Raw genomic sequence first — 55,901 nt, 5'->3', positions numbered from 1 at the left:
GTCACACCGGAGATGCGCATCTATAAAGAAGAGATCTTCGGCCCTGTGCTGTGCGTGGTGCGCGTGAATAGCCTGGAGCAGGCCATGCAGCTGATCAACGATCACGAATACGGCAACGGTACCTGCATCTTCACCCGTGACGGTGAAGCGGCGCGCCTGTTCTGCGACGAGATCGAAGTGGGCATGGTCGGGGTCAACGTACCGCTGCCGGTGCCGGTGGCCTACCACAGCTTCGGTGGCTGGAAGCGCTCGCTGTTTGGCGACCTGCATGCCTATGGCCCGGACGGTGTGCGCTTCTATACCCGTCGCAAGGCAATCACCCAGCGTTGGCCGCAGCGCGCCAGCCATGAGGCGTCGCAGTTTGCCTTCCCTAGCTTGTAAGGGATGAAATGAAGCGGGGAGGCCGACAGGCCTCCCCGCTTCTTTTCAGCGATATTGAAGTTTCTTGAAATTAAAGGTTGACGCGCTTTCGAATCCCCTTATAATGCGCCCCACTTCCAGCGACATCGGAACGACAAACTCCTTGAGATTCAATGAGTTAAGTAGTTGAGGTGATGTTGGAGGGGCTTCGATCGAAAGATCGATAGCGGTTGAGATGAGGGTTGACAGCGGTTTTAAACGCTGTATTATTCGCCTCCCGCTAGCGAGTGATCGCAGCGAGTCAAGTGTTTGAAGCTAAACGAGTTTCTCGGAGAAAACTTCAAAATAAACGCTTGACACGAAATGAGGAAAGCGTAGAATGCGCGCCTCGGTTGAGACGAAAAGCTCTTAACCAAACGCTCTTTAACAAATCGAATCGCCGATGGTAGTGTGGGGTTTCCCCATGTGAGAGTAGGTCATCGTCAAGATTCATTTCGCAAAACCCCTATCTGCGCATGCAGGTAGGGGTTTTGTCTTTCTGCGTGCCTGCTAGGCATTAGTCATCTCCCACATTTCGAGCTGGGAACACTAGAATAGAGCCGACGTACCTATTCAGAATATCGAGATGCCCGATCCCGTCGAAACACAAGCCCTAGAGCAGTTGCCGCTGGATGAGCTGGTCGCCTGCCACGAGTGCGACCTGCTGATGCGCAAGCCGGTGCTGCAGCATGACGAAAAAGCCCAATGTCCACGCTGTGGCTACGAGCTGTATGCCCACCGGCACAATGTGGTCAACCGTAGCCTGGCCCTTGTGCTCACGGCCTTGCTGCTGTTCGTACCGGCCAACTTCCTGCCCATCATGCAGTTGCACCTGCTCGGCCAGACTTCGGACGATACCGTCTGGAGTGGTGTGCTGGGCCTGTACAACTCAGAGATGCGCGGCGTTGCCGTGGTGGTGTTCCTCTGCAGCATGGCCGTTCCGCTGCTCAAACTGCTGTGCCAGTTGGCCGTGTTGCTGAGCATCCGCCTGAATGTGGGGCGTGATTATGGGCTGGTGTTCTACCGCTTTTATCACCACCTGCGTGACTGGGGCATGCTCGAGGTCTACTTCATGGGCGTGCTGGTGGCGATCGTCAAGCTCGTGGACCTGGCCGAACTGACCATTGGCCTGGGCTTGTTCTGTTTCATCAGCCTGTTACTGGTCCAGGTCTGGCTCGAAGTGGTGATGTCGCCACATCAGATCTGGAGTGCGTTGTCGGGGGAGGATCTCCATGCGGGCGATTGATGCAGGCATCCTGGTCTGCAATGAATGTCATGAACTGAACCGCCAGGATGTCGAAAGCGACTCGCAGACCTGCACGCGCTGCGGCGCCATCGTGCACGCGCGGCGGCCCAACAGCATTATCCGTACCTGGGCATTGCTGATCACCGCCTCGATCCTGTACATCCCGGCCAACCTGCTGCCGATCATGACTATCAGCACCTTGGGGCAGGGCAGCGGCGACACCATCATGTCCGGCGTCATCACCTTGCTCAAGCACGGCATGGTGCCAATCGCCGCCGTGGTGTTCATTGCCAGCATCCTGGTGCCCACCTTCAAGCTGGTGGGCATCGGTCTGTTGCTGTATTCGGTCCAGCGCCGCCAACCGCTGTCGGCAAGGCAACGGATACTGATGTACCGCTTCATCGAGTTCATAGGGCGCTGGTCCATGCTGGACATCTTCGTCATTGCAATTCTGGTGGCGGTGGTGAATTTCGGTCGTATCGCCAGTGTCGAAGCCAACCTGGGCGCTGTCGCCTTCGCAACTGTGGTGATCCTCACGATGCTTGCTGCTTTAACTTTCGATCCCCGACTGATCTGGGATAACACGGAGTCGGATGACGACCATGAGTGACATGCCAACGGCTAAAACCCGCCCTGCCTCGAACTGGTCGGCCATTTGGATCCTGCCGCTAATCGCGCTGATGATCGGTGGCTGGCTGGCCTGGCAGGCCTACCGCGATGCTGGCGTCGAGATCGAGGTGCGCTTCGAGACTGGCGAAGGCATCGTCGCCAACAAGACTGAGGTGATCTACAAAGGCATGTCGGTCGGCAAGGTCACGAAGCTGGTGCTCGATGCCCAGGGCGACAACCAGGGAGTGATCGCCACCATCGAGATGAACAAGGCCGCCGAGCCGCACCTGACCAAAGGCACGCGATTCTGGCTGGTCAAGCCAAGTGTCAGCCTGGCCGGTATCTCGGGCCTGGAAACACTGGTATCCGGCAATTACATCGCTGTCAGCCCAGGTGAAGGCGAGCGGACCAAGCGCTTTACCGCACTAAAGGTCGCGCCACCCCTGTCCGACACCGAGCCAGGCCTGCACCTGACCCTCAAGGCTGAACGCCTGGGTTCGCTCAATCGGGACAGCCCGGTGTTCTACAAGCAGATCCAGGTTGGCCGGGTGAAAAGCTATCGCCTGTCCGATGACCAGAGCACGGTTGAAGTCAAAGTGTTTATCGAGCCAGCCTACGCTAGCCTGGTGCGCAAGCACACGCGTTTCTGGAATGCCAGCGGCATCAGCATCGACGCTGATCTGTCGGGTGTAAAGGTGCGCAGCGAGTCGCTGTCGAGCATTGTGGCGGGGGGTATCGCTTTCGCCACCCCGGAGTATCGCAAGGACAGCCCACCGACCGACCCGAGCCTGCCGTTCCGCTTGTATGAAGACTTCGATGCGGCCCAGGCGGGTATCCGTGTCAAAGTGAAGTTGAGCGACTACGAAGGTTTACAGGCCGGTCGTACACCAGTCATGTACAAGGGTATTCAGGTCGGCTCGTTGAAAACCCTGAAGATGGAAGACAACCTGGCCAGCGCCACGGCCGAGCTGACGCTGGACCCGCTCACTGAAGACTATCTGGTCGATGGCACGCAGTTCTGGGTGGTCAAGCCGTCGATTTCTCTGGCCGGTATCACTGGCCTGGAAGCGTTGGTCAAAGGTAACTACATTGCCATTCGCCCAGGCGAGAAGGGCGCCAAGCCACAGCGCGAGTTCGAGGCCCGGCCCAAGGCCCCGCCGCTGGACCTGAAGGCGCCAGGTCTGCACATGGTGCTGTTCGCCGATACCCTGGGTTCTCTGGAGATCGGCAGCCCGGTGATGTATCGCCAAGTGAAGGTCGGTAGCGTGCAGAGCTACCAGTTTGCCCGTAACAGCAAGCGGATCCTGATTGGTGTGCACATCGAAAAGGAATACGAAAACCTGGTCAACGGCTCTTCGCGCTTCTGGAACGTCAGCGGTATTACCCTGACCGGTGGCCTTTCGGGTATCAAGATCAAGAGTGAGTCACTGCAGACCCTGATGGCCGGCGGTATCGCCTTCGATACGCCCACGCCCAATGTTGCGCTCAAGCGCCGTATCCCACGCTTCCGCCTGCTGGAGAGCCAGGAGGCGGTGAACCGTACCGGTACCCTGGTCACAATTCGGGTAGACCGTGCCGACGGCCTCAAGCCGGGTACGCCAATCCGCTTCCGTGGCCTGGATGTGGGTAGCGTCGAGAGCGTGGACCTGACAAAAGACTTGCAGGCGGTACTGCTGCGAGCACGTATCACCGAAGCGGCTGATCGCATTGTCCGTGCAGGCACGCAGTTCTGGGTGGTCAAGCCGGCGCTTGGGCTGGTGCGTACAGAGAACCTCGATACCTTGATTGGTGGGCAGTACATCGAAGTGCAGCCAGCGGCGAAGGACAAGGGGCCACAGCGTGATTTCATTGCGCTGGGCGAGGCACCTGAAATTGTCGGAGAGGAAGTAGGACTGCCGTTGACCCTGAGTGCGCCGCGGCGTGGTTCGATCAAGCCGGGGGTGCCTGTTACCTATCGCGAGGTGGCGGTGGGCAAGGTGACCGGATTCGAGCTGGGTCAGACTGCGGATCGCGTGTTGATCCACATTCTGATCGAGCCGCGTTATGCCGCCCTGGTGCGCGGAGGCAGCCGGTTCTGGAACAGCAGTGGCTTCGGCTTTGACTGGGGGCTGTTCAAGGGCGCCACGGTGCGTACCGAGTCGCTGCAGACGCTCATCGATGGCGGTATTGCTTTCGCCACGCCTGAAGGCGAGCAAATGGGCAACCCGGCACGGCCGCAGCAGACCTTCGCCTTGTTCGACAAGCCCGAAGATGCCTGGCTGCAGTGGGCGCCGAAGATCCAGATCGCCAAGTGATAGTGAGCAGGGCCGCCAAGCGCGGCCCTGCTTTTGTGGGATTGCACAAATTGCAGGCATAAAAAAACCGACCCTAGGGTCGGTTTTTTCGACAAGCGTCGCTTAGGCAGCTGCAGCTTCTTTCAGCGCCTTGATGTGGCCATTCAGACGGCCTTTGTGGCGAGCAGCTTTGTTCTTGTGGATGATACCTTTGTCGGCCATACGGTCGATTACAGGTACAGCCAGAACGTAAGCGGCTTGCGCTTTTTCGGCGTCTTTTGCGTCGATGGCTTTAACTACATTCTTGATGTAGGTGCGGACCATGGAACGCAGGCTGGCGTTGTGGCTGCGACGCTTCTCAGCCTGTTTTGCACGTTTCTTGGCGGAAGGTGTGTTGGCCACCGTCGAGCTCCTCGAAAGACTTTAGGTAAATAGCAAACAAAATAGGCCGCGAATCATGCCGATGAGTCGACCGGATGTCAAGGCCACCTGCAGGGTTCCGCCGAGTGGTGCAGCAACAGGCGGGAAATATTCCTTTCTGCCGTGCTACCTGTAAACTCGGGAATTTTTGGCTCCCCTGCGAAGGCGCGGGAGTATCGCACATTCGGACGCTGTCTGGCAGCGCCCTCTGTCTCTGGCGTGAATCTTTTCGATGAATCTGCTCAAATCCCTGGCTGCAGTCAGCTCCATCACCATGATTTCGCGGGTGCTGGGCTTCGTGCGCGACACCATCCTGGCCCGTGTTTTCGGGGCCGGTATCGCCACCGACGCCTTCTTCATCGCCTTCAAGCTGCCCAACCTGCTGCGGCGGATCTTTGCCGAAGGGGCATTCTCCCAGGCGTTCGTGCCGATTCTGGCCGAGTACAAGACCCAGCAGGGCGAGGAGGCGACACGGACCTTCATCGCCTACGTCAGCGGCCTGCTGACCCTGGTGCTGGCCCTGGTCACGGCGGTTGGCATCCTCGCCGCGCCGTGGGTGGTCTGGGCCACCGCCCCGGGCTTTGTCGACAGTGCCGAGAAGTACGCGTTGACCACGGACCTGCTGCGGGTGACGTTCCCTTATATATTGCTGATCTCGCTGTCGTCCCTGGCCGGTGCGATCCTCAATACCTGGAACCGCTTTTCGGTCCCGGCGTTCACCCCGACCCTGCTCAACGTGGCGATGATCATCTTCGCCGTGCTGCTGACGCCGTACTTCAACCCACCGATCATGGCCCTGGCCTGGGGCGTGCTGGCCGGTGGCCTGGCGCAGTTGCTGTACCAGCTGCCAGCGCTGAAGAAGATCGGCATGCTCGTGCTGCCACGCCTCAACCTGCGCGACGCAGGCGTATGGCGGGTGCTCAAGCAGATGCTGCCGGCGATCCTCGGGGTGTCGGTGAGCCAGATCTCGCTGATCATCAACACCATCTTCGCCTCGTTCCTGGTGGCGGGCTCGGTGTCGTGGATGTATTACGCCGACCGCCTCATGGAGCTGCCTTCGGGGGTGCTGGGCGTTGCCCTGGGCACAATCCTGCTGCCGACCCTGGCCAAGACCTACGCCAACAAGGACCGCGAGGAGTATTCGCGGATCATGGACTGGGGCCTGCGCCTGTGCTTCCTGCTGGTGCTGCCGTGCACCCTGGCCCTGGCGATCCTCGCCGAGCCGCTGACCGTGGCACTGTTCCAATATGGCAAGTTCAGCGCCTTCGACGCCGCGATGACCCAGCGCGCGCTGATCGCCTATTCGGTTGGCCTGCTGGCGATCATCCTGGTCAAGGTACTGGCACCGGGCTTCTACGCGCAGCAGAATATCCGTACGCCGGTGAAGATCGCGATTTTCACCCTGGTCTGCACCCAGCTGTTCAACCTGGCGCTGATCGGCCCGCTGCAGCATGCCGGCCTGGCCCTGGCGATCAGCCTGGGTGCCTGCCTGAACGCGGGCCTGCTGTTCTGGAAGCTGCGCAGCCAGCAATTGTTCCAGCCGCAACCGGGCTGGGCGATGTACCTGCTCAAGCTGGTGCTGGCAGTGACCCTGATGGCAGCGGTGCTGCTGGTGGGCATGCACTACCTGCCGGCCTGGGAGCAGGGCAACATGCTTGAACGGTTTCTGCGCCTCGGTGCGTTGATCGCGGCGGGTGTGGTGACCTATTTCGGTTGCCTGTACCTGTGTGGTTTCCGGCCCCGGCATTTCGCCCGCAAGGCCCTGCATTGAGGTAGAAGGCGGGTCAGGCGTCGGTTTTTCGCATTCCACGCCATCCCTTGGCGCTGCTGCCTGTCACCAGCGCCCGGGTGTGGTTATAATCGGCCACTTTATGAGCAAGAAGCGCGTTATGCAGCTGGTTCGAGGTCTTCACAACCTGCGCCCCGAGCACCGGGGCTGTGTCGCCACCATTGGCAACTTCGACGGGGTTCACCGCGGCCACCAGGCAATCCTGGCGCGCCTGCGCGAGCGCGGCCAGGCATTGGGCCTGCCGACCTGCGTGGTGATCTTCGAACCGCAGCCGCGCGAGTACTTCGCCCCGGACACCGCACCCGCCCGCCTGGCGCGCCTGCGCGACAAGGTCGAACTGCTGGCCGCCGAAGGTATCGACCGGGTGCTGTGCCTGGCGTTCAATCAGCGCCTGAGCAAACTCAGTGCCGATGCGTTCGTCAAGGCGATCCTGGTCGATGGCCTGGGTGTGCGCCACCTCGAAGTAGGCGACGACTTCCGCTTCGGCTGCGACCGTGCCGGCGACTTCGCCTTCCTGGTCGCTGCCGGCGAGCAGTACGGGTTTACCGTCGAAGCCGCCAACACGGTGATCCAGGACGGCCTGCGGGTCAGCAGCACCGAGGTGCGCAAGGCGCTGTCCGAAGGCAACTTCGAGCTGGCCGAGCACCTGCTGGGCCGCCCATACCGCATTACCGGCCGTGTGCTGCATGGCCAGAAACTGGCTCGCCAGCTGGGCACGCCGACCGCCAACATCCAGCTCAAACGCCGCCGTGTGCCGCTGTCCGGTGTCTATCTGGCCAGCATCGAGATCGACGGCAAGGCGTGGCCGGGTGTCGGCAACATCGGGGTGCGCCCCACCGTGGCCGGCGACGGCCGCCCGCACCTCGAGATTCATCTACTTGATTATGCCGGCGATCTGTATGGCCGGCGCCTGACGGTGGAATTCCACCACAAGCTGCGTGAAGAGCAGCGATTCGCCTCCCTGGAGGCGCTGAAGTCGGCGATCGATGCGGATATCGCCGCCGCACGTGCACATTGGCACGCTCAACCGCTAACGAAGAGCCTGAAATGACCGACTACAAAGCCACGCTAAACCTTCCGGACACCGCCTTCCCCATGAAGGCCGGCCTGCCTCAGCGCGAACCGCAGATCCTGCAGCGCTGGGACAGCATTGGCCTGTACCAGAAGCTGCGCGAAATTGGCAAGGATCGTCCGAAGTTCGTCCTGCACGACGGCCCGCCCTATGCCAACGGCAAAATTCACATCGGTCATGCGCTGAACAAGATCCTCAAGGACATGATCGTCCGTTCCAAGACCCTGTCCGGCTTCGACGCGCCGTATGTACCAGGCTGGGACTGCCACGGGTTGCCGATCGAGCACAAGGTCGAGGTCACCCACGGCAAGCACCTGACTGCCGACCGCACCCGCGAGCTGTGCCGCGAGTACGCCGCCGAGCAGATCGAAGGGCAGAAGACCGAGTTCATCCGCCTGGGCGTGCTGGGTGACTGGGACAACCCGTACAAGACCATGAACTTCGCCAACGAGGCCGGTGAAATCCGTGCCCTGGCCGAGATGGTCAAGCAAGGTTTCGTGTTCAAGGGCCTCAAGCCTGTGAACTGGTGTTTCGATTGCGGTTCGGCGCTGGCTGAAGCCGAAGTTGAATACGCCGACAAGCAGTCTCAGACGCTTGACGTCGCCTTCCCGATTTCCGAAGCCGATGCTGGCAAGCTGGCAGCCGCCTTTGGCTTGGCCAGCTTGGCCAAGCCGACGTCAATGGTTATCTGGACCACCACACCCTGGACGATTCCGGCCAACCAGGCGCTGAGCGTCCACGCTGATTTCAGCTATGCCCTTGTAGATGCAGGTGACCGCCTGCTAGTGCTGGCGGAGGAGTTGGTAGCATCCTGCCTCAAGCGCTATGGCCGAGAAGGGCAGGTGATCGCCCGTGCGCCTGGATCGGCGCTGGAGCTCATCAATTTCCGTCACCCGTTCTATGATCGCAATTCGCCGGTATACTTGGCCGACTACGTAGAACTCAGCGCCGGTACGGGCATCGTTCACACCTCGCCATCCTACGGCGAAGATGACTTCGTCACCTGCAAGCGCTACGGCATGCACAATGATGAAATCCTCACTCCCGTACAGAGCAACGGCGTGTACGTGCCGTCGCTGGAGTTCTTCGGTGGTCAGTTCATCTTCAAGGCGGGCCCAGCTATCGTCGACAAGCTGCGAGAAGTCGACGCGCTGATGCATACCGAAACTATTAAGCACAGCTACATGCACTGCTGGCGCCACAAGACCCCGCTGATCTACCGCGCCACCGCGCAATGGTTCGTCGGCATGGACAAGCAGCCGAGCACCGGCGAGCCGCTGCGCGAGCGTGCCCTGAAAGCCATCGAAGACACCAAGTTCGTCCCGGCCTGGGGCCAGGCGCGCCTGCACTCGATGATCGCCAACCGCCCGGACTGGTGCATCTCGCGTCAGCGCAACTGGGGCGTACCGATTCCGTTCTTCCTGCACAAGCAGACCGGCGAGCTGCATCCGCGCACCGTCGAGCTGATGGAAGCGGTAGCCAAGCGCGTCGAGCAAGAGGGCATCGAAGCCTGGTTCAAGCTGGACGCCGCCGAACTGCTGGGTGACGAAGCCGGCCAGTACGACAAGATCGCCGATACCCTGGACGTCTGGTTCGACTCCGGTACCACTCACTGGCACGTGCTGCGTGGCTCGCACGACATCGGCCACGCCACCGGCCCGCGCGCCGACCTGTACCTGGAAGGCTCCGACCAGCACCGCGGCTGGTTCCACTCCTCCTTGCTGACCGGTTGCGCCATCGACGGTCACGCGCCGTACCGCGAACTGCTGACCCACGGCTTCACCGTGGACGAAAGCGGCCGCAAGATGTCCAAATCGCTGGGCAACACCATCGAGCCGGAGAAGGTCAACAACACCCTGGGTGCCGACATCCTGCGCCTGTGGGTTTCCGCGACCGACTACTCGGGCGAGATGGCTGTTTCCGAGCAGATCCTGCAGCGCAGCGCCGACGCTTACCGGCGTATCCGCAATACCGCGCGTTTCCTGCTCTCCAACCTGTCCGGCTTCGACCCGGCCCGTGACCTGCTGCAGCCGGAAGAAATGATCGCCCTGGACCGCTGGGCGGTGGACCGTACCTTGCTGCTGCAGCGCGAGCTGGAAGAGCACTACGGCGAATACCGCTTCTGGAACGTCTACTCGAAGATCCACAACTTCTGCGTGCAGGAGCTGGGCGGCTTCTACCTCGACATCATCAAGGACCGCCAGTACACCACCGGCGCCAACAGTGTCGCCCGCCGTTCCTGCCAGACCGCGCTGTACCACATCAGCGAGGCGCTGGTGCGCTGGATCGCGCCGATCCTGGCGTTCACCGCCGACGAAATCTGGCAGTACCTGCCGGGCGAGCGCAACGAATCGGTGATGCTCAACGGCTGGTACCAGGGCCTGACCGAGCTGCCGGAAGGCACCGAGCTGGACCGCGCCTACTGGGACCGCGTAATGGCCGTGAAGGCCGCAGTCAACAAGGAACTGGAAAACCAGCGTACCGCCAAGGTCATCGGCGGCAACCTGCAGGCCGAAGTCACCCTGTTCGCCGAGGAAGGCCTGAGCGCCGACCTGAGCAAGCTGGGCGACGAGCTGCGCTTCGTGCTGATCACCTCGGCCGCCAGCGTGGTGCCATTCGCCCAGGCGCCGGCCGAAGCCGTGGCCACCGAAGTCGAAGGTCTCAAGCTGCAGGTGGTCAAGTCCGGTCACGTCAAGTGCGGCCGTTGCTGGCACTTCCGCGCCGACGTCGGCAGCCACCCGGAGCACCCGGAAATCTGCGGTCGTTGCGTCGACAACCTGACCGGCTCGGGTGAGGTGCGCCACTATGCCTAACCCTGCAGCAGGGCGCTTCGGGCGCCTTGCATGGCTGTGGCTGAGCTTGCTGGTCCTGGTCCTCGACCAGGCCACCAAGCTGTATTTCAACAACGCCCTGACCATGTACCAGCAGATCGTCGTCATCCCTGACTACTTCAGCTGGACCCTGGCCTACAACACCGGTGCTGCCTTCAGCTTCCTCGCCGATGGCGCCGGCTGGCAGCGCTGGCTGTTCGCCCTGATTGCGGTGGTGGTGAGTGCAGTGCTGGTGGTCTGGCTCAAGCGCCTGGGGCGCGGTGAAACCTGGCTGGCGGTGGCGTTGGCACTGGTACTGGGCGGTGCGATCGGCAACCTGTACGACCGCATCGTGCTCGGCCATGTGGTCGACTTCATCCTGGTGCACTGGCAGAACCGTCATTACTTCCCGGCCTTTAACCTGGCCGACAGCGCCATCACCGTTGGTGCGGTGATGTTGGCGCTGGATATGTTCAAGAGCAAGAAGTCCGAGGATCCGGTCCATGACTGACACCCGTATCGGCCAGAACACCGAAGTCACCCTGCACTTCGCGCTGCACCTGGAAAACGGCGACACCGTCGACAGTACGTTCGACAAGGCCCCGGCCACCTTCAAGGTCGGCGACGGCAACCTGCTGCCAGGCTTCGAGAGCGCGTTGTTCGGCTTCAAGGCCGGTGACAAGCGCACCGTGGTGGTGGCCCCGGAGAACGCCTTCGGCCAGCCCAACCCTCAGAACGTGCAAGTCATGCCACGGTCCCAGTTCGAGGGTATGGAGTTGTCCGAAGGGCTGCTGATCATCTTCAACGACGCCGCCAACACCGAGCTGCCGGGTGTGGTCAAAGCGTTCGATGACAATCAGGTGACCATCGACTTCAATCACCCACTGGCTGGCAAGACCCTGACCTTCGAGGTGGAGATCCTCGAGGTCAAGGCCCTGTAGGCCTGGAGCCGAGCATGCAAATCAAACTCGCTAACCCGCGCGGCTTCTGCGCGGGGGTCGACCGGGCGATCGAAATCGTCAACCGTGCGCTGGAAGTCTTCGGCCCGCCGATCTATGTGCGTCACGAAGTGGTGCACAACAAGTTCGTGGTGGAAGACTTGCGCAACCGTGGCGCCATCTTTGTCGAAGAACTGGACCAGGTGCCAGACGATGTCATCGTCATCTTCAGTGCCCACGGTGTTTCTCAGGCCGTACGCCAGGAAGCTGCCGGCCGTGGCCTGAAGGTGTTCGACGCGACCTGCCCGCTGGTTACCAAGGTTCATATCGAAGTGGCCAAGTACAGTCGCGATGGCCGTGAGTGCATTCTCATCGGCCACGAGGGGCACCCGGAAGTCGAAGGCACCATGGGTCAATACGACGCCAGCAATGGCGGTGCCATCTACCTCGTCGAAGACGAGGAGGATGTTGCCAAGCTGCAGGTGAACGACCCGGACCACCTGGCCTTCGTCACCCAGACCACGCTGTCGATGGACGACACCAGCCGTGTCATCGATGCCCTGCGCGCACGCTTCCCGAACATCGGCGGCCCGCGCAAGGACGACATCTGCTATGCCACTCAAAACCGCCAGGACGCTGTCAAGCAGCTGGCCAGTGAGAGTGATGTATTGCTGGTGGTTGGCAGCCCCAACAGCTCCAACTCCAACCGCCTGCGCGAGCTGGCCGAGCGCATGGGCACCCCGGCCTATCTGATCGATGGCGCTGAGGACATGCAGCGTGCCTGGTTTGAAAAGGCGCAACGGGTGGGTATCACTGCCGGTGCTTCGGCCCCCGAAGTGTTGGTGCAGGGTGTGATCGAACAGCTCAAGGCCTGGGGCGCTACCGGCGCTGAAGAGCTGGATGGGCGGCCGGAGAACATCACGTTCTCCATGCCTAAAGAGCTGCGGGTTCGCTCGCTGATCTGAGTCAGCGGCCTGCGCACAGGGACTTTTCCGGTTCATCTGTGCGCAGGCTGATTCTGCCACTGGTTGCCAGTACCACCCGATATTGACTCTTGCTGGAAGGCTTTTCGCAGAGTTCCAGTCTGCCCCCCAGTAATCCGTTGTTCACTCCCAGCGGTACACCCAGTGCACTGAACTTCACCTGCCTGCCAGTATTGGCTGCAATGTTCACTGGCCGTGATAGGCGGTGTTCGCGCAGCACTTGCTGATTGTGTTCCAGCAGCACGCGCCAACCTTTTCCCCAATCGTCCTCCAGAGATTGCACCAGCACCTGCTGGCTTTGCAGCATGGCGTGGCTGCGCGCGCTGCGCAGTGCCTGGGCCAGATCTCGGGCTGCCGCAGCTCTGTGTAGGTCATCGCTCAACCTGGCGTAGGCCGGCATGCCGAGCTGCGTCAGCAAGGCGGCCATAGCCAGGGCGAACATCATTTGAATCAGTGTTACACCACGTTGCCTCACCGTGCATTCCTCCCTGGAAGTGCTTGGCTATAGCTTCACGGTCGTTGGACAGGAGGTCCAGTCGACCAAGTTCAATGCAATTGCGGGAAATGTCGCAGGAGATGCAGGGATGCACAAGAAGCAGTGGGGCATGACGCTGGTCGAGGTGTTACTTGCTGTACTGGTAGTGGCCGTGGGCATATTCGCCGCAGCAGGGTTGCAGTTGAAGGCTTTGCAGGCCACGGAAAATGCACGTCGCCATGGGCAGGCGGTGCTGGCGGAGCACAGCGAACGAGAGCGGAGCTTGCGATGAGGCGCGGGCAGGGTGGTTTCGGTTTGCTCGAAGTGACGCTGGCACTGGCTATAGGGTTGATGCTGCTGGCGGCGGCCGGTCAACTGTTCACCTCCGCCCACCACGGCTGGCGTCTGCAGGGGGCTGCTCTGCGCTTGCAGGATGACGCCCGCCTGGCGTTACTGCGCATGGCTCAGGATATTCGCATGGCCGGAATGTTCGGATGCCTGCAACTGAAGCCTGCCGACTTCAAGGACTCGGCTGCACGGCAAGCCTTCAAGCAACCACTTGAAGTCGGCACCGCTAGCCTTGGCCTGGTGGTCGCTGAGCTATCAGGGTATCCCGGTGTACCGGACTGGACGGTACTGACCGATTGTATCGATAAGGTCCATGTACACAGCGAGCGCCCTCTGAACCCAGAAAAGCTCATGGCAATTCCTGTCAGTCACCATCGTTACGATGTGAAGGGCAGCACGTTGAGGTTAAAGCGACGTAGCAATACACAGCCGCTGGTCGATCATGTTCGTCAGTTACGGATAGTGCATGTCGAGACTGCGGACGGGGGGCGGATAGACCTGCAACTGACCTTGTATGAACCGACTACGAAGCTCGAACAGCGCCATGAACTGAGCGTGGCACTGCGCAATCCGGTATCCATCCCATGAAGCATCAGCGCGGTATCGTGCTGCTGCTGGCGCTGGTGTTCAGCATGCTGCTGGCCTTGCTTGCAGCTTCAGCCCTGCGCGATGCACTGGTCGAAACGCGCATGACCGGCGCCATGAGTGATGGCCTGGTGGCATTCGAACAAGCAGAGATCGTGCTGCAGGCCGGTGTCGATGAACTGCAGCGTTCCCCGCCCGACAAGTGCAGCGACTGCCAACCACCTCCACGTCCGCACGACTTGCGAGGCCAATGGCAGAAGATCAAGGACGGCTACTTTCACCTGCAGAACCTAGGCGAAACCGACCGAGCTGCACATATGCCCGAGGGTGAGCGGTTCACCTTGTACCGCGTAACAGCTGTCAGCCAGCAACTGACAGCCCGCCAGGTCCTGGAAGCCGTCTACGCCATCCCGACCGCGCAACCACAAGCCCCCCAGCGCATCCTCTGGCGGCAAAGACTGAGGCAGGACTGACATGCAGCAAGGTATGACCCTGATCGAGTTGTTGATTGTCGTGGCTGTGACCGGCATTCTGGCAGCCATTGCCTACCCCAGTTACAGCGACCAGCTCAGGCGAGCCGCACGAAGCGAAGTGGTTGGCCTGCTGCATGACACTGCCCTGCGCCTGGAGCGCCATCGCGTGCGCACCGGCCAGTACGCCGAGGGCGACCCACAGCTGCCCATCGGCAACCGCCACTACCGCCTGCAGGCCCAGCGCGACAGCGATACCTTCACGCTGATCGCCCGCCGGCTGCCTGATGGCCTGATGGCCGATGACCGCTGTGGCGACTTCCAGCTCGACCAGGCCGGTGTGCAGCGCAATCCGGGCGCCATGGAAAGCAGCGAGCGCTGCTGGGGAAGCTGAAGGTTGAATGATGCCCAGGCATCGCGGATTTACTTCAGGTGTTGGATCGACAGATGAGCAAGCAAGTAGTGGTGGTCGGCGGCGGGGTGATCGGCCTGCTGACCGCGTTCAACCTGGCGGCCAAGGTCGGCCAGGTGGTGGTGTGTGACCAGGGCGAAGTTGGCCGTGAGTCTTCCTGGGCCGGCGGCGGTATCGTTTCTCCGCTGTACCCCTGGCGCTACAGCCCGGCGGTGACTGCGCTGGCGCATTGGTCGCAGGATTTTTATCCGCAACTGGGCGAGCGTCTGTTCGCCAGTACAGGCCTCGATCCTGAGGTGCACACCACTGGCCTGTACTGGCTCGATCTGGACGACGAAGCCGAGGCGCTGGCCTGGGCCGAGCGTGAGCGCAGGCCACTCAGCGCTGTGGATATCTGCGCCGCCTACGATGCAGTGCCGGTGCTTGGTCCAGGTTTCAAGCACGCGATCTTCATGGCCGGTGTGGCCAACGTGCGTAACCCTCGCCTGGTGAAGTCGCTCAAGTCAGCGTTGCTGACACTGCCCAACGTCACCTTGCGCGAGCACTGCCAGGTCAGCGGCTTCGTTCACGAGAATGGGCGCGTGACAGGCGTACACACAGCTGACGGTGTGCTCAAGGCAGATGAAGTGGTGCTCAGTGCTGGCGCCTGGAGTGGCGACCTGCTGCGCACCCTGGGGCTTGAGCTGCCGGTGGAGCCGGTGAAGGGCCAGATGATCCTGTTCAAGTGCGCCGAAGACTTCCTGCCGAGCATGGTGCTGGCCAAGGGGCGCTATGCGATCCCGCGTCGTGACGGGCACATCCTCGTGGGCAGTACGCTGGAACATGCCGGTTACGACAAGACCCCGACCGAGGACGCGCTGGCCAGCCTCAAGGCTTCGGCCATCGAACTGCTGCCAGAGCTGAAGGATGCCATGGTGGTGGGGCACTGGGCAGGACTGCGGCCTGGCTCGCCGGAAGGCATTCCTTACATCGGGCCAGTGCCGGGGCATGACGGTCTGTGGCTGAACTGCGGGCATTACCGCAACGGGTTGGTGCTGGCGCCTGCTTCGTGCCAGCTGTTCACCGACCTGCTGACCGGGGACGAGCCAATTATCGATCCGGCACCGTATGCGCCGGCAGGGCGTTTGGGCTGAGATCGCCGGGCCCACATAGCGGGCCCAATTTCACCGAACTAACAGATTACCGCGATTGGCCAGGCCCTTGCTGCAAGTGTGCCTGGCTGCAATACCAGTCATTCCCCTGCTGTAGCGCCCGGTCGTTGGGCAGATGCACGCCGCAGTGGGCGCAGCGCACCATCTTTAGCGGCGCGTCGAGCTTTGGCTCGGAGTGCGACTGCTGGCTGACTTTGAACTTGCGCCACAGCCAGAACGCGGCGGCGATCAGGGCGATCCAGAAGAGTAGGCGAACCATGGTGTCCAGCTTGTTGGTTGTAGAAGCCGACAGTCTAGGACGCGGGCATAAAAAAAGGGAGGCCTCTGGCCTCCCTTTCTCACTGCGCTTGGATCAGTCGAACAGACCAAAGGTCATGTAGCTGAACCACGAGCGGTCTTTCTCAGCTTCCTTCGGGCCTGCCGGCACGATCGGGTCGCCGTTCTCGTCCTTCGGCAGCAGCTCTTGCGGCATCTCGTCGCGCGCGTCCTGGAACTGCTTGACCACGTCCTGGTTGGCGCGGGTCTCGCCCGGCGGCAGCGGGGTTTCGGTCTCGATCAGGCCCAGGGTGGCCTTGGACAGCCAGCCGCGGCCGTCAGACTCGGTCTGCTTGGGCTGGAACTGGCCATCGACCAGGCTCGGGTGGTCCGGGTAGTTGAGCTTGAGGGTTTCCAGGCTGGTGGCCGCCAGCTCGTCCAGGTGCATCTTCTGGTAAGACTCGACCATGACCGCCAGGCCGTCGCCGACCGATGGGGTTTCCTGGAAGTTCTCGACCACGTAGCGGCCACGGTTGGCAGCGGCCACATAGGCCTGGCGGCTCAGGTAGTAGTCGGCCACGTGGATTTCGTAGGAAGCCAGCAGGTTGCGCAGGTAGATCATGCGCTGCTTGGCGTCCGGCGAGTAGCGGCTGTTGGGGAAGCGGCTGGTCAGCTGGGCGAACTCGTTGTACGAGTCGCGGGCGGCACCCGGGTCACGCTTGGTCATGTCCAGCGGCAGGAAACGCGCCAGCAGGCCACGGTCCTGGTCGAACGAGGTCAGGCCCTTGAGGTAGTAGGCGTAGTCTACGTTCGGGTGCTGCGGGTGCAGGCGAATGAAGCGCTCGGCAGCCGATTTGGCGGCCTCAGGCTCGGAGTTCTTGTAGTTGGCGTAGATCAGCTCGAGCTGCGCCTGGTCGGCGTAGCGGCCGAACGGGTAACGCGACTCCAGAGCCTTGAGCTTGTTCACGGCGCTGGTGTAGCTGGAGTTGTCCAGGTCAGCCTGAGCCTGTTGATACAGCTCGGCCTCACTGAGGTTCTCGTCAATGACTTCCTTATTGGAGGAACAGGCCGCGGTGAGCCCGAGGATGGCGATCAGCAGCAGGTGTTTCACTTGCATGGCGGCTTGCGTCCCTTTGACGGCCGCTGTCTTGGGCGGTGCCGTCCTGTTATGATGAGCGCCCCGGCCAACCCCGGGACAAAAGAAGCCGTATTTAACCACAAGCTCGCAGCCGAAACCAAAGGCTGTGCGCCCGCCGAATCGAGCATGTCCGAGATCATTCAACTTAGCGCAGAGGTCCCGTCCGAACTGGGCGGCCAACGCCTCGACCAGGTCGCCGCCCAATTGTTCGCCGAGTATTCGCGTTCGCGGCTTACTTCGTGGATCAAAGAGGGCCGCCTGACGGTCGATGGCGCGGTCGTGCGCCCTCGGGACCCCGTCCATGGTGGTTCGCAACTTATCCTGGAGGCCGAGCAAGAGGCCCAGGGTGAGTGGGTCGCAGAAGATATCGAACTGGATATCGTCTACGAAGACGACCACATCATGGTGATCAACAAGCCTGCCGGGCTGGTTGTGCACCCGGCCGCCGGGCATGCCAGTGGTACGCTGCTCAATGCGCTGCTGCACCACGTGCCAGACATCATCAACGTGCCGCGCGCTGGAATCGTTCACCGCCTGGACAAGGACACCACCGGTCTGATGGTGGTGGCCAAGACCTTGCAAGCGCAGACCAAGCTGGTCGAGCAACTGCAGAGCCGCACTGTCAGCCGGATCTACGAATGCATCGTGGTTGGGGTGGTGATCGCTGGCGGCAAGATCGACGCCCCGATCGGTCGTCACGGCGGGCTGCGCCAGCGCATGGCGGTGACTGACGGCGGCAAGCCTGCGGTCAGCCACTACCGGGTGCTCAAGCGCTTCCGTTCGCACACCCATGTGCGGGTCAAGCTGGAAACCGGCCGTACTCACCAGATCCGCGTGCACATGGCGCATGTCGGTTATCCGCTGGTCGGCGACCAGACGTACGGTGTGCGTTTCCGTATTCCGCCGGCAGCCAGCCCAACCATGGTCGAGGCGGTCAAGACCTTCCCGCGCCAGGCGCTGCATGCGCGGTTTCTGGCGTTAGTCCACCCGATCACCGGTGAGAAGATGAAGTGGGAGTCGCCACTGCCGGACGACTTCGTCTGGTTGCTGTCGCTGCTCAACCAAGACCGCGAGAGCTTTATCGGATGAACGGCCTGATGCAGTCGCTGCTGATCCCCGACTGGCCAGCCCCGGCTTCGGTTCGCGCCTGCGTCACTACCCGTGAGGGCGGCGTCAGCCTGCCACCCTACGAATCCTTCAATCTCGGCGATCACGTGGGCGATGACCCGGTCGCGGTTACCAAGAACCGCCGACGCCTGAGTGACACCTTCGCCATCCAGCCAGCCTGGCTCAAGCAGGTGCATGGCCTGGTGGTGGCGGATGCCGACCCGGCCGTGGTGGCCGAGGCCGATGCCAGCTGGACTGACCAGCCAGGTATCGCCTGCACCGTGATGACGGCCGATTGCCTGCCGGCGCTGTTCTGTGACCGCGCGGGTACTCGCGTGGCCGCAGCGCATGCCGGCTGGCGCGGGCTGGCGGGCGGCGTGCTTGAGGCGACGCTTGATCGCCTGGCGCTGGCGCCCGAAGAGGTGCTGGTGTGGCTCGGGCCGGCCATTGGCCCCAAGGCCTTCGAAGTGGGGCTGGAAGTGCGCGATGCCTTTACTGCCATGCATCCTGAAGCAGCCAGGGCCTTCGTCGACGGCGAGCGGCCGGGCAAGTTGATGGCCGACATCTACGAGCTGGCGCGCATTCGCCTGGCGGCGCGTGGAGTCACAGCCGTTTATGGCGGTGGCTATTGCACGGTCAGTGATGAGCGGTTCTTCTCCTATCGCCGTACCCCGCAAGGCGGGCGCTTCGCCTCGCTGGTCTGGCTGGCTCCGCGCTAGCCTGTACTGGCCCTTTCGCGGGGCAAGCGCTGATCCAGCAAGTTGACCCCGGTCAAGCCCGCTACGCTTGAATCTTCCAGAATCAGCCTTATCTATAAGGTCATCTCAGGCAGGTTTCTTCATAAACAGGCGCTGTCCATCGCTCCGACCTGCCCTTTTAAGGAAGGTACACCATGCGAATAGACCGTTTGACCAGCAAGCTCCAGCTTGCAATATCCGATGCCCAATCCCTGGCCGTTGGCATGGACCACCCAGCCATCGAGCCCGTGCACCTGTTGCAGGCACTGCTCGAACAGCAGGGCGGTTCGATCAAGCCGCTGCTGATGCAGGTTGGCTTCGACATCAACAGCCTGCGCCAGGCATTGGTTAAAGAACTCGACCAATTACCGAAAATCCAGAACCCTACCGGTGACGTGAACATGTCGCAGGACCTGGCGCGCCTGCTCAACCAGGCCGACCGTCTGGCCCAGCAGAAGGGCGACCAGTTCATTTCCAGCGAACTGGTGGTGCTCGCCGCCATGGACGAGAACAGCAAGCTCGGCAAGCTGCTGCTCAGCCAAGGTGTGAGCAAGAAGGCCCTGGAAAACGCCATCAACAATCTGCGCGGCGGTGCGGCGGTGAATGACGCCAACGCCGAAGAATCGCGCCAGGCCCTGGACAAGTACACCGTCGACCTGACCAAGCGCGCAGAAGAAGGCAAGCTCGACCCGGTGATCGGCCGTGACGACGAAATCCGCCGCACTGTGCAGGTGCTTCAGCGTCGCACCAAGAACAACCCGGTGCTGATCGGTGAGCCTGGCGTGGGTAAGACCGCCATCGCCGAAGGCCTGGCCCAGCGCATCATCAACGGCGAAGTGCCCGATGGCCTGAAAGGCAAGCGCCTGCTGGCGCTGGACATGGGCGCGCTGATCGCCGGTGCCAAGTACCGCGGCGAGTTCGAAGAGCGCCTCAAAGGCCTGCTCAACGAGCTTTCCAAACAGGAAGGCCAGATCATCCTGTTCATCGACGAGCTGCACACCATGGTCGGCGCCGGCAAAGGCGAGGGCGCCATGGACGCCGGCAACATGCTCAAGCCGGCCCTGGCCCGTGGCGAGCTGCACTGCGTTGGTGCCACCACGCTCAACGAATACCGTCAGTTCATCGAGAAGGATGCGGCGCTGGAGCGGCGTTTCCAGAAAGTGCTGGTGGAAGAGCCCAGCGAGGAAGACACCATCGCCATCCTGCGCGGCCTGAAAGAGCGCTATGAAGTGCACCACAAGGTGGCCATCACCGACGGTGCAATCATCGCTGCAGCCAAGCTCAGCCACCGCTACATCACCGACCGCCAGCTGCCGGACAAGGCCATCGACCTGATCGACGAAGCGGCCAGCCGCATCCGCATGGAGATTGACTCCAAGCCGGAAGTGCTCGACCGCCTCGACCGTCGCCTGATCCAGCTGAAGGTGGAATCCCAGGCGCTGAAGAAGGAAGAAGACGAGGCGGCCAAGAAGCGCCTCGAAAAGCTCACCGAAGAAATCGAGCGGCTGGAGCGCGAGTATTCCGACCTGGAAGAGATCTGGGCGTCGGAAAAAGCCGAAGTGCAGGGCTCGGCGCAGATTCAGCAAAAGATCGAGCAGGCCCGCCAGGAGCTGGAAAGCGCCCGTCGCAAAGGTGACCTGAGCCGCATGGCCGAGCTGCAGTACGGGGTAATCCCGGACCTGGAGCGCAGCCTGCAGATGGTTGACCAGCACGGCAAGACCGAGAACCAGTTGCTGCGCAACAAGGTCACCGAGGAAGAGATCGCCGAAGTGGTGTCCAAGTGGACCGGTATCCCGGTTGCGAAGATGCTCGAAGGCGAGCGCGAGAAGCTGCTGAAGATGGAAGAACTGCTGCACCAGCGGGTGATCGGCCAAAGCGAGGCAGTTACTGCTGTTGCCAACGCCGTGCGCCGTTCGCGTGCGGGGCTGTCCGACCCTAACCGGCCAAGTGGTTCGTTCCTGTTCCTTGGCCCGACCGGCGTGGGCAAGACCGAGCTGTGCAAGGCGCTGGCCGAGTTCCTGTTCGACACTGAAGAGGCCATGGTACGCATCGACATGTCCGAGTTTATGGAGAAACACTCCGTGGCTCGCCTGATCGGCGCCCCGCCAGGCTACGTTGGTTATGAAGAGGGCGGTTACCTGACCGAGGCCGTGCGCCGCAAGCCGTACTCGGTGGTACTGCTGGATGAAGTGGAGAAGGCTCACCCGGATGTGTTCAACGTGCTGCTGCAGGTGCTGGAAGACGGCCGCCTGACTGACAGCCATGGCCGCACCGTGGACTTCCGCAACACGGTGATCGTGATGACCTCCAACCTGGGCTCTGCGCAGATCCAGGAGCTGGTGGGGGATCGCGAGGCGCAGCGTGCGGCGGTGATGGACGCAGTGGGTTCGCACTTCCGTCCGGAATTCATCAACCGGATCGACGAAGTGGTGGTGTTCGAGCCACTGGGCCGCGAGCAGATCGCCGGTATTACCGAGATCCAGCTTGGCCGCCTGCGCAGCCGCCTGCTCGAACGCGAACTGTCGCTGAGCCTGAGCCCAGAGGCCTTGGACAAGTTGATCGCTGTGGGTTACGACCCGGTATATGGCGCACGGCCGCTGAAGCGGGCGATCCAGCGCTGGATCGAAAACCCGCTGGCGCAGCTGATCCTGGCAGGCAAGTTCATCCCAGGGACGGCGATTACCGCCAAGGTGGAAGGCGACGAAATCGTCTTTGCCTGATTGCAGGTGTGAACAAGCCCCGCTTCGGCGGGGCTTTTTTGTGTCTTCCTGTGGCCTCTTCGCGGGACAAGCCCAGCAAATCCGGGGCTTTCCGGGCATTTGGGATAACTTGCTGAAATTTTTGAAATTTCTGCTTGCATCAAAAATCGAGTGCCCCTAATATACGCCGCGTTGTCAGGCACTAAGCGAATCACCAGCAACATCGGTGACCGCAAAACAACTTACAAATCAGTAAGTTGAATGAAAAAAAGTGGTTGACAAGCAAAACGAAGAATGTAGAATAGCCGGCCTCAGCAGCGACAACGCGAAAGCGAAGAAGCTAAAGAGTCCGAAGCGAACACAGTCTTCGGAGTAGCAGTGAAGTAAGTTGTACCGAAGTTCAGTTCCGCGATAGCTCAGTCGGTAGAGCAAATGACTGTTAATCATTGGGTCCCTGGTTCGAGTCCAGGTCGCGGAGCCAATCTCGGGGTGTAGCGCAGTCCGGTAGCGCGCCTGCTTTGGGAGCAGGATGTCAGGAGTTCGAATCCCCTCACCCCGACCATTTTCCGGGTCGTTAGCTCAGTTGGTAGAGCAGTTGGCTTTTAACCAATTGGTCGTAGGTTCGAATCCTACACGACCCACCATGTAAAAAGGGGCATCTCGAGCGAGGTGCCCTTTTTTTTAAGCAAGACCTCGGGGTGTAGCGCAGTCCGGTAGCGCGCCTGCTTTGGGAGCAGGATGTCAGGAGTTCGAATCCCCTCACCCCGACCATTTTTGGGTCGTTAGCTCAGTTGGTAGAGCAGTTGGCTTTTAACCAATTGGTCGTAGGTTCGAATCCTACACGACCCACCATGAACAAAGGGCATCTCGAACGAGATGCCCTTTTTCATTTGCCTCGAAAAAATGGTCAAAAAGAAGGGCCGCCTGAGCGACCCTCCGATTTTTATCAGTGCAGCTTCAATCGTGGCTCTGTGCCCCGACCGATCTTGCTGCCCAGCATCATCAACGCCGTGCGGACGAACCCATACAGCGCCATCTGGTGCATGCGGTACAGCGACACGTAGAACATCCGCGCCAGCCAGCCCTCCAGCTTCACGCTGCCCATCAGGTTACCCATCAGGTTGCCCACTGCGGAGAAGCGCGACAGCGACACCAGCGAACCGTAATCCTTGTACTCGTAGGTCGGCAGCGCCTTGTTCTCAAGGCGCGCCTTCAGGCTCTGCGCCAGCATCGAAGCCTGCTGGTGCGCGGCCTGGGCCCGTGGTGGCACGTTGCGGTCGCTACCCGGTTGCGGGCACGCGGCACAGTCACCGAAAGCGAAGATGTTGTCGTCGCGGGTGGTCTGCAGGGTAGGGCGCACCACCAGCTGGTTGATGCGGTTGGTTTCCAGGCCGTCGATGTCCTTGAGGAAGCCCGGCGCACGGATACCCGCCGCCCACACCTTGAGGCTGGCCTGGATCACTTCACCGTCCTTGGTCTTCAGGCCGTCCTCGGTCACTTCACTGACGGCCGCGTTGGTCATCACCTTCACCCCAAGTTTTTCCAGGGTCTTGTGCACCGGCACGCTGATACGCTCCGGCAGCGCAGGCAGCACGCGCGGGCCGGCCTCGATGATGGTGATATGCATGTCCTTGGGCTGGATGCGATCCAGGCCATAAGCCGCCAGTTCATGGGCCGCGTGGTGCAGCTCGGCCGCCAGTTCCACACCGGTGGCACCGGCGCCGACGATAGCCACGCTGATCTGCTCGCTGGCCACGTCGCCGGCGTGGGCACGCAGGTAGTGGTTCAGCAGCTGCTGGTGGAAACGCTCGGCCTGCTTGCGGGTGTCAAGGAACAGGCAGTGCTGCGCCGCGCCCAAGGTGCCGAAGTCGTTGGTGTTGGAGCCGACGGCGATGACCAGGGTGTCGTAGCCCAGGGTGCGCGCAGGCAGCAGCTCGCGGCCTTCTTCATCGAGGGTGGCAGCCAGTTGGATCTGCTTGCCTTCACGGTCCAGGCCGCTCATGCGCCCCAGCTGGAAGTTGAAGTGGTTCCACTTGGCCTGGGCCACGTAGTTCAGTTCGTCTTCCGAGGAGTTCAGCGAGCCGGCGGCCACTTCGTGCAGCAGGGGTTTCCAGATGTGCGTGAGGTTGGCGTCGACCAGGGTGATCTCGGCCTGCTTGCGCTTGCCCAGGCTTTTACCCAGGCGGGTCGCCAGTTCCAGGCCGCCGGCGCCGCCGCCGACAATCACGATGCGATGAGTCATGGGGATATCTCATAAGGTTTACGGAATTCGTGGCCCCAGGGGCCGGCCGCAAACTGCGCGAGGAGAGGGCGAGCGCAAAGCAGCTCATAGCACCAGTTCACTCAGCAGGCGGCTGATGAGACCCAACCCGATGGTCACGGCCAGTACCAGCACAAGGAGCAGCCAGGGCCGAAAAGGCCGGCGCTCGACTTGGTGCTGGGGGGCTCGCAGATACTCATCGACACGACGCTGATCTTCCGGGTTCAGGCGGCTGGTCATGGTGGGCCTCGTCAGGTAGACGTTTGTGACTGCACGAACGCCACAGTGTTCATGCAGGCGCATTCAAACAAATGATAATGCTTTCTATCCCTGGCGCCGAGTTTACGCCATCGCAAAGACTCTCGGCAGTGGATCAAAGACTGATGCCCACGTCGAAGACGATGCTGCGCCCCAGGTTACCGCGCAGAAAATCCGGTGCGTCGGGGTGGGCGAACAGCACCCGGGCGAACGTCGGCCCGACCAGCGACAGCGAGCGCCAGCCCTGGCGCAGGTATTCGGTGGGCGGCGGAAAGTGGGTGTTGAGGTCGAGCACTTCGCGCTTGAGGCTGGCGAAGGCGATGATGTCCAGCTCGCTCAGGTCCAGCCCGCGCTCGCGGTAGTTGTGCGCCTTCTTGCGCAGGGTCGGCGCCAGGCGCCCGAGCAGCTCGGCGGCAGCGATGCGCCGGGGGCGGGCTTCGCGGCGCACCAGCTGGGCCAGGGAAAAGGCACTGCGCCGACGCTGCAGCTCTTCTCGCCACTCGTCATTCAGCCGGCGACCTTCGTCGAGCACGAAGAACACCTCGAATGCCGCATCGCGGAACAGCACGTCCGGGGGCTCCTGGCCGGCAGGGGTGAAGTCCTCGCTGCGGTAAGGGATGTTCAGCCCTTGCAACAGACGCTGGCACACCCACCGCTCCCGCTCCCACTTGCGGGCGTTGGAGAGAAAGGCATTGGCTTGTTCGGCCTGGATGGTAAGCAGGCGCAGGTAGTCTGAGTCATCCATGGGAACAAGCTTAGCCGCTAATCGATGACGGTAAGATGCTGTTTGTGCGTGGGAAACTGGGCAGGGTGTAGACTCAGTTTGTCCACACCGCCGAAAGGGATATGTTCCAGGTGATCAGCGCGCAGGTTTTATCCACAACCAGCCTTGCCGTGGGCTGGCTTAGCTACGTGCCGTTGCTGATCTGGGCAGCCAGCCGCACGCGCTGGGTCGAGTTGGTGACCGACCGACGCCGCCAGCACCTATTGTTTGGCACGGTGTTCTGCCTGTTTGCCCTGTGGCTGGTCAGGCGCGATTTCGATACGGGCGTGTCGTATCACTTTATCGGCATGACAGCGGTGACCTTGTTGTTGGACTGGCCGCTGGCCGTTGTGGGCGGTTTCCTCGCCCAATTGGGGTTGCTGGCGCTAGGGCGGCAGGACCTTGCGGCGCTTGGGGTCAACGGCTTGCTGTTGGTGGGCTTGCCGGTGCTGATCACCGAGGTGTGTGCGATCCTGGTCGAGCGGGCGCAACCGCGCAACCTGTTTGTTTATATCTTCTGTTCAGGTTTTTTCCCCGCTGCGTTGACGGTGCTGATCTGCGTGCCGGTGGCGTTGGGGGTGTTATGGCTGGATGGTCGCTTTGCGCTGCCGGAGTGGCTCAGCGATTTTATCGGCTACCTGTGGTTGATGATGTTCCCGGAGGCGTTCATCAACGGCATGGTGATCAGTGCCCTGGTGGTGTTTTGCCCGGAGTGGCTGGAGACATTCAACCGCACCCGCTATCTGCAGGCACCGTGGAAGGATGATGAGCGCTGATTTCTCTATTGGCTGTACCGGCCTCTTCGCGGGTGAACCCGCGAAGAGGCCGCCACAGGCAGGCTAGGATTCAGCTCAGTGCCGCGGCTCCAGATCCCCTGAGAACAGCTCATCTTCCGAATCCGGCGCCACCGGAATCTTGTGTTCTTCCGCCGCCCAGGCGCCCAAGTCAATCAGCTTGCAGCGATCGGAACAGAACGGCCGGAACGCGTTCTTCTCGTTCCATTCCACAGGTGCGCCACAGGTCGGGCAATCGACGGTCAATGGCTGGCTCATGGCTGGCCTCCTCGTAAAGTCAGGTAAAAGTGGTGCAGGCGGTCAATCTGCTCGTACAGTGCGGCCAAATCGCCGTCATTGACCACCACATCGTCGGCATGGCCCAGGCGCTCCTCACGGGCCAGCTGGGCCTTGAGAATGGCCTGCACCTGCTCGGGGCTGGTGTTGTCACGCGCCAGGGTGCGCGCCACCTGCAGTTCCTGCGGTACATCGATCACCAGCACGCGCTGGACCTGCTGGTACTGGCCCGACTCGATCAGCAGCGGCGACACGTACACTGCATAGGGTGATTCAGCCTTGGCCAGGTAACTGAAGATCTCCTGTCCGATCAACGGGTGCAGCAGTTGCTCCAGCCACTTGCGCTGCGCCGGGTCGGCGAAGATCAGCTGGCGCAAGGCCGCACGATCAAGCTGGCCATCGTCCTGCAGCACGCCGGGGCCGAAGCGCTCGACGATGCTGGCCAGTGCCGGGCGGCCGGGCTCGACCACCCAGCGCGCCGCCTGGTCGGCGTCGACCAGGTGCACGCCAAGTTCGACGAAGCGCTCGGCGGCGGCGCTCTTGCCGCTGCCAATACCGCCGGTCAGCCCGAGAATCCAGGGGGTGAAGGCCTTGGTGGTCATCACATTCCAAACAGTTGCAGGTAGAAGTCGTATATTTCATCATCCCAGAGCACAGCAATCCACCCCGCAATGGCCAGATAAGGGCCAAAGGGTATTGCCGTGCCGACGGATTGCCTGCGCACGCGCAACAGGCACAGGCCCGCCACCACGCCGATCACCGATGACAGCAGCAATGTCACCGGCAATACCTGCCAGCCGCCCCAGGCACCGATCAGCGCCAGCAGCTTGAAGTCGCCATAGCCCATGCCCTCCTTGCCGGTGATCAATTTGAACACCCAATACACCGACCACAGGCTCAAGTACCCGGCCACCGCGCCCCACAGCGCATGGGGCAACGGCACCACGGTGTCGAAGGCATTGACGATCAAGCCCAGCCACAGCGTCGGTAGCACCAGCACATCGGGCAATATCTGCTGGTCATGATCGATCAGGCTCAGGGCCAGCAGGCTCCAGGTCAACAGCAGCAGGGCCAGCGCCTCAATGTCTGCGCCGGAATGCCAAGCCACCACCATCGACACCAGCGCACAGGCCAGCTCAACCAGTGGATAACGCGCGCTGATCCGCTGCTTGCACGCCGAGCAGCGCCCGCGTAATGCCAGGTAACTCAGTATCGGGATGTTCTCCCAGGCGCGGATCGCATGCTTGCAATGCGGGCAGTGGGAAGCGGGGAGGGACAGGTTGAAACGCTCGTGCTCGGTGGTCGGCAGGCCCAGCACCTCCTGCGCCTCACGCTGCCACTGGCGTTCGAGCATAATCGGCAGGCGATGCACCACCACATTGAGGAAGCTGCCCACCAACAGGCCTAGCACAGCCGCCAGGGTGATGAAGTACGCCGGCTGCTCGGCCAGCAAAGTCCACGAAGTCATGTTCAGATCAAGCTTCCCAACTGGAAGATCGGCAGGTACATCGCCACCACCAGGCCACCAACCAGCAAGCCCAGGATCAGCACGATGGCCGGCTCTAGCAGGCTGGTCAACTGGTCCAGCGTCTGGCTGACCTGTTCCTCGTAATGGCTGGCGGATTTCTCCAGCATCTGGTCCAGCGTGCCGCTGGATTCACCGATGGCGGTGAGTTGTACCAACAGTGGCGGAAACAGCGGTTCAATCGCCATCGCCTGATTCAGCGCCTGCCCGTTGGCCATTCCCTGGCGCAAGCGCTGCACCGCCTGCTCGTGCAGGTCGTCACCGCAGGCCTTGGCCACGGTGACCAGCGCATCCAGCAACGGCACCCCGGCAGCATAGGACGTGGCCAGGGTGCGAGCGAAGCGCGCCAGGGCCGCCTGGCTCAACAGCCTGCCAAACACAGGAAGGCGCAAGGCCTGTGCAGTTAGCCACAAGCGTGCTGGCGCATGCTTCTGATACAGCCGGGTCAAGGCGAGTCCCAGGCCAACCGCGGTTATCAACAGCAGCGGCGCATAGCGCCCCAGGCCTGTGGACAAGTCGATCACCCACTGCGTGAAGGCCGGCAGCGCGGTATCGAAACCGGCAAACAGGCTCTCGAAACGCGGAATTACCTCTAGCAACAGCACCGCCGAAACCCCCAATCCGGTCAGCAGCAGTAACGGATAGAGCATCGCCTTGCGCACGCGTTTACGCAGTACCTGGCGCTGCTCCAGCATCCCCGCCAGTTGTTCCAGCTGCCGATCGAGCGTGCCGGACTGCTCACCCACGCGAATCAGGTTGCAGTACAACCCATCGAACCACGCCGGATGCCGCTGCAGTGCATCCGCCAGCCCCAGGCCCGAAGCCACATCCCGTTTCAATTTTTCCAGCAACGCTGCCTGCCCCGTACTGCAGCCGCTGCGCCCCATCACCTCGAAGGCCTGCAGCAGCGGCACCCCGGCCTTGAGCAAGGTCGCCAGCTGCCGGCTAAAGCCTGCAGGGTCAGTCTTTTCCCGAGCCCTTGGCAAACGCCATTCAAACCCGCCAGCCGCCCGCAGGCTGAGCACGCGAATGCCCTGGCGCTGCAAGCCGGCCCGCGCATAGGCCGGGCTGCGCCCGCTGACCTGGCCGCTGACATCGGCGCCGCTGGCATCGGTGCCGCGCCAGGTATAGAGGTGTGTGGATGGGTTCATGCGAAGGTCCTTTTCTGCCCGTGCGACAAGCCTGGAAACAGCTTGCCGCGTCCATGAGCGGGCGTGCTTCCGTGATGCTCACTAGAGTAGTTCAGCGAAGATGACGCCCTGGCGGGCAGGGGTGACAAAAGGTGTCTGTTCAGGCCTACTGCGCCGCTGCCAGCTGGGGGCGAACCTGACCTCCATGAGTACACGTATCAAAAGGAAATCGTTCATGAAAGGGCAACGCGGTATCACCCTGATCGAACTGATGATCGTCGTCGCGATCATCGGCATTCTGGCGACCATCGCCATCCCGATGTACACCAACCACCAGTCCCGCACCAAGGCTGCGGCCGGGTTGCTGGAGATCAGCGCGCTGAAGACAGCGATGGAGCTGCGGTTGAATGAAGGCAAGGATGTGGGGAGTGTGGCTGAGTTGGGCGGGCAGCCGGCTACGGCGAACTGTGCGATCACGGTGAGCAGCAAGGCGGCTGACGGGACTGGGACGATTGCGTGCACCTTGGCTGATGCGCCGGCCAATGTGGTTGGCAAGAGCCTGACCCTGACCCGCTCGCCTGCTGGCTGGAGCTGCACCACCAACATCGAGGAAGACCTCGCGCCGAAGGGCTGCAAAGCGTCCTGAGGGGAGGGGAATAAGGCCGGGGAAACAGGGGTTTACGCGGCGGGTGTGGCAGTGGTACGTTGCGCTACACGCCGGTGTAGCTCAGTCGGTAGAGCAGCGCACTCGTAACGCGAAGGTCGCAGGTTCGATTCCTGTCTCCGGCACCAGACATTCTTTTCGCGGAGTATCTCCAAGATCCGTGAAAGCCAATGAAACCGCCCCGTGGGCGGTTTTCTTTTGCCTGTGATTTTTCGTCTCTTCTCGGCTCCGAGGCTTGCACCCAACAACGGGTCGAATTCCACATTTCGACGTGCCTTTTCCACTTAGGGTTGCGCGGATTTCGAGATAATGCTTTTTTATAGAAAGCTTAAGCCCAATGAATACGGGCTCAAAATCCAAAAAATTCGAGATAATCTCATAGCCGCTTAGAGATAATTCAGAGATGCCGCAATTTTCTCACCACGATCTCCAGTTGCTGAACCCCTCCTTCGACTCACCCTTGGTCGACGTGTTGAGCGAGCTTGAGTTCCTGCGCAGGTTACGGCTAGAAGGCGACACCCCGGCACCGGTTTTCTTCCAGCTCAAAGACATCTTCCATACCTTGGAGAGCTTGGGATCTGCGCGCATCGAGGGTAACCACACCACCCTGGCGGACTACATCGACAGCAAGGTCGAAGGCACAGCGGAAAGCACCGATCAGTTGCTGGAGGTCGCCAACATCGAGAAGGCGATGGATTACATCGAGCAGGTGATGCAGCCCGGCGTGGCTCTGACGGAGCACATGATCCGCGAGCTGCACGCCATGACGGTGGTCGATCTGCGTCGCGAAGGAGACCGCGCACCCGGTGCATACCGTGAAGGGCCGGTGCGTATTTCCCAGTCGGATCACCTCCCGCCCGAGGGGCTGCTGGTGCCGCAGTACATGCAGGAATTGGTCAGCTTCATCAACCGCGACGACTCGCCGAAATACGCATTGATGAAGGTCGCCCTGGCGCACCATCGCTTCGGCTGGATTCACCCATTCGGTAATGGCAACGGACGAGTGGTAAGGCTGCTCACCTACGCGCTGCTGATGAAGTATGGCTTCAATGTGAACGTGGGCGGCAGGGTACTGAATCCGACGGCAGTGTTCTGCAACGACCGGGAAAAGTATTACTCCATGTTGGGGATGGCCGATAGAGGTACAGTGGCGGGGCTGGAGGCATGGTGTGTTTATGTGCTTGAGGGCATTCGTGATGAGCTGGAGAAAGTGGATAAGCTCACCCAGTATGGCTACCTTACAAAATCGGTTCTGTCCCCAGCCGTAAGTTATGCGCGCAGCCGAGAATGGATCACCTCAGTCGAAGAGCAGATTCTGGTCTGTGCGATAAACATGAAAGTTGTGAAATCTGCCGACATTGCACAGGCAGTCCCAAAGCTCACTGCGGCCCAACGTACCTACCAGATCAAGAATCTGGTGGAGCAGGGGATGCTGCTACCGGTCAGCCCGGGGTCAAGGCAGTACACGATCGGTTTCTCGAACAATTATTTGATACGGGGCGTGATCAAAGCGTTGAGAGACCAAGGTTTCATCCCAGAGCCACTCGATAGACCGTGAAAGCACCTTCTACCCTCATTCCCGAGGCAATCCAGTTACCCGCTGAAACAATCGATTAAGGCAGAAAGTTAGACCCTCCAAGACAAATTTCCGAGGATAAACCCGATGACTGCAATGGCGCGTTTCGGGTATGGCTTGCCAGCAGTTGGCCCCCGATTCTGGCAGCGTTGAAGCTGGCGCTCACTGGCGTAGGGACAGTCAGTAGGCCCCACCATATGGCCGATGATTCGATTGGGTTCTGACGCGTTGGATCGTGTATCCGGAAACTAAAGAATTGCTGCGACTGCGGCCTCGGTAACATCCACGTGCGACCGGGAGAAGGTCGCCTTCTCTTTTGCCTCATCGATCTGGCTTCGCCGACATATCAAATATTGGGGCGAAGCAGAGCTTTAGTCGCTCTTATTCTTCCTACGTCCTGTGTTGCCTTTCTGAATGACGCAGGCGCTTGCGAAAGCAGCCTCGTGGGGATAAATTGCCCCAGTCGCGGCCATTTCCGCGACCGGGTTTGGCGACCCGTACGAAAAGGCGCAACGGCGCCCCGACCACGATTGCAGGCGCTTTTTTTGCGTCCGCAGTTTCGTGTAATGGCGGCTGTGCGTGGGAGACCTTCGGGTCTGCCGGGTTCCTTTTCCTCGGTTCGCCAACCTGCGTACAGCTGCCACCCTAACCGTTTGGCGACGGTCAGCGTGGTGCTTCAACCGAAAAGGACCTCATGCATGCCCATCCGAAGCCTATCCAGGATCCTCGCATCCGTTCTCCGCCGCCGCCCCGCGCCGGCTCCCAAACCTCACCGCTTCTACCCAATCTGCGATCTGGTTCGTCCCACCTCCAACCCAAAGGTGGTGCCCCATGACTGACCAGGAACGCTTGTCCACCATCCAAAGCTACGCCTGGACCCTCGAACTGCTCGGCGAAGCTTTGGTCCAGCACGATGAAGTGCTGGAGTGCGAACACAACCCTCACCTGAGCTTCCGCAACACCGCAGGCATCCACCAGGCAATCCGGATCATCAGCCGGCTGGCCAGTGAGCAATGCGGGAAGATGATCGACCCCAACGAATTGAGCGATCTGGTCGATTGAATGGCAACAGTGCTGTCGCCAGCCTACAGCTGGCGCAGCTGCTACTGTCATAAGCCTCAACAACGAAAGATGAGGTTAAAGATGGTTTCTCACAGGGATGTCATCGCCAAAAACCGTGATGCCTGGAATGCATCAGCCGAGCACCATCGGCGAAGCGCTGCCTGGAGCCAGCTCATCGATGCCGTGGCTCACAAAGACTTTTCTTGCCTGGATTCGACCCTGACTAAACAGTTGGAACAGGTAGGCGTAACGGGAAAGGCCGCTATCCAACTGGGCTGCAACAATGGCCGCGAAGTGCTTTCGCTGTTTGCCCTTGGCGCGTTGGAGGTGGTGGGCGTCGATCAATCTTCGGCGTTTCTCAAGCAAGCGCACGAGCTAGCCGAGATATCCCCTTACTCGCCAGACTTCATCGAAGCCGACATCCACGAGCTCCCGGCAAACCTCAACGAGCGCTTCGATGTCGCCTTGATCACCATCGGTGTCCTGAACTGGATGCCCAACCTCGCCCTGTTCTTCAGCCACGTTGCCAGAACGCTGAAACCGGGCGGCTCCCTGGTGATCTACGAAACCCACCCGTTCCTGGAAATGCTCGACCCCGCAGCCCGCGACCCTTGGCGCATCAGCACTTCCTATTTTCTGACCGAACCACTGGTGGAAACGGGCGCCATTGTCTACGAAGGCAAGGCCGAGCCAAACGAACTGCAGTCTTACTGGCATCTCCACCCGCTGAGCGATGTGCTCATGAGCGTTACTGGCGCGGGCTTGAGCCTTCGTGCATTCGACGAATACCCGCATTCCAATCGGGAGGAGGTCTACGACGTCTATGAGCAGGGCGCAGCACAAATACCAATGTGCTACACCCTGGTCGCAGAAAAACGCTGAGGAAGCTGATGAGCAAGGCCGGTTTCCCCGGCTCAGCCCACCGTAATCCCCGCATTCAGCATCAACACCACGATCAAGCCGACCACGGCCACGATGGACTGCACCACCGAGATGGTCTTGGTGGCCTCACCCATGGTCATGCCAAAAGATTCCTTCACCATCCAGAAGCCCGCATGGTTGGCGTAGTTGAAGAACAGCGATCCGCAGCCGATCGACAGGGCCAGCAATGGCAGGTTCAGGCTAGGGTCAGCACCTGCAAGCGGCGCCAGCAAGCCGGCAGCGCCGACGATACCGACCGTGGCGGAGCCGGTAGACACCGACAGCAGCATCGCGATCAGCCACCCCAGGATCAGCGGTGGGAAGGCCGATTGCTGGGTCAGGTGCACGATGGCATCGCCGACCTTGGCGCTGGTCAGCATCTCCTGGAAGGCACCGCCCCCGGCGATGATCATGATGATCGAAGCGATAGGCTTGAGGCTTTTGCCCAGCGCATCACGCAGCTGTTCGGCGTCGCCGCCGCGCGCGAGCACCAGGCTCGCGCCGGCGAACAGCACGCCCAGCAGCATGGCGATCAACGGGTTGCCCAGGAAGCTGGCCAGTTCCAGCAGCGCATTGCCTTTGGGCAGCAGCATTTCGGCGACGGCATGCACCAGCATCAGGATCGCCGGCAGCAGCGCGGCCAGCATGCCGACCACTACGCCCGGGCGGGGTTGGCCGTCGGCTTTCTCAGTCAGTGTGAACTGGTCCAGCAGGGCCTGATCGGGCCGCGTGCTCATGCGCGGCGCAATGAACAGGCCATACAGCGGGCCGCCCAGGATCATGGCCGGGATCGCGGCAAGGAAGCCATAGAGCATGGTCGGCCCAACCGAGGTCTTGAGCACAGCGATGGCGGTCAAGGGGCCTGGGTGCGGCGGGACCATGCCGTGCATGGCGGCCAGCGCTGATATCACCGGCACACCGACATACACATACGCCGAGCCCTGGAAGCGGGCCTTGCCTTCCAGCTTGCGCGCCACGCTGAAGATCAACGGCAGCATGATCACCAGGCCCACTTCGAAGAACATCGGGATGCCAATGACAAAGGCGACCAGCATCATTGCCCAAGGGATCATCCGGTCCGAGGTGCGCTTGAGGATCACATCCGCGACCTGCTCAGTGACGCCAGCGTCCGCCAGGATCTTGCCGAGCATCGCGCCCAGCGCGATCACCACCCCGACCGCACCCAGTGTCTTGCCGGCGCCCGTGAGCAGGTGGGAAACGATGTTGCCGGGCTCCATGCGGGTCGCAAAGCCCACGCCAATGGACACCACCAGCAAGGCCAGCAGCGGGTGCATCTTGAGACGGGACACGATCAGCGCTACCAGCACCAGGACACTGACCAGTGCGGTCAGCAACAGCTGTATATCTAAGGGAGTCATTCAGGGAATCTCGGTTGGGCTGGCGCGCTAGCGGCACTCAGGCATTGCAGGCATGGCAGGGTTTCTGCGGGCAGTAGCGAGCCGTTATCGGTCGCGGGCAGGTGGCCGACTGGATGCGCAAACTTCGAATTTCGGAGGAATGGGGCTGGCGGACGGAGGTGTCGCGCCGGGCAAACGCGTAGGGCTGGGCAGTACGGTCATGGAGCGATTCACCTTGTTATTTGGTCATCTATATGAATCTTTACAAAGTATTTCCGGGGCGGTGGGATGCTGTCAATAGCATGCGGTCGCATCACATGGTCTTTTCGCCTTGGCAGGCAATACTTCTCTGTATACGCAGGCGTGCTCCTGGTGGCGCGCGCCGCTGGGAGGTGTCAGGTGAACAAGCTATCAATCGTGGGTGCCGGGATCGTGGGCGAGGCGGCGGCGCAGATCATTGCCCGGGAAGAGTACTGCCGTGAACTGATGCTGCTCGATGTGCAGGGTGAGCTGGCACAGGGCAAGGCGCTGGACATCTGGCAGGCGGCTGTCGAGTCAGGTTCTGATACCCGGGTGCTTGGCGGCGCCAAGGCCGAAATGCTGCAGGACTCGGACCTGGTGGTGATTACCGCAGGCGTGCCGCGCAAGCCTGGTCAGTCGCGGCAGGACGTGCTGAGCATCAACCTGCCGATCCTCGACGGCATCATGCACAACATCAATCGCTATGCGCCGGCCGCGACAGTGCTGGTGGTGTCGAACCCGGTCGACGTGCTGACCTATCGGGCCAGGTCGCTGAGCAAACTCGGGCGGGGCAAGGTGTTCGGGCAGGCGGGGGTGCTGGATACCGCACGCATGAAATGCTTCATTGCCGAGGAGACCGGGTTTTCTGCCCGGGATATCACGGCGCTGGTGCTGGGCGGGCATGGCGACAGCATGGTGCCGCTGATGCGCTACTGCCAGATCGGCTCGGTGCCGCTGTCGCATTTCCTGTCCGATGAGCAGATCGAACGGATCGTCGAACGCACACGCAAAGGTGGTGGCGAGATCCTGGGTTTGAAGAAGGTCGGCAGTGCTTGCGATGCGCCGGGCGTGGCCATTGCGCAGATGGTGGATGCGATCGCCAATGGGCGTAACCGCATTTTGCCGGCGGTTGCGATTCTTGAGGGGGAATACGGGCGCACCGATATCGCCATGGGCGTTCCCTGTGTGCTGGCGGGGGAGGGGATTGCCAAGGTGATCGAGTTGCCGCTGGATGCGCAGGAGCAGGTGATGTTCGATCACTCTGCGGATCAGGTGGCGCGGGATATTGCGGAGATGAAGGCGTTGTGAGGCGAAGGACCAACAGCTTACGCAGCATAGGTTAATCGCCGGCCATGCGGCCGGCGATTAACACGGGCAAAACTACGCTCAGGACGTAGTCAGCTCCAGGGACAGTTCCGGATGCTTGAGGATCAAGCGCATCAGGCACAGAACACGAATGCGAGCTGATGCGCTCGTCAGGATCATCTTCCTGCTTCAGGGGGACTGAGTCTTCATCGGCTGATTTGCTGGATGTGACTAATACGGCTTATGGCCGACCCGGCGCTACGGTGTGGCCGCTCCTGCTCGGGCTCGAGGTAATGCCTATCGGGGTCGTATGAGGGCTGGGACGGCTCGGACGTAAATCAATTCACTTACCAGCTCAACCAGTGTTTGGGTAATGACTGCCGCTGCCGCCAACCCGCGCAGGTCCTCAGGCAACGCCAGTGCCAGTGGCAAAACTACGAGCGAGTTGCGCGTCGCGGCACTGAAGGTCACCGAGCGTGCCTCGGCCAATGGCAAGCGCAACAGCCGCGCCGCGATGAACCCAAGCAGCGGCGCCAGCAGCATGAAGGCGACGTACACCGGAATCACCGGCAGCAACCGATCAAAATCCCGTAACACCACAGCGATCTGCGACCCGATCACTGCCATCAGCACCAAGGTCATCGCGGGCACCGGCATCCATGCCCAAGCGTCATTCCAGGCCGAGACCGCGCGGGAGCGTCGGGCGCCAGCGCTGGTCAGTACGGCGAGGATCATCGGCAGCACAATCAGTAGCACGAAGGCTTTCACGAACGGGGCGATGCGGATGGTTACGCCGCTGCTGTCGCCGAGCATCAGCCCCAGGTACACCGGCAGCAGCACCAGCTGCACCAGCAACAGCACGGGCGTGGCGGCTAGGGTCAGGCGCGAGTCGCCCTTGCCGATGTGGGTGAACACCACCACATAGTCGATACACGGCGTCAGCAGCACCAGCAGGGCGCCGATGAGGATCGCCGGGTGGTCGGACAAGCCGCGCGTCAGGGCCCACACCAGCAGTGGCACGAGGATGAAGTTGGCGAGCAGCAGGGCGGTCATGAAGCGGCGGTTGCCCAGGCCCTGGCGCAGGTCGAGGAAGGGGATCTGCAGGAACATCGCGTACATCAGCACGGCGATGGCGGGGGTGACCAGGGCTTGCAAGTGTTGCGCGGCGTCGCTGGCCAGGCCGAAGACAACGGCAGCGAGCACCGCGGCAAAGTAGATCGGGATTTGCTGGGTTTCGAGTTGCTCTCTGGTCAAGGCCGGGCCTGTGCTGGGTTGTGCTTGGGGTGGCTCAGGTTAATACGTGACGTCGGGTGGCGCACGACGTATCAGGCCGGCTTGAGCCAATCGACACCGCGCTCCCGAATGATCAGGCTCAAGGTCCCTTGCTGAGCCGCCGGGTAGCAGGCCAGAAACCCGCCCACCGGATACAGATTGTGCACTTCCAGTGGACGCCCATCCGCACTGGCCAGCTGAATTTCCCTGCGGCCATTTTCAAGCTGGGTCAGGTCGAACGCCTCACCGGTTTGCGCATCGGTCAGCGCCCACAGGCTTGGGTCTTCTGCCTTGATCGGCTGGGCATTCACCAGGCCATCGCCGGTGATGAACACACCATGGCCAGTGTGGGGGCCGCTGCGCAGATAGAGGCGATAACCCATCTCGCCATGGCGGAAGTACAGCAGCAACGCCGCTGGCTGGGCGGCTTGCTCGAAGGTGATCAGCCCGGTCTCCTGGCCGTGATGCCAGTCCTTGTCGGTGCCATTCAACATGCCGAGGGTCGTGGCGCCTTCAACGACGTATCCCGGCGCCTGATGCGGGCTCATCAGCGTTACGGGCCCGCTGGTAATGTCGCCCAATACATTGATCGACGCCTCAGCGACCTGCAAGGTGGCGGTGAACGACAGTGCTATGTGATCAGCCATGGGTGGCCTCCTGCTCGTTTATCAGAGGAGGTGGCAGGTTAGGCAGCCTGGTTCATTCAACCTATCCGGAAGCTGTTCCAGCGCCGGATCGCAGGCATGAAAAAGCCCGGCACCAGGCCGGGCTTCTTCACATCAGGCTTGCGCCAATCAGTTGCCGTAAACCGGCAGCTTCTTGCAGATGGCCTTGACCTTCTCACGCACGGCGTCGATCACCGCTTCGTTGTTCAGGTCAGCCAGGATGTCGCAGATCCAGCCGGCCAGTTCGCGGCACTCGGTTTCCTTGAAACCACGGGTGGTGACGGCTGGGGTGCCGAAACGCAGGCCCGAGGTGACGAACGGCGAACGTGGGTCGTTCGGTACCGAGTTCTTGTTGACGGTGATGAAGGCTTTGCCCAGGGCAGCGTCAGCATCTTTACCGGAGATTTCCTGCTTGATCAGCGACAGCAGGAACAGGTGGTTCTGGGTGCCGCCGGAAACGACGTCGAAACCACGCTCGATGAACACTTCGGCCATGGCCTGGGCGTTTTTCACGACCTGCTGCTGGTAAGCCTTGAACTCAGGCTGCAGTGCTTCCTTGAAGCAGATGGCCTTGGCGGCGATCACGTGCTCCAGCGGGCCGCCCTGGGCGCCGGGGAACACGGCGGAGTTCAGCTTCTTCTCGATGTCGGCGTTGGCGCGGGCCAGGATCAGGCCGCCACGTGGACCGCGCAGGGTCTTGTGGGTGGTGGTGGTGACCACGTCGGCGAACGGCACCGGGTTCGGGTACACGCCAGCGGCAACCAGGCCGGCAACGTGGGCCATGTCGACGAACAGGTAGGCACCGACCTTGTCGGCGATGGCGCGGAAGCGGGCGAAGTCCAGGACCTGCGAGTAAGCCGAGAAACCGGCAACGATCATCTTCGGCTTGTGCTCGACTGCCAGGCGCTCGACTTCGTCGTAGTCGATCAGGCCGTTACCGTCGATGCCGTACTGGATGGCGTTGTACAGCTTGCCCGACGAGCTCACCGAAGCACCGTGGGTCAGGTGGCCACCGTGGGCCAGGCTCATGCCCAGGATGGTGTCACCGGCCGACAGCAGGGCCAGGTAGACCGCGGCGTTGGCTTGCGAGCCAGCGTGCGGCTGGACGTTGGCGTAGTCGGCGCCGAACAGCTCCTTGGCACGGTCGATGGCCAGTTGCTCGACCACGTCGACGTACTCGCAGCCGCCGTAGTAGCGCTTGCCTGGGTAGCCTTCGGCGTACTTGTTGGTCAGGACCGAGCCCTGAGCTTCCATGACTGCCGGGCTGGTGTAGTTTTCCGAAGCGATCAGCTCGATATGCTCTTCCTGGCGCAGAGCTTCTTGCTGCATGGCTTCGAAGAGCTCGGCGTCGTACTTGGCAATGGTCAAATCACGGCTGAACATGGCGGTCCTCAAGGATCGGGGTAATTTGGGGGGGCATTCTAACCGATTGATCCGCGCCTGGCATATGAAGTGGCATCAAGTCGCGGACCAATGGGGCTCATGTTGCATCCCGCGCCGTGTCTGGGCTGGCCGGGGATTGGAGTTGACTCGAAAGTCCGCTTTTGCGGGTGCTCACTGGAACATGAACAGGGCGGCGTTGGCGAACTGCGCCTCGAACTGGTTGGCCGGCATCGGCCGCCCGAACAGGTAGCCCTGGACCTCGTCGCAGCCATGCTCGCGCAGGAATTCCAGCTGCTCGTGGGTTTCCACGCCTTCGGCGATCACCGCCAGGTTGAGGCTGTGGGCCATGGCGATGATCGCCCGGGCGATCTGCGCGTCCTGCTCGCCCTCGGGCAGGCCGTCAACGAAGGTGCGGTCAATCTTCAGCACATCGATCGGGAACTGCTTGAGGTAGTTCAGCGACGAGTAACCGGTGCCGAAGTCGTCGACCGCGATGCTCAGGCCAAGGTTCTTCAGGCTGGCGAGAATCTGCAGCGCCTCATTGACCTCGCGCATCAGGATGCTCTCGGTCAGCTCCAGCTCCAGGCATGCCGGCGGCAGGCCGGTTTCTTCGAGGATGGTGGCGATGCGCGTGCCCAGCTGGCCGTCGGAGAACTGCCGCGCCGAGATGTTCACCGACACCTTCGGCACGCGCACCTTGTTCTTGTGCCAGGCCTTGAGCTGGCGGCTGGCCTCGCGCAGCACCCAGTCGCCGACATCCACCACCAGGCCCAGTTCTTCGATCACCGGGATGAAGTCGCCCGGCGGCACCAGGCCGCGGGTCGGGTGGCGCCAGCGCAGCAGCGCTTCGGCACCGGTCAGGCGCTTGCCGTCGCCGCTGAACTGCGGCTGGTAGTAGAGGATGAACTCGTTCTGTTCCAGCGCGTGGCGCAGGTCGCTCTCCAGTTCCAGGCGCTCTAGCGCGCTGGCGTTCATCTCGGTCTGGTAGAACTGGAAGTTGTTCTTGCCGCGCTCCTTGGCGTGGTACATGGCGGTGTCGGCGTTCTTCATCAGCTGGCTCAGCTCGTTGCCGTCCTGCGGGCTAAGGGCGATGCCGATACTGGCAGTGACGAAGAACTCGCGGCCTTCGAGCACGAACGGTCGCACCAGGCTGCCAAGAATGTTCTCGGCCACGTGAATGGCGCGGTTCAGGGCCATTTCGCGGGTGGCGCGCGGCTGCAGCAGCAAGGTGAATTCGTCGCCGCCCATGCGCGCCACGGTGTCGTCGTCGTCGACGCAGGCCAGCAGGCGCAGGGCCATGTCCTTGAGCATGCGGTCGCCCGCGGCGTGGCCGAGGGAGTCGTTGATCGGCTTGAAGCGGTCGAGGTCGAGGAACATCAGCACCACCCACGCCTTCTGCCGCTCGGCCTGTTGCAGCGCGGTATGCAGGCGGTCCTGGAACAGCGTGCGGTTGGGCAGGTGGGTGAGGGCGTCGTAGTAGGCTAGGCGGTGGATGCGCTGTTCGCTGGCCTTGCGCTCGCTGATGTCGGTGAAGAAGCACACATAGCTGGCCAGGTCGCCTTCGTCATCGAGCACAGCGGTAATGCCGACCCAGGCCGGGTAATGGTCGCCGTCGCGGCGCTTGAGCCACACTTCGCCTTCCCAGCTGCCGCGCTGATGCAGCTGCTTGAGCACGTAGCGCAGGTGGCTTTCCTGTTGGTCCTCGACCACCAGCATGGACGGCAACTGGTCGAGTACATCGCCGACTGCGTAGCCGCTGACCCGGCTGAAGGCTTCGTTGGCCTGCACGATATAGCCGGCCGGGTCGGTGATGAGGATGGCCGAGGTCGAGTGTTCGAATACCGTCGCGGCCATGCGCAGGTCTTTCTCCGCACGGCGTTGCTGGCTGATGTCGCGGCCCACGCCGAGCACGCCTTCGAAGTGCTGGTGCTCGTCCCAGACCAGCACCAGGCGCAATTCGATGGGGATCTTGCGGCCATCGGCGCGCAAGCAGTCGAACAGGAACAGTTGCGTCGGCAGCTGGCTGCGCAGTTGTGCCAGCTGCTCGCTGTCGCCCATGGCCTTGCTGACCCGTTCCATCAGGCTGTAGATGCCGGTGAGCTGGGCTGGGTTGGCGATGATCGACTGCCAGCCGTTGTCGAAGATCCAGTCGGCTTGGTAGCCCAGCACCGTCTGCACCGACGGGCTGAGGTAGTTGAGCTGCAGGCGGCTGTCGGTGGAGAAGATCACGTCGCTGATGCTTTCGGCGAGCATGCGGTAGCGCTGCTCGCTGTCCCGCAGCGACTGGCTGGCCTCGATCTGCACGGTGACATCCTTGCCCACGCCGATGATGCGCGTGACCTGGCCATTGTCGTCGCGGGTCAGCACCTGCTCGCGGATTTCGTAGCAGCGCCAGCCGCCGTCACGGTGGCGGAAGCGCAGCTGGGTGTGCAGCGACTGGCTGTGTGCGCTGTCGCGCTGTTGCTGGCGCATAGCCTGATAGTGCGCGGCGTCTTCGGGGTGCAGCAGAAGCTCCCAGAAGCGGTCGCCCATCTGCGCCAGCTCGGTGCGGTCGTAGCCGAGGGTTTGGCCGAGGTGGCGGTTGCTGAAGATCATTCGTTGGCTGAGCACATCCTGCACGTACAGCTGGTCGGGCACAGTGCGCACCACGTCGGACCAGAAGCTTTCACGCTCCAGCAGCGACAGCTCCACCTGCTTGCGGCTGGTGATGTCGCTGATGCTGAGGATCACCGCCTGGTAATCGCGGCGCTGCTGCGGCAGGCGCGCCATCAGCCACAGGTGCAGCTCACCGCCCAACGGCGCGGACAGGCGCACTTCCAGCTCCAGCGACGGGCGCTGTTCGATCAGGGCGTCGATCAGTTGCATGCCGATGCTGTCGCGGCCAACGCCGCTGCCATTGATCAGCCGTTGCCAGGCGCCTTCGTGGCACTCGACATTGAGCAGCTGGCGCGCCACCTGGTTGATCTCGGTGATCTTCAGTTCCAGCAACAGCGAGCGGCACAGGTCGGGGTCCAGTGCCAGGCTCTGCTTGAGCCCGGCCAGGTTGCGCAGGTGATAGCGGTCGAGCTGGCCGGGCAGGCTCGACAGATCCAGCACGCACAAGGCCACGCCCGTCCCTTCGAAGATTTCCTGGTAGCGCCGGCGGTCTTCCTGCAGCGCGCGCTGGCGACGGCGCATGTTGACCAGCGCCAGCACCGGCAGCAGGGCGCAGAACAGCGCCAGCAGGCACTTGCCAATCAGTGCCGGCAGCAGCTTCTGCTGGGCCAGGCCGGCGTCGAACAGGCCACGCAATTGCCAGGCGCTGTTGTCGATGAAGGCGAGCATCACGCTTTGCAGCGGTTCGCCGCTGGTCTGTGCCGGGGCATGGCGTTCCAGTACTTCGCCGCTGCGGCTGTTTTCCAGCAGCCACAGCGGGTGGCCGGGGCCGTCCAGGTGCACGGTGAGCGCCTGGTAATAGTCCGGTGACAGGCGTAGCAGCCAGTAGCCGCGATCCTGTTCCGCCGTTTGGCGTAACAGCAGGTAGACAGTGCGGTTGTCCGCCGAGTTGGCGAAAAAGTAGCTGCGGCCTTGGTTCAGTTCGACCAGCTCGTCAATCAACTGGCGGTCGGGGCTGCCGGCCAGACTATCGCTGAGCAGTTGCCCGGCATGGTCCAGCCAGGCCAAGTCGCGCAGGGCGGGCAGGCGTTCGCGCAGGGTCGCCAGCAGGCTCGGCAGCGCGGCGGGCGCCGGCGCTTTGACGTAGGGCTGGACCACATTGATGGCCTGCTGGGCCTTGAGCGCCATGTTCAGGCTCAGGTGGTCGGCGAGTTCGGCGCTCGCGTCCAGGTTCAGCTGGCGCTGGTCAGCCTGGGTGTGGCGGAACTGCGAGAACAGTTGCCACAGCAGCAGAGCCAGCAGGATCAGGGCCAGCAGGGCCAGCGCACCTTTGACCGAACCACGCAGCGAAGCGACTGGGGCCGGCGAAGCGGGGCGCAGCAGAGTCGGATGATTGAGATCGGTCAAGCGTTGGTCCTGCGATTGGGCTGGCGATGGCAGGTAGAGAACATGCACGGTGTATGCCGGTATCTGCACAGGCCAGGACCGCGGCTGCGCACTATAAAGCCGGACTTCCGAACGGGCTAGCATGCCTGTGATTATGGCAATGTGCCAGCCCTGTTGTCCGGTGCCAGTGGTCGTGGTGAAGCCGGCCCGTTCGGCAAGACCCTGCATCCTGTGCGAGAATGCCGCCCGCTTCAATGACAACGCATCGGAGATGTTCGGTTTTGGTTACTCACTTTTCCACCAATGGCCTCGATTCCGCCTGTGGGCGCAGCAGTCAGACCCTTGTCAGCACTGCCGTGACCGCGGACGTATCCTGCAAATCGTGCCAGCGTTCGCTGGACAAACCGGACGCGGCTTCGGCCTCGAAGAACAAGACGCCATCGCTGGCTGAACTGCGCAAGACCGCCAAGGCGGCGGCAGCGCCGGCTGAAGAGGCACCTGTGGCGGCCGTGGCCAAGCCGGCTGGCAAGGTTGTCAGCACGGCTGTTGCGGCCAAGCCTGCCCAGCCCGCCAAGGTTGCCGAGCAGCCTGCCCGCAGTGGCGGCTTCAGCGTCAAGGCCGCTTATGCTGCGCGCCTGGCCGAGCAGAGCGACCGTTGCCGGTTGCCGCGGGGCAAGGCTAACAAGCAGCGTCACGTCTGAGCCATCTTCGGCTGCTATGCGGCCTCTTTGCGGGGCAAGCCCGCTCCTAAAGGCCTGGTGGTCTTTGGAGCGGGTTTGCCCCGCGAAAGGGCCGGCACAGGCAATAAATGCCCGCCAGGATCACAACGATCCCACCCCACCATCCGACCACCCTGTGCAACGCCGCGCGTTGGCGTAGAATGGTCGACTTTGTTCAATGAAACCCCGTAAACACATCCCCCTGGCCACAAAGCCTGGGCGATCGTCGATGTCTTTACCTATTTAGAGGGCTTGGTTTTGGCTCAATACGTCTACACCATGCATCGGCTGAGCAAGGTCGTGCCGCCGAAGCGGGAAATTCTCAAGAATATTTCCCTGTCGTTCTTCCCAGGCGCCAAGATCGGCGTGCTCGGCCTGAACGGCGCCGGTAAATCGACCCTGCTGCGGATCATGGCGGGCGTCGACAAGGAATTCGACGGCGAAGCCCGTCCGATGCCCGACATCAACGTGGGTTACCTGCCGCAGGAACCGCAACTGGACCCGAACAAGTCCGTGCGTGAAGTGGTCGAGGAAGCGGTCAGCGTGATCAAGGACGCCCAGGCTCGCCTGGACGAGGTCTACGCCGCCTACGCCGAGCCGGATGCCGACTTCGACAAGCTGGCTGCCGAACAGGCCAAGCTCGAGGCTATCCTGCAGGCCGCCGACGGCCACAACCTGGAGCGCCAGCTGGACGTCGCCGCCGACGCCCTGCGCCTGCCGGCCTGGGATGCCCGTATCGAACACCTGTCCGGTGGTGAGAAGCGCCGCGTGGCCCTGTGCCGCCTGCTGCTGTCGGCCCCCGACATGCTGCTGCTCGACGAACCGACCAACCACCTGGATGCCGACTCGGTAGCCTGGCTGGAGCGCTTCCTGCACGACTTCCCGGGCACCGTGGTAGCGATTACCCACGACCGTTACTTCCTCGACAACGTCGCTGGCTGGATCCTCGAACTGGACCGCGGCGCCGGCATTCCGTACGAAGGCAACTACTCGGGCTGGCTGGAAGCCAAGTCGGAGCGTCTGGCGCAGGAATCCAAGCAGCAGAGCGCCCACGAGAAGGCCATGAAAGAGGAACTGGAGTGGGTGCGCAAAGGCGCCAAGGCTCGTCAGTCCAAGTCCAAGGCCCGTCTGCAGCGTTTCGAAGAAATGCAGTCCCAGGAATTCCAGAAGCGCAGCGAAACCAACGAGATCTACATCCCGGCCGGTCCGCGCCTGGGCGACAAGGTCATCGAGTTCAAGAACGTCACCAAGGGCTATGGCGACCGCGTGCTGATCGACAACCTGTCGTTCGCCATGCCGAAGGGCGCCATCGTCGGCGTGATCGGTGGTAACGGTGCCGGTAAGTCGACCCTGTTCCGCATGCTGATGGGCAAGGAGCAACCGGATTCGGGCAGCATCGAGATCGGTGAAACCGTGCAACTGGCCTGTGTCGACCAGAGCCGCGAGGACCTGGACGGCGGCAAGACCGTGTTCCAGCAGGTTTCCGACGGTTCCGACATGATCAAGATCGGCAGCTACGAGATCCCGTCGCGCACCTACGTTGGCCGCTTCAACTTCAAGGGTGGCGACCAGCAGAAGTTCGTCAAGGACCTGTCCGGTGGTGAGCGCGGCCGCCTGCACCTGGCCCTGACCCTGAAGGAGGGCGGTAACGTCCTGCTGCTCGACGAACCGTCCAACGACCTCGACGTCGAAACCCTGCGTTCCCTGGAAGAAGCCCTGCTGGACTTCCCGGGCGCCGCCATTGTGATCTCCCACGACCGTTGGTTCCTGGACCGTGTGGCCACTCACATCCTGGCGTACGAAGACGACTCGAACGTAGTGTTCTTCGAGGGCAACTACACCGAGTACGAAGCCGACCGCAAGAAGCGCCTGGGCGATGCTGCTGCCCAGCCGCACCGCGTACGGCACAAGAAGCTTGCCCAGTAAGCGGGTATTCTGATGCACAAGAATGGGGCCCTTCGCGGCCCCATTTTTGTGCCTGATCACAGCGGCCTAGCGCCTGATTCGAAGGTTATTTTGTATACACTTATATAAAACGCACCAAATAATTTCATAAAAACGACATTTCGCCCTATTCCGGTGCGATTGCTTCTTGGTACATTCCAGAAAAAACCAATAAGTCCAATCCTCTTGGTGAGATGTCTACCATGATCGAATCTGTCGACAATTTCCTCGCGCGCCTTCAGCAACGCGACCCGGGCCAGCCGGAATTCCACCAGGCTGTGGAAGAAGTGCTGCGTACTCTGTGGCCCTTCCTCGAAGCCAACCCGCACTACCTGCAGTCCGGGATCCTCGAGCGCATGGTCGAGCCTGAGCGCGCTGTACTGTTCCGCGTGTCGTGGGTCGATGACCAGGGCAAGGTTCAGGTCAATCGCGGCTACCGCATCCAGATGAGCAGCGCCATCGGCCCGTACAAGGGCGGCTTGCGCTTCCACCCCTCGGTGAACCTGAGCGTGCTCAAATTCCTGGCCTTCGAACAGGTGTTCAAGAACTCCCTCACCTCGCTGCCCATGGGCGGCGGCAAAGGTGGCTCCGACTTCGACCCGAAAGGCAAGAGCGATGCCGAAGTCATGCGCTTCTGCCAGGCCTTCATGAGCGAGCTGTACCGCCATATCGGTGCCGACTGCGACGTGCCGGCCGGTGACATCGGCGTGGGCGCCCGCGAGATCGGCTTCATGTTCGGCCAGTACAAGCGCCTGGCCAACCAGTTCACCTCGGTGCTGACCGGCAAGGGCATGACCTACGGCGGCAGCCTGATCCGCCCCGAAGCCACCGGCTACGGCTGCGTGTACTTCGCTGAAGAGATGCTCAAGCGTCAGGGCCTGCGCATCGACGGCCGCCGCGTGGCCATTTCCGGTTCCGGCAACGTCGCCCAGTACGCGGCGCGCAAGGTCATGGACCTGGGTGGCAAGGTGATTTCGCTGTCCGACTCCGAGGGTACCCTGTACGCCGAAGCCGGCCTGACCGACGCCCAGTGGGACGCGCTGATGGAGCTGAAGAACGTCAAGCGCGGCCGTATCAGCGAGCTGGCTGACCAGTTCGGCCTGGAGTTCCGCAAGGGTCAGACCCCATGGACCCTGCCATGCGACATCGCCCTGCCGTGTGCCACGCAGAACGAACTGGACATCGAAGACGCCCGTACTCTGCTGCGCAACGGCTGCATTTGCGTGGCCGAAGGTGCCAACATGCCGACTACTCTGGCGGCGGTTGACCTGTTCATCGAGGCCGGCATTCTCTACGCACCGGGCAAGGCATCCAACGCTGGCGGCGTAGCCGTCTCTGGCCTGGAAATGTCGCAGAACGCCATGCGCCTGCTGTGGACCGCTGGTGAAGTGGACAGCAAGCTGCACAACATCATGCAGTCGATTCACCATGCCTGCGTGCATTACGGTGAAGAGGCCGATGGCAAGATCAACTACGTGAAGGGCGCTAACATCGCCGGCTTTGTGAAAGTCGCCGATGCCATGCTGGCTCAAGGCGTGGTCTGATCCCAGGCCTGCGGGGCCGCTTTGCGGCCCCATGCCCTCAACCGATCTCGATGATCTCAATCATCTGATCCCCCGCCGGCCGCCGCCACAGCACTTCATCCCCCGGCCCGGCACCAAGCAACGCCCGCCCCAGCGGCGATCCCCAGTTGATCATCCCGCGCCCGGCATCCGCCTCATCCTCGCCCACCAGCTGTACCACCTGCTCCTTGCCCTGCTCGTCGACGAACCTGACCCGGCTGCCAATCTGTACCTTGCTGCGTGAAGTCGCCGATGGCACCACCTGCGCGCTCTGCACCCGCGCACTGAAATAACGCAGGTCCCGCTCGGTATCGGCCAGGCGCTGCTTGTCGCCGCGCTCGCCCTGAGCCTGTAACTCGCTGCGCAAGGCATTCAGTTCGCTCACACGCTGCTGCAGCTGGCGCAGGCCGCTGGCGGTGACGTAGTTGGGCTGGTCGCTGACGCGCCGCTCCACCGGCTGGTCAGCCTGGGCGGCGGCCTGGTCTTCGTTGACGAATGCTCGGCTCATGCAATGGCCTCCTTCTGTTGGAGACCAGCATGGCAGGCCGGTGGTTTCAGTGGATGTCCGTTTGCGACCTACTTGCTGCGATAGGCACGGGCGGCACCCTGGTCTTTCTCCTGCTGCCACTCGCGATCACGCTCGTCCCAGAAGCGCTCATGGTACTGGCGCTGTTCCTCGCTGTTCTGCATCGCGTGGCACTGGCGGAAACCATCGTCCCAGCCAGTCTCGTAGTGGCGATCGTGCAGGTAACGTGGGACGTCTTTCTTGAAGTCGCCAACCATCAGCCCGGCCGCCTGACGGCCGCTGCTGCAACCGTCCTGATAGCCATCGGCGTAGGCGGGGGGATAACCGTGGTTGACCATCTGATCGTGGGTGGTTTCGCAACCCGCCAGCAACAACGCAATGCACACACCAAACCAGTACCGCGACATGACCACCTGGACCCTTGGATAGATACCGGAAAGTCTAGGTGGCGATTTGTCAGGGAGCTGTCAAAACAGTGTCAAAGAGTCGGTTGGTTCACATCTGTACGAGCGGCCCGGTGTCGCGAAAAGGGCGCCATGCGCCCTCATCGATCTCAATAGTGATACCACTTGAGCTCCAGCATCACCTCATTCTGCGCCGACGCCAGGTGGCTGAACTCCCGCGAAGCACTCAATCTCACCCCGAGGTTCTGGCTGATCTCCCATTGCTGGTTAAGGCTCACACTGCGCCGTACCTCGCCATTGGTGAAGTAATCGCCCTTGGCCTCCAGCGTCATGTTGCCCAGCTCGTTGCGCCACAATAGCCCGCCATTGAACCCCGTCGCCGGGGCAATGAACTGGGCGAAGTCGTTGTGGTGCTCGACCCGTACCGTGCCCAAGGCGAAGCCCAGCAAGCCATCGGCCAGTTGCCAGGTGCCACCGGCACCGCCATTCACATGGCTCACCAGCACCTCGTCGTCATGCTTGCCCGGCACCCGCTCCAGGCCACCTGCCACTTGCCAGGACCAAGGCTTGAGCAGCTCGTTGCGCGGCGTCAGCGAGCGGATGGTGGCCAGGTCCAGGCGCTGCACCTGCCAGTCGTTGCCTTCGTATTGGCGCACCTTGAGCTGCAGGATCTCGATCTGCGCCCCCAGCGGGAAGCCATACGCATTGTCGTTGAGGTCGTGGTAGGCCATGCGCAGGCCGTATTCGGCGTAGGCGCGATCCTCTCGGGTACCGACGCCCAGTTGCCAGGTCCGCGAGTCATGGCCGTCCTCGGGCAGGCCGGGGCGCTCGATCTGCAAGGGCGGAGGCGGGTTGCTGTTGATCGCCCGCAGCAGCTCGAAACTGCGCTTGGCCTGCCCAGGGTCACGTTCCTGGCCATTGGCCCGGTAGCGCTCCAGGCGGTATGCGGCATCCTGCACAAGGGCCTGGCGCTCGCGGGGCAGGGCTTTGAAATCGGGGCTTTGCAATTGCGTGGTATCGGCACTGACGGCCAGTACCTGGCGCTTCTCGTCATGGTCCAGCGGCTCGGCCCGGGCCAACAGTTCGCGTTCGCGTGACGGGCGGTAGGTTTCGCTGGCGACCAGACCCGATTGCTTCACCGCCTTCACCGTATCGGTGGGGATGGCGGTAAGCGGGAACTGCGAGGTCAGGTCCAAACTCGGCCGGGCCACCTGCAGCAACTCCAGCAGGCGGTAGGAGCAGTTTTCGTCGAAGAAGAAGTAATCGAACTGGATCTGCTTCAGTTCCCAGACGTGCTCGACCATGCGCCCGGTTTCTTCCGGTGTCAGGTCCAGCTGGTATTCCCACAGGTCGCGGTTCTCCAGGCTGCGGTACTCGGAGAGCTTTTCCTGGTAGGGCATCAGCGCGAACAGGCCTGGGTAGCCACCCATCAGGCCCTTCCAGGCATACAGGATGCTGTTGTCGCTGCCTTCGATGTAGGCGCCGAAGTTGATCGCGTAGCTCAGCAGCGTGGTGTCGTCGCTGCGGGTGTTGGACTGGTCGATGCGCAGCAGGGTATGGCCGAACATCGACGAGGGGCTGTTCAGGTAGGCCGCCGGGAAGATCAGCGCCGCGCTGTGCGGGTCGATCGACTGGTACCAGGTCTTGAACTCCTGGCAGTCCGGTTGCGGCAAGCCTTGCAGGTCGAGCTGCTCACGCAGCCAGCGGGTGCGTGCAGGGAATACGCACTGGGCGTGCTTGTCACCCAGGCTGGCCGGGGCGTACAGCGCTTCGACCGTGGCCTTGAGCTCCTGGTCCGGGTGGTGCGCGCCGTCCTCGGCGAGGAAGAAGGCGTCGTCGTCCACATAGCTGCGCCAGCCGCCGAGCTTGGCGGTTTCATAGTGGCCCAGGGCAATCCAGTAAGGGGTGTTGGCCAGTTGCTGGATACGGCCTGGGTCCAGCACGGGCATGGCATGAACGGGGGCGCAGGCACACAGCGCCAGGGAAGCGAGGCGTTTGAGCATGTCGGGCAACTACTTCTTAACGATGCCGAAAAAAGGCGAAACCCGCCCCGGAGGCCGGGGCGGGAGCAGCTGCACTCAGGCCTCGGTGGCGTATTTGGCCAGGCGTGGGTCGTTCTTCAGAACGGCCAGGGTGTTGCTGTGGACAGTTTCGGCAGTCACGTCGGCGCTGCTGAAGATCTGGTTGAAGTGCTGGTGGGTGACCGAGGCGAAGTAGCCGCGATCTTCCGGCGCAACGCCGAGGACCACGGCGTAGGTGGTCAGGGCTTCGCCCTGGCCCATGGCCATGTCTTCGGACAGCTCGTTCATCATGCCATTCATGGCAAACCAGGATTTGCCGCCGTAGGTCAGCGAAGCTTTGGTCGAGCAGCCGTTGGTGCCCGAGGTCATGCCGAAGGTGGCGTTACCGGAGGTACCATTGGTAGTGGAGGCCAGGAAGTGCGCTGGCGTACCGCGCTGGCCTTCGAACAGCATGTTGCCCCAGCCGCAGTTCGGGCCGCCCGGCGCTTCGGCGAGGGCGTTGAGCGAGACCACGGTGAACAGAGTACCCAGAAGAATCCGTTTCATAGCATTGTTCTCTTTGTCTTAACCAAGGGTCAGGGTTGTCTGGCAACGCGGTTGCCAGGTCGGGGAAGCATTTCACCCACCCCGCGCAGCTTGGAGTTTAGGCATGTTCTAAAGGTTGCGTCGTTGATTGCGAAAAATTTGCTTGGACATGACAGCGTCTCGGCTGCGACATAAAGTCCTGTGGAGCCTTGCAAGGCGCGCGCGGGCAGCGCCAGAATGCTGCGTATCTGCCCCGCCGAAGTAAGGAAACCCAATGCCCGATCCTGTCGCTGCGCGCCTGCGTCTCGCGCCTGAAGCCCTGACCCGGCGTTTCTCACCCGAGCAGTTTGCCTTTACCAATACCGACGATCTGGAGCCGTTTCGCGGAGTCCTGGGCCAGGAGCGTGCTGTCGAGGCCCTGCAGTTCGGCGTGGCCATGCCGCGCCCTGGTTACAACGTGTATGTGATGGGCGAGCCGGGCACCGGCCGCTTCTCGTTCGTCAAACGCTACCTCAAGGCCGAGGGCAAGCGCCAGCAGACCCCGTCCGACTGGCTCTACGTCAACCACTTCGACGACACCCGCGAGCCCCGCGCACTGGAGCTGCCTTCTGGCAGCGCGGCCGAGTTCATCAGCGACATGGGCGGGTTGATCGACAACCTGCTGTCGACTTTCCCGGCGGTGTTCGAGCACCCGTCGTACCAGCAGAAGAAGGGCGCCATCGACCGCGCCTTCAACCAGCGTTATGACCGTGCGCTGGATGTGATCGAGCGCGCCTCGCTGGAAAAGGACGTGGCCCTGTACCGCGATGCCAGCAACGTCGCCTTCACTCCGATGGCCGACGGCAAGGCGCTGGACGAAGCCGAATTCGCCCAGCTGCCCGAAGAGGTCCGCGAACAGTTCCACGATGACATCGCCCTGCTTGAGGAGCGCCTCAACGAGGAGCTGGCCAGCCTGCCGCAATGGAAACGCGAGTCGAACAACCAGCTGCGCCAGCTCAATGAAGAGACCATCACCCTGGCCCTGCAGCCGCTGCTGGCGCCGCTGTCGGAAAAGTACGCCGAGAACGCCGCCGTCTGCGCCTACCTGCAGTCCGTGCAGCTGAACCTGCTGCGTACCGTGGTCGAGCAGCTGGTTGAAGACAGCAAGACCGACGCCGCTGCGCGCAAGCTGCTCGAAGAGCAGTACGCGCCGAGCCTGGTGGTTGGCCACCACGCTGACGGTGGCGCGCCGGTGGTGTTCGAGCCGCACCCGACCTACGACAACCTGTTCGGCCGCATCGAATACAGCACCGACCAGGGTGCGTTGTACACCTCGTACCGTCAGTTGCGCCCGGGCGCGCTGCACCGCGCCAATGGCGGCTTCCTGATTCTCGAAGCCGAGAAGATGCTGGGCGAGCCATTCGTCTGGGACGCCCTCAAGCGCGCCCTGCAGTCGCGCAAGCTGAAGATGGAGTCGCCGCTGGGCGAGCTGGGCCGTGTCGCCACGGTCAGCCTGACACCGCAGATGATTCCGCTGAACATCAAACTGGTGATCATCGGTTCGCGCCAGCTGTATTACGCGCTGCAAGACCACGATTCGGACTTCCAGGAGATGTTCCGCGTGCTGGTCGACTTCGACGAAGACATGCCGATGGTCGACGAAAACCTTGAGCAGTTCGCCCAGCTGCTGCGCACCCGCACCAACGAAGAAGGCATGGCGCCGCTGACCAGCGATGCCGTGGCGCGCCTGGCCACCTACAGCGCCCGCCTGGCGGAAAACCAGTCGCGCCTGTCGGCACGCATCGGTGACCTGTTCCAGCTGGTCAGCGAGGCTGATTTCATCCGTCAGCTGGCCAGCGACGAGATGACCGATGCCGGGCACATCGAGCGTGCGCTCAAGGCCAAGGCCACCCGCACCGGGCGTGTATCGCAGCGGGTGCTCGACGACATGCTCGCCGGCATCATCCTGATCGACAGCGAAGGCGCGGCCATCGGCAAGTGCAACGGCCTGACCGTGCTGGAAGTCGGTGACTCGGCGTTCGGCATGCCGGCGCGCATTTCCGCCACCGTCTACCCGGGCGGCAGTGGCATCGTCGACATCGAGCGCGAGGTCAACCTCGGCCAGCCGATCCACTCCAAAGGGGTGATGATCCTCACCGGGTACCTGGGCAGCCGCTATGCCCAGGAATTCCCCCTGGCGATTTCCGCGAGCATCGCCCTGGAGCAGTCCTACGGCTATGTCGATGGCGATAGTGCCTCGCTGGGTGAGGCGTGCACGCTGATCTCGGCCTTGTCGCGCACGCCGCTCAAGCAGTGCTTCGCCATCACCGGTTCGATCAACCAGTTCGGTGAAGTGCAGGCGGTGGGCGGGGTCAACGAGAAGATCGAAGGCTTCTTCCGCCTCTGCGAGGCGCGTGGCCTGACCGGCGAGCAGGGGGTGATCATCCCGCGTGCCAACGTCGCCACACTGATGCTCGACGAGCGCGTGCTGCAGGCGGTGGAGAACGGCATGTTCCACGTCTATGCGGTGAGCCAGGCTGACGAGGCGCTGAGCCTGCTGGTGGGCGAGGACGCGGGCGAACTCAACGATGAAGGCGTCTTTACCGAAGGCAGCGTCAATGCCCGGGTGGTCGAGCGCCTGCGCGAGATTGCCGAGATGATCAGCGAGGAAGAAATCGAGAAAGCGGAAAAGGAACGCCTGGAAGAGGTGATTGCCCAGGCCAAGCCGGCCTGAGTCAATAAATCGGCGCTGGCGGCCATGTGCTACCGTTCAGCGCCGGTTTTCCATCTTTTTGTACTGTTCTTCTATGCTGGAACTTATGGACGGTATCAGGGTTCAGGATGGAAACAGCCTGGGTTTTCAGGCTGAACAGGGCTCATTGGAGGGGACGCGGCCATGCGCAACCTCAGCCTTACTCGCCAGTGCCTGGGCCTGGTGACCCGCATTGAATGCAGCATCCGCCCACTGGCCGGTGACAACGGCATGTGGACCTTGCTGTTCGCCGCCGGCATGGCCGGTGAGCAACCCTCGGCGATCAAGGCCCAAGGGCCGTTCCATGGGCCGATTGTGGCCGAATCCGTGCTCAATGCCATTGTCGACAGCTTGACCCTGCATGGGTATCAGGTGGCCGACGATCCGCAGATCTGGTGCCTGCACCTGCAGGCACAGCTGCGGCGGATCAACGGCGAACGCTGCCGGAACCTGGGGGATTACCAGTTCCACCCTGAAACCTGAGCATACACACTGAGCAGTGCGGCATCTGGCCGCAGGCTTTTGCTGTCACAGGTGGCTGGCTATACTCGCGGCCGATTTTCCAGTCACCTGACGAGTCCCAAACCCTCCATGGAACGTATTCTCGAAAACGCGATGTATGCCTCGCGCTGGCTGCTCGCACCCATCTACTTCGGCCTGTCCCTCGGCCTGCTGGCCCTGGCGCTGAAGTTCTTCCAGGAAGTTGTCCACGTCCTGCCCAACGTCTTCGCCCTCAGTGAAGCCGACCTGATCCTGGTCATCCTGTCGCTGATCGACATGTCGCTGGTGGGCGGCCTGCTGGTGATGGTGATGATTTCCGGCTACGAAAACTTCGTGTCGCAGCTGGACATCGACGAGAGCAAGGAAAAGCTCAACTGGCTGGGCAAGATGGACTCTTCCTCGCTAAAGATGAAGGTAGCCGCTTCGATCGTGGCGATTTCTTCCATCCACCTGCTGCGGGTGTTCATGGATGCGCAGAACATCTCCACCGACTACCTGATGTGGTACGTGATCATCCACATGACCTTCGTGGTTTCGGCCTTCTGCATGGGCTACCTGGACAAGCTGACCAAGCACTGAGTCCGGTCAGGCCTCTTCGCAAGCCCTGTGGGAGCGGGCATGCCCGCGAAGAGGCCGCCGCGGTCCAACTGACGAGCGGCTGCAGTAATGTCTTGTGCAATCCCCCGATCCGTACAAAAAATGAGCACTCATGCGTGGTTCCCAAAGCGAGGTGTCTCATGAACCTGCATCAGCTCAACTCCGAGGCCAGGGCCGGCCATGTCGACGAACTGAACCTGATTGCCATCGAAGGTGGCGACTACCTGATCGAGGCCCGGGTCAAAGGCCATCCCCATCCCCTGTCCGATACCCGCGGTGAGCGCTTGCGCGTGCACTCGGTGGAGGATGCGCGCAAGTTGCTGCAGACCATTCCGATGGTGTCGATGAACCTCGTGCACTGGTCGGTGCAGGACGAAATGTGCGGCATGGGCACGCACCCGGAAGAAGACCTGAAGGTGCCGATTTCCCAGCGCTCGGCCTGGTAGCTGCTCGCGCCGCCCCAGTGTGCTAGGCTGCTCGCCCTTTTTATCAAGGGCGCGGCTGCACTGCGCCCTGCAGTGGAGCACGACAATGTCCGAACTCAACCTTTCCACCGACGAAACGCGCGTCAGCTACGGCATCGGCCGTCAACTGGGCGGCCAGCTGCGCGACAACCCGCCACCAGGCGTGAGCCTGGAAGCCATCCTGGCCGGCTTGACCGACGCTTTCAGCGGCGCCGAGAGCCGTGTCAGCGAAGCTGACCTGTCGGCCAGCTTCAAGGTTATCCGTGAGCTGATGCAAGCCGAAGCTGCTGCCAAGGCTGAAGCCGCCGCTGCCGCTGGCAAGGAATTCCTGGTCGAAAACGCCAAGCGTGAAGGCATCACTACCCTGGCTTCGGGCCTGCAGTTCGAAGTGCTGACCGCAGGTGAAGGCGCCAAGCCGACCCGCGAAAGCAACGTGCGCACCCACTACCACGGCACCCTGATCGACGGCACTGTGTTCGACAGCTCCTACGATCGTGGCCAGCCGGCTGAATTCCCGGTTGGCGGCGTGATCGCTGGCTGGACCGAAGCCCTGCAGCTGATGAACGCCGGCAGCAAATGGCGCCTGTACGTGCCGAGCGAGCTGGCCTATGGCGCGCAAGGCGTTGGCAGCATCCCGCCGCACAGCACCCTGGTGTTCGACGTCGAGCTGCTCGACGTTCTGTAATGCCTTTGGGGCCGCTTTGCGGCCCATTCGCGGGACAAGCCCGCTCCTACAGGATCTACGCCAACTTCAAAGGCTGCGCAGATCCTGTAGGA

At 62.0% G+C, this 55,901-nt stretch carries 51 protein-coding genes, 6 tRNA genes and 1 pseudogene (1 of these 58 cut by a window edge); 38 read left to right on the top strand and 20 right to left on the bottom strand.

Annotation, left to right across the window (positions count from 1 at the left end; translation table 11 throughout):
- From BGP85_RS26140 to BGP85_RS26125, 4 genes are all read left to right on the top strand, one after another.
- Window positions 1-381, top strand: partial view of a CoA-acylating methylmalonate-semialdehyde dehydrogenase gene (locus BGP85_RS26140; RefSeq protein WP_079229826.1) — the 3' portion only. The gene continues 1,113 nt to the left of window position 1, outside the view; only the last 381 of its 1,494 coding nucleotides appear in the window; the start codon falls outside the window, past its left edge; its stop codon occupies window positions 379-381.
- Window positions 382-985: 604 nt separating this feature from the next.
- On the top strand, window positions 986-1,645 hold the full coding sequence (locus BGP85_RS26135) for a paraquat-inducible protein A (RefSeq protein ID WP_103445790.1): 660 nt from the start codon (window positions 986-988) through the stop codon (window positions 1,643-1,645).
- Window positions 1,632-2,255 carry a paraquat-inducible protein A gene (locus tag BGP85_RS26130; RefSeq protein ID WP_103445789.1) on the top strand — a complete coding sequence of 208 codons (624 nt, stop codon included), beginning with the start codon at window positions 1,632-1,634 and terminating at the stop codon, window positions 2,253-2,255. Before BGP85_RS26135 ends, BGP85_RS26130 begins: the two co-directional genes overlap by 14 nt.
- Complete coding sequence (locus tag BGP85_RS26125) at window positions 2,248-4,548, top strand: PqiB family protein (RefSeq protein WP_103445788.1); 2,301 nt, start codon at window positions 2,248-2,250, stop codon at window positions 4,546-4,548. Before BGP85_RS26130 ends, BGP85_RS26125 begins: the two co-directional genes overlap by 8 nt.
- A 102-nt stretch (window positions 4,549-4,650) precedes the next feature.
- Here BGP85_RS26125 and rpsT read toward each other — a convergent pair whose 3' ends face one another.
- A complete protein-coding gene (rpsT, locus tag BGP85_RS26120) occupies window positions 4,651-4,929 on the bottom strand; it encodes a 30S ribosomal protein S20 (protein ID WP_003247625.1) in 279 nt (92 codons plus the stop codon).
- Window positions 4,930-5,179: 250 nt separating this feature from the next.
- Between rpsT and murJ the strand changes: the two genes are divergently transcribed.
- From murJ to ispH, 6 genes are all read left to right on the top strand, one after another.
- On the top strand, window positions 5,180-6,718 hold the full coding sequence (gene murJ / locus BGP85_RS26115) for a murein biosynthesis integral membrane protein MurJ (RefSeq protein WP_103445787.1): 1,539 nt from the start codon (window positions 5,180-5,182) through the stop codon (window positions 6,716-6,718).
- Between the two features lie 118 nt (window positions 6,719-6,836).
- Window positions 6,837-7,787, top strand: a complete 951-nt coding sequence (gene ribF / locus BGP85_RS26110) for a bifunctional riboflavin kinase/FAD synthetase (RefSeq protein WP_103445786.1) — start codon at window positions 6,837-6,839, stop codon at window positions 7,785-7,787.
- Window positions 7,784-10,621, top strand: coding sequence for an isoleucine--tRNA ligase (gene ileS / locus BGP85_RS26105; protein ID WP_103445785.1), 2,838 nt, complete (start codon window positions 7,784-7,786; stop codon window positions 10,619-10,621). The genes ribF and ileS overlap by 4 nt, the downstream gene beginning before the upstream one ends.
- Window positions 10,614-11,129, top strand: a complete 516-nt coding sequence (gene lspA, locus BGP85_RS26100) for a signal peptidase II (RefSeq protein ID WP_054886101.1) — start codon at window positions 10,614-10,616, stop codon at window positions 11,127-11,129. The genes ileS and lspA overlap by 8 nt, the downstream gene beginning before the upstream one ends.
- A complete protein-coding gene (fkpB, locus tag BGP85_RS26095) occupies window positions 11,122-11,559 on the top strand; it encodes an FKBP-type peptidyl-prolyl cis-trans isomerase (RefSeq protein WP_103445784.1) in 438 nt (145 codons plus the stop codon). The genes lspA and fkpB overlap by 8 nt, the downstream gene beginning before the upstream one ends.
- A gap of 14 nt (window positions 11,560-11,573) precedes the next feature.
- On the top strand, window positions 11,574-12,521 hold the full coding sequence (ispH, locus tag BGP85_RS26090; RefSeq protein WP_103445783.1) for a 4-hydroxy-3-methylbut-2-enyl diphosphate reductase: 948 nt from the start codon (window positions 11,574-11,576) through the stop codon (window positions 12,519-12,521).
- A 1-nt stretch (window position 12,522) separates the two neighbouring features.
- Here ispH and BGP85_RS26085 read toward each other — a convergent pair whose 3' ends face one another.
- On the bottom strand, window positions 12,523-13,014 hold the full coding sequence (locus BGP85_RS26085) for a GspH/FimT family pseudopilin (protein WP_103445782.1): 492 nt from the start codon (window positions 13,012-13,014) through the stop codon (window positions 12,523-12,525).
- Between the two features lie 109 nt (window positions 13,015-13,123).
- On the opposite strand from BGP85_RS26085, the gene BGP85_RS26080 reads away from it, so the two are divergent.
- Genes BGP85_RS26080 through thiO form a run of 5 tightly spaced genes read left to right on the top strand, consistent with a single transcriptional unit; the run spans window position 13,124 to window position 15,962 of the window.
- The gene (locus tag BGP85_RS26080; RefSeq protein WP_103445781.1) at window positions 13,124-13,306 is read left to right on the top strand and encodes a prepilin-type N-terminal cleavage/methylation domain-containing protein; all 183 of its coding nucleotides are present in this window, start codon (window positions 13,124-13,126) and stop codon (window positions 13,304-13,306) included.
- Complete coding sequence (locus BGP85_RS26075; protein ID WP_103445780.1) at window positions 13,303-13,950, top strand: PilW family protein; 648 nt, start codon at window positions 13,303-13,305, stop codon at window positions 13,948-13,950. The genes BGP85_RS26080 and BGP85_RS26075 overlap by 4 nt, the downstream gene beginning before the upstream one ends.
- On the top strand, window positions 13,947-14,420 hold the full coding sequence (locus BGP85_RS26070) for a hypothetical protein (protein WP_103445779.1): 474 nt from the start codon (window positions 13,947-13,949) through the stop codon (window positions 14,418-14,420). The genes BGP85_RS26075 and BGP85_RS26070 overlap by 4 nt, the downstream gene beginning before the upstream one ends.
- Before the next feature lies 1 nt (window position 14,421).
- Window positions 14,422-14,811: a type IV pilin protein gene (locus tag BGP85_RS26065; protein WP_103445778.1), complete on the top strand. Its 390-nt coding sequence runs from the start codon at window positions 14,422-14,424 to the stop codon at window positions 14,809-14,811.
- A gap of 53 nt (window positions 14,812-14,864) precedes the next feature.
- The gene (gene thiO / locus BGP85_RS26060; RefSeq protein WP_103445777.1) at window positions 14,865-15,962 is read left to right on the top strand and encodes a glycine oxidase ThiO; all 1,098 of its coding nucleotides are present in this window, start codon (window positions 14,865-14,867) and stop codon (window positions 15,960-15,962) included.
- 46 nt (window positions 15,963-16,008) lie between these two features.
- Here thiO and BGP85_RS26055 read toward each other — a convergent pair whose 3' ends face one another.
- Entirely contained in the window at window positions 16,009-16,239 is a 231-nt protein-coding gene (locus BGP85_RS26055; RefSeq protein ID WP_103445776.1) for a PP0621 family protein, read from the bottom strand.
- Between the two features lie 93 nt (window positions 16,240-16,332).
- Window positions 16,333-17,352: an outer membrane protein assembly factor BamD gene (locus tag BGP85_RS26050; protein WP_060512985.1), complete on the bottom strand. Its 1,020-nt coding sequence runs from the start codon at window positions 17,350-17,352 to the stop codon at window positions 16,333-16,335.
- A gap of 147 nt (window positions 17,353-17,499) precedes the next feature.
- Between BGP85_RS26050 and rluD the strand changes: the two genes are divergently transcribed.
- From rluD to BGP85_RS26010, 8 genes are all read left to right on the top strand, one after another.
- Window positions 17,500-18,462, top strand: coding sequence for a 23S rRNA pseudouridine(1911/1915/1917) synthase RluD (gene rluD, locus BGP85_RS26045; RefSeq protein ID WP_103446232.1), 963 nt, complete (start codon window positions 17,500-17,502; stop codon window positions 18,460-18,462).
- Complete coding sequence (pgeF, locus tag BGP85_RS26040) at window positions 18,459-19,199, top strand: peptidoglycan editing factor PgeF (RefSeq protein ID WP_103445775.1); 741 nt, start codon at window positions 18,459-18,461, stop codon at window positions 19,197-19,199. Before rluD ends, pgeF begins: the two co-directional genes overlap by 4 nt.
- Before the next feature lie 173 nt (window positions 19,200-19,372).
- The gene (gene clpB / locus BGP85_RS26035) at window positions 19,373-21,937 is read left to right on the top strand and encodes an ATP-dependent chaperone ClpB (protein ID WP_103445774.1); all 2,565 of its coding nucleotides are present in this window, start codon (window positions 19,373-19,375) and stop codon (window positions 21,935-21,937) included.
- A 384-nt stretch (window positions 21,938-22,321) separates the two neighbouring features.
- Window positions 22,322-22,397 (top strand) — tRNA-Asn (locus BGP85_RS26030).
- Between the two features lie 4 nt (window positions 22,398-22,401).
- A tRNA-Pro gene (locus BGP85_RS26025) sits at window positions 22,402-22,478 on the top strand.
- Between the two features lie 6 nt (window positions 22,479-22,484).
- Window positions 22,485-22,560: transfer RNA gene (locus BGP85_RS26020), tRNA-Lys, on the top strand.
- A gap of 50 nt (window positions 22,561-22,610) precedes the next feature.
- Window positions 22,611-22,687: transfer RNA gene (locus tag BGP85_RS26015), tRNA-Pro, on the top strand.
- Between the two features lie 5 nt (window positions 22,688-22,692).
- Window positions 22,693-22,768, top strand: a tRNA-Lys gene (locus BGP85_RS26010).
- A 94-nt stretch (window positions 22,769-22,862) separates the two neighbouring features.
- Here BGP85_RS26010 and BGP85_RS26005 read toward each other — a convergent pair.
- The 3 genes from BGP85_RS26005 to BGP85_RS25995 form a co-directional block, all read right to left on the bottom strand.
- A complete protein-coding gene (locus BGP85_RS26005) occupies window positions 22,863-24,158 on the bottom strand; it encodes an NAD(P)/FAD-dependent oxidoreductase (protein ID WP_103445773.1) in 1,296 nt (431 codons plus the stop codon).
- 84 nt (window positions 24,159-24,242) lie between these two features.
- On the bottom strand, window positions 24,243-24,416 hold the full coding sequence (locus BGP85_RS26000) for a DUF3094 domain-containing protein (protein WP_060512989.1): 174 nt from the start codon (window positions 24,414-24,416) through the stop codon (window positions 24,243-24,245).
- Window positions 24,417-24,549: 133 nt separating this feature from the next.
- Complete coding sequence (locus tag BGP85_RS25995; RefSeq protein WP_027918232.1) at window positions 24,550-25,179, bottom strand: DUF1780 domain-containing protein; 630 nt, start codon at window positions 25,177-25,179, stop codon at window positions 24,550-24,552.
- 101 nt (window positions 25,180-25,280) lie between these two features.
- Between BGP85_RS25995 and BGP85_RS25990 the strand changes: the two genes are divergently transcribed.
- Window positions 25,281-25,973: an energy-coupling factor ABC transporter permease gene (locus BGP85_RS25990; protein ID WP_103445772.1), complete on the top strand. Its 693-nt coding sequence runs from the start codon at window positions 25,281-25,283 to the stop codon at window positions 25,971-25,973.
- Between the two features lie 75 nt (window positions 25,974-26,048).
- Here the strand turns inward: BGP85_RS25990 and yacG are convergent, their stop codons facing one another.
- The 4 genes from yacG to BGP85_RS25970 are packed head-to-tail and all read right to left on the bottom strand — an operon-like array spanning window position 26,049 to window position 28,943.
- Window positions 26,049-26,249, bottom strand: a complete 201-nt coding sequence (yacG, locus tag BGP85_RS25985) for a DNA gyrase inhibitor YacG (RefSeq protein ID WP_103445771.1) — start codon at window positions 26,247-26,249, stop codon at window positions 26,049-26,051.
- Window positions 26,246-26,869, bottom strand: coding sequence for a dephospho-CoA kinase (gene coaE / locus BGP85_RS25980; protein ID WP_103445770.1), 624 nt, complete (start codon window positions 26,867-26,869; stop codon window positions 26,246-26,248). Before coaE ends, yacG begins: the two co-directional genes overlap by 4 nt.
- Window positions 26,869-27,735, bottom strand: a complete 867-nt coding sequence (locus BGP85_RS25975) for a prepilin peptidase (protein ID WP_103445769.1) — start codon at window positions 27,733-27,735, stop codon at window positions 26,869-26,871. The genes coaE and BGP85_RS25975 overlap by 1 nt, the downstream gene beginning before the upstream one ends.
- A 2-nt stretch (window positions 27,736-27,737) precedes the next feature.
- Window positions 27,738-28,943: a type II secretion system F family protein gene (locus BGP85_RS25970; protein ID WP_103445768.1), complete on the bottom strand. Its 1,206-nt coding sequence runs from the start codon at window positions 28,941-28,943 to the stop codon at window positions 27,738-27,740.
- Window positions 28,944-29,157: 214 nt separating this feature from the next.
- Between BGP85_RS25970 and BGP85_RS25965 the strand changes: the two genes are divergently transcribed.
- From BGP85_RS25965 to BGP85_RS25940, 5 genes are all read left to right on the top strand, one after another.
- Window positions 29,158-29,568, top strand: a complete 411-nt coding sequence (locus BGP85_RS25965; RefSeq protein ID WP_103445767.1) for a pilin — start codon at window positions 29,158-29,160, stop codon at window positions 29,566-29,568.
- 70 nt (window positions 29,569-29,638) lie between these two features.
- Window positions 29,639-29,714: transfer RNA gene (locus BGP85_RS25960), tRNA-Thr, on the top strand.
- A 275-nt stretch (window positions 29,715-29,989) separates the two neighbouring features.
- A complete protein-coding gene (locus BGP85_RS25955) occupies window positions 29,990-31,144 on the top strand; it encodes a Fic family protein (protein WP_103445766.1) in 1,155 nt (384 codons plus the stop codon).
- 849 nt (window positions 31,145-31,993) lie between these two features.
- Entirely contained in the window at window positions 31,994-32,224 is a 231-nt protein-coding gene (locus BGP85_RS25945; RefSeq protein ID WP_103445765.1) for a hypothetical protein, read from the top strand.
- A 69-nt stretch (window positions 32,225-32,293) separates the two neighbouring features.
- Window positions 32,294-33,106, top strand: a complete 813-nt coding sequence (locus BGP85_RS25940; protein WP_374755347.1) for a class I SAM-dependent methyltransferase — start codon at window positions 32,294-32,296, stop codon at window positions 33,104-33,106.
- Window positions 33,107-33,138: 32 nt separating this feature from the next.
- Here the strand turns inward: BGP85_RS25940 and BGP85_RS25935 are convergent, their stop codons facing one another.
- On the bottom strand, window positions 33,139-34,524 hold the full coding sequence (locus BGP85_RS25935; protein WP_103445763.1) for a GntP family permease: 1,386 nt from the start codon (window positions 34,522-34,524) through the stop codon (window positions 33,139-33,141).
- A gap of 378 nt (window positions 34,525-34,902) precedes the next feature.
- On the opposite strand from BGP85_RS25935, the gene BGP85_RS25930 reads away from it, so the two are divergent.
- Complete coding sequence (locus tag BGP85_RS25930) at window positions 34,903-35,832, top strand: malate dehydrogenase (protein ID WP_103445762.1); 930 nt, start codon at window positions 34,903-34,905, stop codon at window positions 35,830-35,832.
- 294 nt (window positions 35,833-36,126) lie between these two features.
- On the opposite strand, the gene BGP85_RS25925 is transcribed toward BGP85_RS25930, so the two are convergent.
- From BGP85_RS25925 to BGP85_RS25910, 4 genes and pseudogenes are all read right to left on the bottom strand, one after another.
- Entirely contained in the window at window positions 36,127-37,083 is a 957-nt protein-coding gene (locus BGP85_RS25925; RefSeq protein WP_103445761.1) for an arsenic resistance protein, read from the bottom strand.
- Window positions 37,084-37,154: 71 nt separating this feature from the next.
- Entirely contained in the window at window positions 37,155-37,748 is a 594-nt protein-coding gene (locus BGP85_RS25920; RefSeq protein WP_103445760.1) for a hypothetical protein, read from the bottom strand.
- A 147-nt stretch (window positions 37,749-37,895) separates the two neighbouring features.
- A complete protein-coding gene (glyA, locus tag BGP85_RS25915) occupies window positions 37,896-39,149 on the bottom strand; it encodes a serine hydroxymethyltransferase (protein ID WP_027918253.1) in 1,254 nt (417 codons plus the stop codon).
- A 171-nt stretch (window positions 39,150-39,320) separates the two neighbouring features.
- Window positions 39,321-42,305 (bottom strand): annotated as a pseudogene (locus BGP85_RS25910) (EAL domain-containing protein); the annotation flags it as partial.
- Between the two features lie 1,106 nt (window positions 42,306-43,411).
- Here BGP85_RS25910 and BGP85_RS25905 point away from each other — a divergent pair.
- The 3 genes from BGP85_RS25905 to gdhA all read left to right on the top strand — a co-directional run bounded on the left by BGP85_RS25905 (window position 43,412) and on the right by gdhA (window position 47,337).
- Window positions 43,412-43,831, top strand: coding sequence for a hypothetical protein (locus BGP85_RS25905; RefSeq protein WP_103445758.1), 420 nt, complete (start codon window positions 43,412-43,414; stop codon window positions 43,829-43,831).
- 276 nt (window positions 43,832-44,107) lie between these two features.
- Window positions 44,108-45,775, top strand: coding sequence for an energy-dependent translational throttle protein EttA (ettA, locus tag BGP85_RS25900; protein WP_103445757.1), 1,668 nt, complete (start codon window positions 44,108-44,110; stop codon window positions 45,773-45,775).
- 221 nt (window positions 45,776-45,996) lie between these two features.
- Complete coding sequence (gdhA, locus tag BGP85_RS25895) at window positions 45,997-47,337, top strand: NADP-specific glutamate dehydrogenase (RefSeq protein ID WP_103445756.1); 1,341 nt, start codon at window positions 45,997-45,999, stop codon at window positions 47,335-47,337.
- Window positions 47,338-47,374: 37 nt separating this feature from the next.
- On the opposite strand, the gene BGP85_RS25890 is transcribed toward gdhA, so the two are convergent.
- The 4 genes from BGP85_RS25890 to BGP85_RS25875 all read right to left on the bottom strand — a co-directional run bounded on the left by BGP85_RS25890 (window position 47,375) and on the right by BGP85_RS25875 (window position 50,852).
- Window positions 47,375-47,863, bottom strand: coding sequence for a GreA/GreB family elongation factor (locus BGP85_RS25890; RefSeq protein WP_103445755.1), 489 nt, complete (start codon window positions 47,861-47,863; stop codon window positions 47,375-47,377).
- A 68-nt stretch (window positions 47,864-47,931) separates the two neighbouring features.
- Entirely contained in the window at window positions 47,932-48,288 is a 357-nt protein-coding gene (locus BGP85_RS25885; protein ID WP_103445754.1) for a hypothetical protein, read from the bottom strand.
- A 146-nt stretch (window positions 48,289-48,434) separates the two neighbouring features.
- Entirely contained in the window at window positions 48,435-50,288 is a 1,854-nt protein-coding gene (locus BGP85_RS25880) for an Lnb N-terminal periplasmic domain-containing protein (RefSeq protein ID WP_103445753.1), read from the bottom strand.
- A 75-nt stretch (window positions 50,289-50,363) separates the two neighbouring features.
- The gene (locus tag BGP85_RS25875; RefSeq protein WP_054887210.1) at window positions 50,364-50,852 is read right to left on the bottom strand and encodes a DUF3015 domain-containing protein; all 489 of its coding nucleotides are present in this window, start codon (window positions 50,850-50,852) and stop codon (window positions 50,364-50,366) included.
- Window positions 50,853-51,105: 253 nt separating this feature from the next.
- Between BGP85_RS25875 and BGP85_RS25870 the strand changes: the two genes are divergently transcribed.
- The 5 genes from BGP85_RS25870 to BGP85_RS25850 all read left to right on the top strand — a co-directional run bounded on the left by BGP85_RS25870 (window position 51,106) and on the right by BGP85_RS25850 (window position 55,809).
- Window positions 51,106-53,544, top strand: a complete 2,439-nt coding sequence (locus tag BGP85_RS25870) for a Lon protease family protein (protein WP_103445752.1) — start codon at window positions 51,106-51,108, stop codon at window positions 53,542-53,544.
- Window positions 53,545-53,706: 162 nt separating this feature from the next.
- Window positions 53,707-54,045 carry a PA4575 family protein gene (locus BGP85_RS25865; protein ID WP_103445751.1) on the top strand — a complete coding sequence of 113 codons (339 nt, stop codon included), beginning with the start codon at window positions 53,707-53,709 and terminating at the stop codon, window positions 54,043-54,045.
- Window positions 54,046-54,153: 108 nt separating this feature from the next.
- Entirely contained in the window at window positions 54,154-54,642 is a 489-nt protein-coding gene (locus BGP85_RS25860) for a TIGR00645 family protein (RefSeq protein WP_003247486.1), read from the top strand.
- A gap of 158 nt (window positions 54,643-54,800) precedes the next feature.
- A complete protein-coding gene (locus BGP85_RS25855; protein WP_103445750.1) occupies window positions 54,801-55,106 on the top strand; it encodes a DUF6482 family protein in 306 nt (101 codons plus the stop codon).
- An 85-nt stretch (window positions 55,107-55,191) separates the two neighbouring features.
- Window positions 55,192-55,809 (top strand): FKBP-type peptidyl-prolyl cis-trans isomerase, encoded by a 618-nt coding sequence (locus BGP85_RS25850; RefSeq protein WP_103445749.1) that lies wholly within the window; start codon window positions 55,192-55,194, stop codon window positions 55,807-55,809.
- Window positions 55,810-55,901 lie beyond the last annotated feature (92 nt).

Source organism: Pseudomonas putida, from assembly GCF_002906855.1.
In the GTDB taxonomy this organism is placed as follows: domain Bacteria; phylum Pseudomonadota; class Gammaproteobacteria; order Pseudomonadales; family Pseudomonadaceae; genus Aquipseudomonas; species Aquipseudomonas putida_N.
This window is presented reverse-complemented; position numbering and strand designations above follow the sequence as displayed.

Coding starts and splice junctions, on each gene's coding strand:
- ispH (WP_103445783.1), top strand. CDS start 11,574: ATGCAAATCAAACTCGCTAACCCGCGCGGCTTCTGCGCGGGGGTCGAC.
- BGP85_RS25865 (WP_103445751.1), top strand. CDS start 53,707: ATGCGCAACCTCAGCCTTACTCGCCAGTGCCTGGGCCTGGTGACCCGC.
- BGP85_RS26065 (WP_103445778.1), top strand. CDS start 14,422: ATGCAGCAAGGTATGACCCTGATCGAGTTGTTGATTGTCGTGGCTGTG.
- clpB (WP_103445774.1), top strand. CDS start 19,373: ATGCGAATAGACCGTTTGACCAGCAAGCTCCAGCTTGCAATATCCGAT.
- BGP85_RS26050 (WP_060512985.1), bottom strand. CDS start 17,352: ATGCAAGTGAAACACCTGCTGCTGATCGCCATCCTCGGGCTCACCGCG.
- BGP85_RS25870 (WP_103445752.1), top strand. CDS start 51,106: ATGCCCGATCCTGTCGCTGCGCGCCTGCGTCTCGCGCCTGAAGCCCTG.
- lspA (WP_054886101.1), top strand. CDS start 10,614: ATGCCTAACCCTGCAGCAGGGCGCTTCGGGCGCCTTGCATGGCTGTGG.
- BGP85_RS25955 (WP_103445766.1), top strand. CDS start 29,990: ATGCCGCAATTTTCTCACCACGATCTCCAGTTGCTGAACCCCTCCTTC.
- BGP85_RS25965 (WP_103445767.1), top strand. CDS start 29,158: ATGAAAGGGCAACGCGGTATCACCCTGATCGAACTGATGATCGTCGTC.
- BGP85_RS26130 (WP_103445789.1), top strand. CDS start 1,632: ATGCGGGCGATTGATGCAGGCATCCTGGTCTGCAATGAATGTCATGAA.
- BGP85_RS25860 (WP_003247486.1), top strand. CDS start 54,154: ATGGAACGTATTCTCGAAAACGCGATGTATGCCTCGCGCTGGCTGCTC.
- rluD (WP_103446232.1), top strand. CDS start 17,500: ATGTCCGAGATCATTCAACTTAGCGCAGAGGTCCCGTCCGAACTGGGC.
- BGP85_RS25935 (WP_103445763.1), bottom strand. CDS start 34,524: ATGACTCCCTTAGATATACAGCTGTTGCTGACCGCACTGGTCAGTGTC.
- BGP85_RS25945 (WP_103445765.1), top strand. CDS start 31,994: ATGACTGACCAGGAACGCTTGTCCACCATCCAAAGCTACGCCTGGACC.
- BGP85_RS25990 (WP_103445772.1), top strand. CDS start 25,281: ATGTTCCAGGTGATCAGCGCGCAGGTTTTATCCACAACCAGCCTTGCC.
- BGP85_RS25875 (WP_054887210.1), bottom strand. CDS start 50,852: ATGAAACGGATTCTTCTGGGTACTCTGTTCACCGTGGTCTCGCTCAAC.
- BGP85_RS26125 (WP_103445788.1), top strand. CDS start 2,248: ATGAGTGACATGCCAACGGCTAAAACCCGCCCTGCCTCGAACTGGTCG.
- BGP85_RS25880 (WP_103445753.1), bottom strand. CDS start 50,288: ATGCTCAAACGCCTCGCTTCCCTGGCGCTGTGTGCCTGCGCCCCCGTT.
- BGP85_RS26070 (WP_103445779.1), top strand. CDS start 13,947: ATGAAGCATCAGCGCGGTATCGTGCTGCTGCTGGCGCTGGTGTTCAGC.
- BGP85_RS25975 (WP_103445769.1), bottom strand. CDS start 27,735: ATGACTTCGTGGACTTTGCTGGCCGAGCAGCCGGCGTACTTCATCACC.
- yacG (WP_103445771.1), bottom strand. CDS start 26,249: ATGAGCCAGCCATTGACCGTCGATTGCCCGACCTGTGGCGCACCTGTG.
- BGP85_RS26075 (WP_103445780.1), top strand. CDS start 13,303: ATGAGGCGCGGGCAGGGTGGTTTCGGTTTGCTCGAAGTGACGCTGGCA.
- ileS (WP_103445785.1), top strand. CDS start 7,784: ATGACCGACTACAAAGCCACGCTAAACCTTCCGGACACCGCCTTCCCC.
- BGP85_RS25855 (WP_103445750.1), top strand. CDS start 54,801: ATGAACCTGCATCAGCTCAACTCCGAGGCCAGGGCCGGCCATGTCGAC.
- murJ (WP_103445787.1), top strand. CDS start 5,180: ATGAATCTGCTCAAATCCCTGGCTGCAGTCAGCTCCATCACCATGATT.
- BGP85_RS25890 (WP_103445755.1), bottom strand. CDS start 47,863: ATGAGCCGAGCATTCGTCAACGAAGACCAGGCCGCCGCCCAGGCTGAC.
- ribF (WP_103445786.1), top strand. CDS start 6,837: ATGCAGCTGGTTCGAGGTCTTCACAACCTGCGCCCCGAGCACCGGGGC.
- BGP85_RS25885 (WP_103445754.1), bottom strand. CDS start 48,288: ATGTCGCGGTACTGGTTTGGTGTGTGCATTGCGTTGTTGCTGGCGGGT.
- BGP85_RS26055 (WP_103445776.1), bottom strand. CDS start 16,239: ATGGTTCGCCTACTCTTCTGGATCGCCCTGATCGCCGCCGCGTTCTGG.
- BGP85_RS25920 (WP_103445760.1), bottom strand. CDS start 37,748: ATGGCTGATCACATAGCACTGTCGTTCACCGCCACCTTGCAGGTCGCT.
- BGP85_RS26005 (WP_103445773.1), bottom strand. CDS start 24,158: ATGACTCATCGCATCGTGATTGTCGGCGGCGGCGCCGGCGGCCTGGAA.
- pgeF (WP_103445775.1), top strand. CDS start 18,459: ATGAACGGCCTGATGCAGTCGCTGCTGATCCCCGACTGGCCAGCCCCG.
- BGP85_RS25970 (WP_103445768.1), bottom strand. CDS start 28,943: ATGAACCCATCCACACACCTCTATACCTGGCGCGGCACCGATGCCAGC.
- fkpB (WP_103445784.1), top strand. CDS start 11,122: ATGACTGACACCCGTATCGGCCAGAACACCGAAGTCACCCTGCACTTC.
- BGP85_RS25850 (WP_103445749.1), top strand. CDS start 55,192: ATGTCCGAACTCAACCTTTCCACCGACGAAACGCGCGTCAGCTACGGC.
- BGP85_RS26000 (WP_060512989.1), bottom strand. CDS start 24,416: ATGACCAGCCGCCTGAACCCGGAAGATCAGCGTCGTGTCGATGAGTAT.
- BGP85_RS26135 (WP_103445790.1), top strand. CDS start 986: ATGCCCGATCCCGTCGAAACACAAGCCCTAGAGCAGTTGCCGCTGGAT.
- BGP85_RS25995 (WP_027918232.1), bottom strand. CDS start 25,179: ATGGATGACTCAGACTACCTGCGCCTGCTTACCATCCAGGCCGAACAA.
- gdhA (WP_103445756.1), top strand. CDS start 45,997: ATGATCGAATCTGTCGACAATTTCCTCGCGCGCCTTCAGCAACGCGAC.
- BGP85_RS25940 (WP_374755347.1), top strand. CDS start 32,294: ATGAGGTTAAAGATGGTTTCTCACAGGGATGTCATCGCCAAAAACCGT.
- BGP85_RS26080 (WP_103445781.1), top strand. CDS start 13,124: ATGCACAAGAAGCAGTGGGGCATGACGCTGGTCGAGGTGTTACTTGCT.
- glyA (WP_027918253.1), bottom strand. CDS start 39,149: ATGTTCAGCCGTGATTTGACCATTGCCAAGTACGACGCCGAGCTCTTC.
- coaE (WP_103445770.1), bottom strand. CDS start 26,869: ATGACCACCAAGGCCTTCACCCCCTGGATTCTCGGGCTGACCGGCGGT.
- thiO (WP_103445777.1), top strand. CDS start 14,865: ATGAGCAAGCAAGTAGTGGTGGTCGGCGGCGGGGTGATCGGCCTGCTG.